The 55806-nt window shown below is 70.4% G+C and carries 54 protein-coding genes and 2 pseudogenes (2 of these 56 running past the window's edge); 19 read left to right on the top strand and 37 right to left on the bottom strand.

Going from position 1 to position 55806, the window contains the following annotated elements:
• Together AB0G04_RS33450 and AB0G04_RS33445 are read right to left on the bottom strand one after the other, a co-directional pair.
• Nucleotides 1-922, bottom strand: the 5' portion of a protein-coding gene (locus AB0G04_RS33450) for an FAD-dependent oxidoreductase (protein ID WP_360991074.1). Its footprint begins 452 nt before the window's first position; only the first 922 of its 1374 coding nucleotides appear in the window; its start codon is at nt 920-922; its stop codon lies off the left edge, out of view.
• Between the two features lie 75 nt (nt 923-997).
• A complete protein-coding gene (locus AB0G04_RS33445; RefSeq protein ID WP_360991071.1) occupies nt 998-2230 on the bottom strand; it encodes a PQQ-dependent sugar dehydrogenase in 1233 nt (410 codons plus the stop codon).
• Nucleotides 2231-2354: 124 nt separating this feature from the next.
• On the opposite strand from AB0G04_RS33445, the gene AB0G04_RS33440 reads away from it, so the two are divergent.
• Nucleotides 2355-3128 (top strand): hypothetical protein, encoded by a 774-nt coding sequence (locus tag AB0G04_RS33440; protein WP_360991068.1) that lies wholly within the window; start codon nt 2355-2357, stop codon nt 3126-3128.
• A 418-nt stretch (nt 3129-3546) separates the two neighbouring features.
• Here AB0G04_RS33440 and AB0G04_RS33435 read toward each other — a convergent pair whose 3' ends face one another.
• The gene (locus AB0G04_RS33435) at nt 3547-3780 is read right to left on the bottom strand and encodes a GlsB/YeaQ/YmgE family stress response membrane protein (protein WP_360991066.1); all 234 of its coding nucleotides are present in this window, start codon (nt 3778-3780) and stop codon (nt 3547-3549) included.
• Nucleotides 3781-3960: 180 nt separating this feature from the next.
• Here AB0G04_RS33435 and AB0G04_RS33430 point away from each other — a divergent pair.
• Nucleotides 3961-4833, top strand: a pseudogene (locus AB0G04_RS33430) (MCP four helix bundle domain-containing protein); the annotation flags it as partial.
• Nucleotides 4834-4888: 55 nt separating this feature from the next.
• Here the strand turns inward: AB0G04_RS33430 and AB0G04_RS33425 are convergent.
• Entirely contained in the window at nt 4889-5215 is a 327-nt protein-coding gene (locus AB0G04_RS33425) for a metalloregulator ArsR/SmtB family transcription factor (protein ID WP_360991063.1), read from the bottom strand.
• 63 nt (nt 5216-5278) lie between these two features.
• Here AB0G04_RS33425 and AB0G04_RS33420 point away from each other — a divergent pair, with 63 nt between their 5' ends.
• Together AB0G04_RS33420 and AB0G04_RS33415 are read left to right on the top strand one after the other, a co-directional pair.
• Nucleotides 5279-6346 (top strand): NAD(P)/FAD-dependent oxidoreductase, encoded by a 1068-nt coding sequence (locus tag AB0G04_RS33420; RefSeq protein WP_360991060.1) that lies wholly within the window; start codon nt 5279-5281, stop codon nt 6344-6346.
• Nucleotides 6343-7173: a hypothetical protein gene (locus AB0G04_RS33415; protein ID WP_360991057.1), complete on the top strand. Its 831-nt coding sequence runs from the start codon at nt 6343-6345 to the stop codon at nt 7171-7173. The genes AB0G04_RS33420 and AB0G04_RS33415 overlap by 4 nt, the downstream gene beginning before the upstream one ends.
• Here the strand turns inward: AB0G04_RS33415 and AB0G04_RS33410 are convergent.
• The 5 genes from AB0G04_RS33410 to AB0G04_RS33390 form a co-directional block, all read right to left on the bottom strand.
• Nucleotides 7106-8416, bottom strand: a complete 1311-nt coding sequence (locus AB0G04_RS33410; protein ID WP_360991055.1) for an MFS transporter — start codon at nt 8414-8416, stop codon at nt 7106-7108. The genes AB0G04_RS33415 and AB0G04_RS33410 overlap by 68 nt on opposite strands.
• 5 nt (nt 8417-8421) lie before the next feature.
• Nucleotides 8422-9837 (bottom strand): FAD-dependent oxidoreductase, encoded by a 1416-nt coding sequence (locus AB0G04_RS33405; protein WP_360991052.1) that lies wholly within the window; start codon nt 9835-9837, stop codon nt 8422-8424.
• 72 nt (nt 9838-9909) lie between these two features.
• A complete protein-coding gene (locus tag AB0G04_RS33400) occupies nt 9910-10416 on the bottom strand; it encodes an N-acetyltransferase family protein (protein ID WP_360991049.1) in 507 nt (168 codons plus the stop codon).
• Nucleotides 10413-10742 carry a metalloregulator ArsR/SmtB family transcription factor gene (locus tag AB0G04_RS33395; protein ID WP_360991047.1) on the bottom strand — a complete coding sequence of 110 codons (330 nt, stop codon included), beginning with the start codon at nt 10740-10742 and terminating at the stop codon, nt 10413-10415. The genes AB0G04_RS33400 and AB0G04_RS33395 overlap by 4 nt, the downstream gene beginning before the upstream one ends.
• Nucleotides 10743-10874: 132 nt before the next feature.
• Nucleotides 10875-11078 (bottom strand): hypothetical protein, encoded by a 204-nt coding sequence (locus AB0G04_RS33390; protein ID WP_360991044.1) that lies wholly within the window; start codon nt 11076-11078, stop codon nt 10875-10877.
• A gap of 144 nt (nt 11079-11222) precedes the next feature.
• On the opposite strand from AB0G04_RS33390, the gene AB0G04_RS33385 reads away from it, so the two are divergent.
• Entirely contained in the window at nt 11223-11600 is a 378-nt protein-coding gene (locus AB0G04_RS33385; protein ID WP_360991041.1) for a metalloregulator ArsR/SmtB family transcription factor, read from the top strand.
• Between the two features lie 15 nt (nt 11601-11615).
• On the opposite strand, the gene AB0G04_RS33380 is transcribed toward AB0G04_RS33385, so the two are convergent.
• The gene (locus tag AB0G04_RS33380) at nt 11616-12107 is read right to left on the bottom strand and encodes an SRPBCC family protein (RefSeq protein WP_360991038.1); all 492 of its coding nucleotides are present in this window, start codon (nt 12105-12107) and stop codon (nt 11616-11618) included.
• Nucleotides 12108-12262: 155 nt separating this feature from the next.
• On the opposite strand from AB0G04_RS33380, the gene AB0G04_RS33375 reads away from it, so the two are divergent.
• The 3 genes from AB0G04_RS33375 (at nt 12263) to AB0G04_RS33365 (ending at nt 14361) form a co-directional block, all read left to right on the top strand.
• Nucleotides 12263-12952 (top strand): helix-turn-helix domain-containing protein, encoded by a 690-nt coding sequence (locus AB0G04_RS33375; RefSeq protein WP_360991035.1) that lies wholly within the window; start codon nt 12263-12265, stop codon nt 12950-12952.
• A 142-nt stretch (nt 12953-13094) separates the two neighbouring features.
• The gene (locus tag AB0G04_RS33370) at nt 13095-13838 is read left to right on the top strand and encodes an MIP/aquaporin family protein (protein ID WP_360991033.1); all 744 of its coding nucleotides are present in this window, start codon (nt 13095-13097) and stop codon (nt 13836-13838) included.
• A gap of 112 nt (nt 13839-13950) precedes the next feature.
• Nucleotides 13951-14361: an arsenate reductase ArsC gene (locus tag AB0G04_RS33365; protein ID WP_360991031.1), complete on the top strand. Its 411-nt coding sequence runs from the start codon at nt 13951-13953 to the stop codon at nt 14359-14361.
• 63 nt (nt 14362-14424) lie between these two features.
• Here AB0G04_RS33365 and AB0G04_RS33360 read toward each other — a convergent pair whose 3' ends face one another.
• The 4 genes from AB0G04_RS33360 to nhaA form a co-directional block, all read right to left on the bottom strand.
• Complete coding sequence (locus tag AB0G04_RS33360; RefSeq protein ID WP_360991028.1) at nt 14425-15363, bottom strand: flagellar M-ring protein FliF C-terminal domain-containing protein; 939 nt, start codon at nt 15361-15363, stop codon at nt 14425-14427.
• 130 nt (nt 15364-15493) lie between these two features.
• Nucleotides 15494-17125 (bottom strand): hypothetical protein, encoded by a 1632-nt coding sequence (locus AB0G04_RS33355; RefSeq protein WP_360991026.1) that lies wholly within the window; start codon nt 17123-17125, stop codon nt 15494-15496.
• On the bottom strand, nt 17122-18015 hold the full coding sequence (locus tag AB0G04_RS33350; RefSeq protein WP_360991024.1) for an ABC transporter ATP-binding protein: 894 nt from the start codon (nt 18013-18015) through the stop codon (nt 17122-17124). Before AB0G04_RS33350 ends, AB0G04_RS33355 begins: the two co-directional genes overlap by 4 nt.
• Nucleotides 18016-18124: 109 nt before the next feature.
• Entirely contained in the window at nt 18125-19435 is a 1311-nt protein-coding gene (gene nhaA / locus AB0G04_RS33345) for a Na+/H+ antiporter NhaA (RefSeq protein WP_360991022.1), read from the bottom strand.
• A 715-nt stretch (nt 19436-20150) separates the two neighbouring features.
• Here nhaA and AB0G04_RS33340 point away from each other — a divergent pair.
• On the top strand, nt 20151-20840 hold the full coding sequence (locus AB0G04_RS33340) for a hypothetical protein (protein WP_360991019.1): 690 nt from the start codon (nt 20151-20153) through the stop codon (nt 20838-20840).
• A gap of 171 nt (nt 20841-21011) precedes the next feature.
• On the opposite strand, the gene AB0G04_RS33335 is transcribed toward AB0G04_RS33340, so the two are convergent.
• Genes AB0G04_RS33335 through AB0G04_RS33315 form a run of 5 tightly spaced genes read right to left on the bottom strand, consistent with a single transcriptional unit; the run spans nt 21012 to nt 28202 of the window.
• The gene (locus tag AB0G04_RS33335) at nt 21012-21767 is read right to left on the bottom strand and encodes an enoyl-CoA hydratase family protein (protein WP_360991016.1); all 756 of its coding nucleotides are present in this window, start codon (nt 21765-21767) and stop codon (nt 21012-21014) included.
• 16 nt (nt 21768-21783) lie between these two features.
• Nucleotides 21784-22944 carry an acyl-CoA dehydrogenase family protein gene (locus tag AB0G04_RS33330; RefSeq protein ID WP_360991013.1) on the bottom strand — a complete coding sequence of 387 codons (1161 nt, stop codon included), beginning with the start codon at nt 22942-22944 and terminating at the stop codon, nt 21784-21786.
• Nucleotides 22941-24860, bottom strand: a complete 1920-nt coding sequence (locus AB0G04_RS33325) for a biotin carboxylase N-terminal domain-containing protein (protein ID WP_360991011.1) — start codon at nt 24858-24860, stop codon at nt 22941-22943. Before AB0G04_RS33325 ends, AB0G04_RS33330 begins: the two co-directional genes overlap by 4 nt.
• A gap of 46 nt (nt 24861-24906) precedes the next feature.
• A complete protein-coding gene (locus tag AB0G04_RS33320; RefSeq protein ID WP_360991009.1) occupies nt 24907-26541 on the bottom strand; it encodes a carboxyl transferase domain-containing protein in 1635 nt (544 codons plus the stop codon).
• Entirely contained in the window at nt 26493-28202 is a 1710-nt protein-coding gene (locus tag AB0G04_RS33315) for an acyclic terpene utilization AtuA family protein (RefSeq protein WP_360991007.1), read from the bottom strand. Before AB0G04_RS33315 ends, AB0G04_RS33320 begins: the two co-directional genes overlap by 49 nt.
• A gap of 118 nt (nt 28203-28320) precedes the next feature.
• Here AB0G04_RS33315 and AB0G04_RS33310 point away from each other — a divergent pair, with 118 nt between their 5' ends.
• A complete protein-coding gene (locus tag AB0G04_RS33310) occupies nt 28321-28977 on the top strand; it encodes a TetR/AcrR family transcriptional regulator (RefSeq protein ID WP_360991004.1) in 657 nt (218 codons plus the stop codon).
• A gap of 140 nt (nt 28978-29117) precedes the next feature.
• On the opposite strand, the gene AB0G04_RS33305 is transcribed toward AB0G04_RS33310, so the two are convergent.
• The 10 genes from AB0G04_RS33305 to rpmB all read right to left on the bottom strand — a co-directional run bounded on the left by AB0G04_RS33305 (nt 29118) and on the right by rpmB (nt 37865).
• Nucleotides 29118-29519, bottom strand: a complete 402-nt coding sequence (locus tag AB0G04_RS33305; RefSeq protein WP_360991002.1) for a hypothetical protein — start codon at nt 29517-29519, stop codon at nt 29118-29120.
• A gap of 363 nt (nt 29520-29882) precedes the next feature.
• Nucleotides 29883-31367, bottom strand: coding sequence for a family 43 glycosylhydrolase (locus tag AB0G04_RS33300; protein ID WP_360990999.1), 1485 nt, complete (start codon nt 31365-31367; stop codon nt 29883-29885).
• A 20-nt stretch (nt 31368-31387) separates the two neighbouring features.
• Entirely contained in the window at nt 31388-32884 is a 1497-nt protein-coding gene (locus AB0G04_RS33295; protein WP_360990997.1) for a family 43 glycosylhydrolase, read from the bottom strand.
• 202 nt (nt 32885-33086) lie between these two features.
• On the bottom strand, nt 33087-33719 hold the full coding sequence (locus AB0G04_RS33290; RefSeq protein ID WP_360990995.1) for a class F sortase: 633 nt from the start codon (nt 33717-33719) through the stop codon (nt 33087-33089).
• Nucleotides 33720-33770: 51 nt separating this feature from the next.
• Nucleotides 33771-34148, bottom strand: coding sequence for a hypothetical protein (locus AB0G04_RS33285; protein WP_360990992.1), 378 nt, complete (start codon nt 34146-34148; stop codon nt 33771-33773).
• A gap of 137 nt (nt 34149-34285) precedes the next feature.
• A complete protein-coding gene (locus tag AB0G04_RS33280; protein ID WP_360990990.1) occupies nt 34286-34996 on the bottom strand; it encodes a PspA/IM30 family protein in 711 nt (236 codons plus the stop codon).
• Nucleotides 34997-35035: 39 nt separating this feature from the next.
• Entirely contained in the window at nt 35036-37009 is a 1974-nt protein-coding gene (locus tag AB0G04_RS33275; RefSeq protein WP_360990987.1) for a TPM domain-containing protein, read from the bottom strand.
• A gap of 162 nt (nt 37010-37171) precedes the next feature.
• The gene (gene rpsN / locus AB0G04_RS33270) at nt 37172-37465 is read right to left on the bottom strand and encodes a 30S ribosomal protein S14 (RefSeq protein WP_360990985.1); all 294 of its coding nucleotides are present in this window, start codon (nt 37463-37465) and stop codon (nt 37172-37174) included.
• Nucleotides 37465-37632: a 50S ribosomal protein L33 gene (gene rpmG, locus AB0G04_RS33265; protein ID WP_360990982.1), complete on the bottom strand. Its 168-nt coding sequence runs from the start codon at nt 37630-37632 to the stop codon at nt 37465-37467. The genes rpsN and rpmG overlap by 1 nt, the downstream gene beginning before the upstream one ends.
• Nucleotides 37632-37865 carry a 50S ribosomal protein L28 gene (gene rpmB, locus AB0G04_RS33260; RefSeq protein ID WP_360990979.1) on the bottom strand — a complete coding sequence of 78 codons (234 nt, stop codon included), beginning with the start codon at nt 37863-37865 and terminating at the stop codon, nt 37632-37634. Before rpmB ends, rpmG begins: the two co-directional genes overlap by 1 nt.
• A gap of 44 nt (nt 37866-37909) precedes the next feature.
• On the opposite strand from rpmB, the gene AB0G04_RS33255 reads away from it, so the two are divergent.
• Together AB0G04_RS33255 and AB0G04_RS33250 are read left to right on the top strand one after the other, a co-directional pair.
• Nucleotides 37910-39184, top strand: a complete 1275-nt coding sequence (locus AB0G04_RS33255) for a GTP-binding protein (RefSeq protein ID WP_360990976.1) — start codon at nt 37910-37912, stop codon at nt 39182-39184.
• The gene (locus tag AB0G04_RS33250) at nt 39181-39432 is read left to right on the top strand and encodes a type B 50S ribosomal protein L31 (protein WP_360990973.1); all 252 of its coding nucleotides are present in this window, start codon (nt 39181-39183) and stop codon (nt 39430-39432) included. The genes AB0G04_RS33255 and AB0G04_RS33250 overlap by 4 nt, the downstream gene beginning before the upstream one ends.
• Before the next feature lie 61 nt (nt 39433-39493).
• Here the strand turns inward: AB0G04_RS33250 and AB0G04_RS33245 are convergent, their stop codons facing one another.
• Together AB0G04_RS33245 and AB0G04_RS33240 are read right to left on the bottom strand one after the other, a co-directional pair.
• Complete coding sequence (locus AB0G04_RS33245) at nt 39494-40231, bottom strand: spermidine synthase (protein WP_360990970.1); 738 nt, start codon at nt 40229-40231, stop codon at nt 39494-39496.
• Between the two features lie 61 nt (nt 40232-40292).
• Entirely contained in the window at nt 40293-40586 is a 294-nt protein-coding gene (locus tag AB0G04_RS33240) for a helix-turn-helix domain-containing protein (RefSeq protein WP_360990968.1), read from the bottom strand.
• A gap of 99 nt (nt 40587-40685) precedes the next feature.
• Here AB0G04_RS33240 and AB0G04_RS33235 point away from each other — a divergent pair, with 99 nt between their 5' ends.
• Nucleotides 40686-41531 carry an NAD(P)H-binding protein gene (locus tag AB0G04_RS33235; protein ID WP_360990965.1) on the top strand — a complete coding sequence of 282 codons (846 nt, stop codon included), beginning with the start codon at nt 40686-40688 and terminating at the stop codon, nt 41529-41531.
• A gap of 32 nt (nt 41532-41563) precedes the next feature.
• On the opposite strand, the pseudogene AB0G04_RS33230 reads toward AB0G04_RS33235, so the two are convergent.
• Together AB0G04_RS33230 and AB0G04_RS33225 are read right to left on the bottom strand one after the other, a co-directional pair.
• Nucleotides 41564-42208: pseudogene (locus tag AB0G04_RS33230) on the bottom strand (aldo/keto reductase); the annotation flags it as partial.
• Nucleotides 42209-42371: 163 nt separating this feature from the next.
• Nucleotides 42372-43217 (bottom strand): transporter substrate-binding domain-containing protein, encoded by an 846-nt coding sequence (locus tag AB0G04_RS33225; protein ID WP_360990963.1) that lies wholly within the window; start codon nt 43215-43217, stop codon nt 42372-42374.
• A 119-nt stretch (nt 43218-43336) separates the two neighbouring features.
• Between AB0G04_RS33225 and AB0G04_RS33220 the strand changes: the two genes are divergently transcribed.
• Nucleotides 43337-44911, top strand: coding sequence for a methyl-accepting chemotaxis protein (locus AB0G04_RS33220; RefSeq protein WP_360990960.1), 1575 nt, complete (start codon nt 43337-43339; stop codon nt 44909-44911).
• A 33-nt stretch (nt 44912-44944) separates the two neighbouring features.
• Here the strand turns inward: AB0G04_RS33220 and AB0G04_RS33215 are convergent, their stop codons facing one another.
• Nucleotides 44945-45664 (bottom strand): VOC family protein, encoded by a 720-nt coding sequence (locus AB0G04_RS33215; protein ID WP_360990957.1) that lies wholly within the window; start codon nt 45662-45664, stop codon nt 44945-44947.
• Between the two features lie 326 nt (nt 45665-45990).
• On the opposite strand from AB0G04_RS33215, the gene AB0G04_RS33210 reads away from it, so the two are divergent.
• The gene (locus AB0G04_RS33210) at nt 45991-47049 is read left to right on the top strand and encodes an ATP-binding protein (RefSeq protein ID WP_360990954.1); all 1059 of its coding nucleotides are present in this window, start codon (nt 45991-45993) and stop codon (nt 47047-47049) included.
• A gap of 56 nt (nt 47050-47105) precedes the next feature.
• Nucleotides 47106-47666 (top strand): GNAT family N-acetyltransferase, encoded by a 561-nt coding sequence (locus tag AB0G04_RS33205; protein WP_360990951.1) that lies wholly within the window; start codon nt 47106-47108, stop codon nt 47664-47666.
• A gap of 45 nt (nt 47667-47711) precedes the next feature.
• On the opposite strand, the gene AB0G04_RS33200 is transcribed toward AB0G04_RS33205, so the two are convergent.
• Nucleotides 47712-49256: an ATP-binding protein gene (locus AB0G04_RS33200; protein WP_360990949.1), complete on the bottom strand. Its 1545-nt coding sequence runs from the start codon at nt 49254-49256 to the stop codon at nt 47712-47714.
• Between the two features lie 269 nt (nt 49257-49525).
• On the opposite strand from AB0G04_RS33200, the gene AB0G04_RS33195 reads away from it, so the two are divergent.
• The 3 genes from AB0G04_RS33195 (at nt 49526) to AB0G04_RS33185 (ending at nt 52009) form a co-directional block, all read left to right on the top strand.
• Nucleotides 49526-50077: a hypothetical protein gene (locus AB0G04_RS33195; RefSeq protein WP_360990946.1), complete on the top strand. Its 552-nt coding sequence runs from the start codon at nt 49526-49528 to the stop codon at nt 50075-50077.
• A gap of 140 nt (nt 50078-50217) precedes the next feature.
• Entirely contained in the window at nt 50218-50964 is a 747-nt protein-coding gene (locus AB0G04_RS33190) for a hypothetical protein (RefSeq protein ID WP_360990944.1), read from the top strand.
• Between the two features lie 52 nt (nt 50965-51016).
• On the top strand, nt 51017-52009 hold the full coding sequence (locus AB0G04_RS33185) for a helix-turn-helix domain-containing protein (protein WP_360990941.1): 993 nt from the start codon (nt 51017-51019) through the stop codon (nt 52007-52009).
• A gap of 62 nt (nt 52010-52071) precedes the next feature.
• On the opposite strand, the gene AB0G04_RS33180 is transcribed toward AB0G04_RS33185, so the two are convergent.
• Together AB0G04_RS33180 and AB0G04_RS33175 are read right to left on the bottom strand one after the other, a co-directional pair.
• Nucleotides 52072-55293 (bottom strand): GAF domain-containing protein, encoded by a 3222-nt coding sequence (locus AB0G04_RS33180; RefSeq protein WP_360990935.1) that lies wholly within the window; start codon nt 55291-55293, stop codon nt 52072-52074.
• A 163-nt stretch (nt 55294-55456) separates the two neighbouring features.
• Nucleotides 55457-55806, bottom strand: the 3' portion of a protein-coding gene (locus AB0G04_RS33175; protein ID WP_360990933.1) for a DUF4011 domain-containing protein. It continues 4519 nt past the right edge of the window; only the last 350 of its 4869 coding nucleotides appear in the window; its start codon lies beyond the right edge, outside the window; it ends in the stop codon at nt 55457-55459.

Genomic DNA, 55806 nt, shown 5'->3' with positions numbered 1-55806 from the left:
TCCGTTCAAAGTGGCGCCGGCGGCTGGTCGGAAAGGAGTAGCCGACCGGGTCGCTCAACGGTTCGGTACCGCGCAGGAGCTCGGCGATCGACGACTCCGGCAGTTCGTCGGCGAATCGCTGGAAGCCCTCGGGGTCGGTCGGGGCCCGGTCACCGTGGTAGCCGCCGAGGGTCACGAACCATCCGTCCCCTTCGACCGGGAAGGCGGCGCCGTACCGCCGCTGGCCGGGCGGGCTCTCCGCTGCCACGAGCACGCCGGGGCCACCCAGGCGGTCGAACCGGCCGCGGACCAGGCGGGTGGTGTAGTGCATGCGGATGGTGATCACCGACTCCGGCGCGGCCGGGAACCCCAGGTCGCGCAGCCAGCTGTCGGAGCGGCTGCCGCGACCGCTGGCGTCGACGACCAGGTCGGCCGGCAGCTTTCCGCCGTCGGCCAGTTCCACCCCGGTCACCCGTTCGCCGGCTTGGCCGGCCAGGCCCGCGACGGCCGTGTCCGCGCGGACCTCCACGTTGGGCATGGTCAGTAACCGGCGCCGCACGCAGCTCTCCAGCAGGGGCCGGCTCATGCAGAGCACCTCGATGCCGCTGTCGGCGCGGACCCGATGGCCGTCGAGCTGCCACACGATGGCGTCGCGGACCACGTCGATCCACCGCGCGCCCGACTCGACCAACTCGTCGGTCAGGCCGGGAAACAGCTTCTCCAGCGCGGTACGTCCCACCGCCAGCAGGGCGTGGGGATGCGCCCCCTGCGGTACGCCCCGGCGGCTCTCGGCTCCGGCCGGCAGGGTGTCCCGGTCGAGGACCGTCACCCGGGCGAACCGGTCCGCCAGCACCCGCGCGGCCGCCAGGCCCGCCATTCCCGCGCCGATGACGACGGCATCGCCGGTCACCGGCTTCCGTCCGGCTCCGTTGTCGTCGCGCACCAGGTGAGCGTGCCAGCCCGGATCCGGCGTGTCCAGAGTCCGTGACCGCCACGCCCGAAGCACCCGGCGGGAGGCTCAGCGGTTCCCCGTCACCTCACCGGAGGCCGGCGGGACATGCTCGATCCGCACCCGGCTCAACCATCCCGGCAGGTCGCTGAGCACGTACAGCTCTCCGTGCACGTCGGTGCCGAAGGCGGTCGGCTGGATGGGGAAGTTGCCGATCGTGGCGGACTCGTAGCCGCCTCCGGGCTTGGGGCGCACGGCGAAGGCGACGGTCGAGCAGTAGTCGCTCGCGAAGTACGTACCCCGGGCCGCGGGGGTCCGGGAGCCCCGGTACACCACGCCGCCGGTCACCGAACAGCCCTCGGTCATGTAGTGCTCGTACTCGAAGACCGGGTCGACGTACCGTACGCCCGCCCGGCATTGCTCCGGGTCGAACACCGGGGTGCCCTCCTTGCAGGACCAGCCGAGATTCGCGCCGCCCTGCCAGGGGCGGATGTGGTTGACCTCCTCGACCAGGCCCTGGCCGACGTCGCCGATCCACAGCGAGTTGTCGATGTCGACGGAGAACTTCCAGGGGTTGCGCAGCCCGTAGAGCCAGATCTCGGGCCGGGCGCCGGGCTTGCGGATGAACGGGTTGCCGGCCGGTACGCAGTAGGGCTTGGCCCCGCAGGCGCGATTGACATCGATCCGCACGATCTTGCCGAGCAGCGTGCTGAGGTCCTGGCCTGCTTTGAACGGGTCGTTCGCGTGGCCGCCGTCGCCGGTGGACCAGTAGAGGTAGCCGTCGCGGCCGAACGCGACCTGTCCGCCGTTGTGGTTGCCGTACTCGGCATGTTCCTGGGTGAGCAGCACCTGCAGCCGGTCCGGATTGCCGATGGGCAGTCGCGCCAGGGTGAGCGCGCCGGCCGGCCGGCTCGTGTAGGACACGTACAGCATGCCGGTGCGCGCGAAGTTCGGTGCGGGTGTGATGCCGAGCAGGCCCCGCTCGTTGTCGTTCGTCTCGATCCGGGCGCTCAGGTCGAGCACCGGTTCGGCGGCGAGACCGGTGTCGGGGTGGTAGGCGCGGACCGTGCCGTCCTTCTCCGCGATCAGCATCCGGCCGTCGGGCAGCCCGGTGATGGCGATCGGGCGCTGCAGCCCGTAGGCCACCTGCTCGGACACCACGGTGAGTTCGGTGAGTGGTACCGACCGGGTGCGGGATGCGTCGGCCGCCGAGGCGGATGGCGAGGCCGATACCAGCGCCGGCGAGACCAGAGCGAGCAGACCGGCCATCAGGGCGGCCGTACGACGGCGACGTCGCGACATTTCGGCTCCTCAAGCAGAGTGGGGGATGCGATCCGGGAGCGCTCCCACAATACATCGATTGGCAGCTATGCGGAGGGGTGTGATTCTCGTATCGATCGCAGGTCCGGTGGGTAAGGCCGAAGTTATGGACGCACTTCTATTCGGCCTCATCGCCTCGAGTGCACTGGTCATCGGCGCGTGGGTAGGTGCTAGGCATCGGCTGCCCAAGGCCGTACTCGCCGGAATGCTGGCCTTCGCGGCCGGCGCACTGATCACCGCGCTCTCCTTCGAGTTGTTCGAAGACGCCTACGAGCACGGCGGAATTTGGCGCGCCGCAGTCGGCCTGATCGTCGGTGCTGTCGTGTTCACCGTGCTCAGTTCCCGGCTCGACCGGTTGGCTCGGGGAAAACGGAAAGAAAGCGACGGCAGCGAGAAACTCGACGTCGACGCTGCCGCGCAGGACCGGGCACCGTCGGCCGCGTCTACATCCGGCGCCGCCGGGCTGGCACTGCTGGCCGCCGTGACCCTCGACGGTGTTCCGGAGAACGTCGCGCTAGGGGTGTCGCTCGGCGAAGGCACCGGCGGGCTGGCCCTGCTCGCGGCCATCTTCGTCTCCAACTTTCCGGAGGCGCTGGTCGGCAGTGCCTCCATGCGCGAACAGGGCCGTTCCCAGACGTTCATCCTCGGCACCTGGCTGGCATGTGCGGGGCTGCTGACCCTGGCCGTGGTCGTCGGGGCCGGGCCACTGTCGTCCGCGGCGCCGGAGACGCTGTCACTGCCGCTCGCCTTCGCCGCCGGTGCCGTGCTCGCCTCGCTGGCGGACACTCTGATGCCGGAGGCGTACGAGAAGGGCGGCCCTCTGGTAGCGTTGAGCACCACCGCCGGGTTCGTCCTGTCCTTCGTCCTCGCGACACTGTGACCGCATCGTCGAGGGCATACCGACAGGCGTGGCAGGCCGCCCGGATGCCGTGTCATCGAGGACTGCTGGAGTGACGGTGCGGTTCTCTCGCCCCGTCACCCGGATCAGCGCGTGCTGCCGCCGGCCGGCAGTGGCGATGGCGCGGTCATCAACTGCCGTGCGATGGCGGCGTGACCGTAGCTGGTTGCTTTGGTGGCGTCCGGGCCTTCACGACGCCGATGATCGCGTCGCCGGTGCCGCTGCCGATGACCGCGAGCCCGGAATTCATGACTGATCGCCCACGACGTGAGCGCCATTTCCCCGACGACCATGTGCCCGGCCCTCTCCTGACGGCGATTCATGCGCGCCGGCGGACAAGCCTGAGGGGCAGGCGGGTCGTCCGCTCTGCCCCTCAGCCGTGCAGGTGTGCTGTGGGCACCTACCGGCGTACGCGCTTGGCCCACAGGGGGGCGACGACGGCGATCAAACCGGCAGCTGCGGCGATCTGGACGATGTGGCGGATCCAGTCAATGCCCTTGGTGTCCTCGACTCCCAGCACCGTGGCGATGACGTTGCCGATGACGGCGCCGAGCACACCCAGGATGATGGTCAACCAGATCGGGATGTTCTGCCTGCCCGGCAGAATGGCACGTGCGATCAGACCGATGATCAAACCGGCGATGATGGCCCAGAGAAACGACATGACGAGCCCTTCGTGAAGTGTCTGATGTGCTACGGACACCCGTGACGTACCGGGTTGCCAGGGCCGCCAGTAAGCAAACCCGCACGATGGTCATGCTGGTGGAGGGGTTACGACCAGCACGCTCAACGGTGATGGTTATTTCCTCAGTGCATGACTGGCAAACACAGGTGCCGGACCCGCTGTCACATGGCCAGGCCCGCAATCTCGGACGGCACTGCGCCGCAAGCCATGCCACAGCGAGGCGAGGCCGGCGGTGCTACCGAGTGGCGGCGGGCCGGGACCGGCTGCGGTGACCTGCTCGGTCCGGCCTCCTTGACCTTGCCACCGACTTCTTCCGCCTTGTTGTCGACCTCGTCGTCGGATGCCATGAGGCACCTCGACGCCAGTGATGTACGACGGGGGTGCCCGGCCCTGCCTGCCGCAACCTCGTTCACGGCCGCGACACGCACGGCAGCTGCACCAGTGGCGGAGGCGCGGGCACATCGGTTCGGCGACCTCAGCGTCAACGTCAGAATCCTCGGTACGGTCGTTCTCGCCGCACTGGTGGCCCTGATCGTGGGCATCGTGGGCCTGCAGGGCATGCACGCCGGCAGCGAGGCGGCCCAGACGATCTACACCCGTAACGTCGCCAGCATCGACGCGCTCGGCGAGCTCCGCGCGGCAGTTCTGCAGACCCGGTTGACCGTGGTCAACCATGCGGTGTCGCGGGATCCCGCGACCAAGGCCAAGTACGAGCAGGCTCTCGCCGGCGATATGCAAGCCATCGAGGGAGCGTTCACCGACTACCGCAACAGCGGGCCTGCCACCGGCCCGGAGGCCATCGAGGAGCTCTTCGACGACTACGTTGCCTACTCACAACTGGCCGAGGAGAAGCTTCTGCCGGCCAGCCGGCGTAACGCCACCACCGAGTGGCAGCGTATCCGCGACACCGAGCTCACGCCGCTGATGACCGAGGCCATGCAGGACATCAACGACATGAACGCCACGGAGGATCACGACGCGGAGAGGAACGCCGCCGCCGCGACGTCGTCGTACCGCTCGCCGCGGTTGCCCGCGCGATGCCGGCCACGGCCGGGACTCAAGCCGTGGGGTTCTCCGCCGGTGACGGCGAGCAGCAGCAGGCCAGATACCCCTGGAGGTCGGCGATGCGGGCACCGACGGCGGTGGGGTCGGCCCGGTAGCGCACGAGTTTGCCGTCGCGGGCGGAGGTGAGCAGGCCGCCGCGGCGCAGGATGGCGAGGTGTTCGCTGGCGGTGGACTGGCCGAGACCGCAGGCGGTGGCGACCTCGCCGACGGTGAGCTGTCGGCCGCCGACGAACAGCATGAGGATCTGCTGGCGGGTTTCGCTGGCGAGGGCCTTGAGGAAGTCCTGGGCGGGACTGTCGAGCGGTGTGGGCATGGTCATCGGCTACCAGTCTCTCCCAGCTATCATTTCGTCATTTCCCGATCTGACGATACATTGCTCGACATGACCTTCGTAGACCTCGCCGTCATCGGTGGTGGCCAGTCCGGTCTCGCCACCGCCCACGTCGCGGCCCGGCGCGGGCTTCGCCCGCTGGTGCTCGACGCCGGCTCCGGGCCGGGCGGGTCGTGGCCGGCCTACTACGACAGCCTGACCCTGTTCTCCCCCGCCCGGTTCTCCGGCCTGCCCGGCATGCCGTTCCCCGGCGACCCGGAGCGGTATCCGGTGCGTGACGAGGTCATCGACTACCTGACCGCCCGCACCGCAGCCCTCGACGCGGACGTCCGTTTCGGCGCCCGCGTCCAGCAGGTCACCGCCACCGACGGCGGGTTCCTGATCACGACGGCGGACGGTGCGGTCGTACGGGCGGCGTCGGTGGTCGCCGCGAGCGGCGGTTTCGGCTCCCCGTACCGGCCGGCACTGCCGGGCCTGGAGTCGTTCACCGGCCGGGTCCTGCACGCCGCCGAGTACCGCCGTCCCGATGAGCTGGCGGGAACCCGGGTGGTCGTGGTCGGCGGCGGGAACTCCGCGGTGCAGATCGCGGCCGAACTCGCCCGGCGGGCGACGGTGAGCATCACGACGCGCGGGCCGCTGCGGTTCCAGCGGCAGCGGATCCTCGGCCGCGACTTCCACTGGTGGCTGACCCGCACCGGACTCGACACCTCCCGGTGGGGGCCGCGGCTGCTGTCCGGGACGGTGCCGGTGATCGACGACGGCCGTTACCGGGCCGCCATCGTCGCCGGCAACCCGGACCACAGGCCGTTCCCACGGCGGTTCGACGGCGACCGGATCGTATGGGCCGACGGTACCGGTGAACGGGTGGACGTGGTCGTGCTGGCCACCGGCTACCGCCCGGATCTGCCGTACCTGACCGGCACCGGGGCCGTCGGCGAGACAGGTGTCCCGCTGCATGACGGCGGGGTGTCGACGGTGCTCCCCGGGATGGGGTTCGTGGGGTTGGAGCGCCAGCGCAGTCTCGCCTCGGCGACGCTGCGTGGTGCCGGCCGGGACGCCGGGTTCGTGCTGGACCGGCTGCTGCGCCGCGCGGGCCGTCATGTCGCGGCGGCACGGTGAGCACGGCTGCGGTCGCGGTTCTGCTCGTCGCGTCGATGCTGGCGGTCGGCACGGCGGCGACCATCGACGACTTCCGTGCCCTGGCGCGGCGGCGCGGGCTGGTGGCGGTCGCGGCGGCGGCGAACGTGATCGTCCTTCCCGGACTGGCGGTCGCTCTGGTGGTGGCGGCGCGGCTGACTCCGGACGTGGCGCTCGGGGTGGTGCTTGCGGCAGCGGCCCCGGGAGGCGGTACCGGCGCGCTGCTGACGCTGCACGCTCGCGGGGACCTGGCGGTCAGCACCGGACTGCAGGTGCTGCTCGCCCCGCTGGGGCTGGTGGCGGTGCCGGTGTGGGCTGCCGCCACGGGTCAGGGCCTGGTCGCGGCGGGCGGGGTGGGCCTGCTGGTGGTGGCTGGTGGGCTGCTCGGTCAGGTGGTGCCGCTGGCGGTGGGGATGTGGCTGCGCCGGTCGCGGCCACGGGTCGCGGAGCGGGTCCATCCGGTGGCACGGCGCGTGGCCGACGTACTGCTGGCCGGTCTTGTCGTGTATTTCCTGATCACCGGTGCCGGGCGCCTGCCGCAGGTGGGCTGGGCGGGTATCGCTGTGGTCGCGGTGCTGGTGGCCGTGAGCCTGACTCCGGTGGGACTGTCGCGGATCGGGCCGGTGCCGCAGCGGCGGGCGGTGGCGATGACGACGGGGGTACGCAACTTGACGCTCGGCCTGTTCTTCGCGGCCGCGGTGTCGCCGACGGTGGTGCTGGCCGTCCTGACGTACGGCCTGGTCATGTACGGGATGTGTGTTCCGGTGGCGGTGGCCTTGGCTCGTACGAAGCCGGTGCCCGCCCTTTGACTCCGAACCGGCCGGCCGGGCTGGGCGTGGCCGCACGGATCAGGATGCCACCCGCGGCGACCAGGCAGGCACCGCCGATGGCCGTCAGCGCGACGAGGTAGCCGCCGGAGCTGCTCAGCAGGCCCGCGGCGGCAAGGGGTGCGCCGGCTTTGGCAAAGGTGACGAACGCGGCAAGGGTGCCGGCGATGCTGGCGTAGGCGGTCGTGCCGTAGCGGTCGGCGAGCAGCTGTGGGGTGGCGAGGCTGGAGATGCCGAAGCCGAGCCCGAACGCGACGACCGCGAGGATCGCACCGGGGCGGGTTCCGGCAAGCAGGGGCAGGCTGAGTGCCGCGGCGGCTTGCAGCGCGAAGATGGCGGCGACCAGGCGATGCAGGCGGACCCGGCGGCCGGTGGCGGTGAGCAGGAGCCGGCCGGTGACCGACAGGACACCGAGCAGGCCGGCGATCGTAGCGGCAAAGGTCGCCGGGTGGCCCCGGCTCGTCAGGTAGCCGACGAGGTGAACGGTCATCGTGGTCATCGCGGCGGCGTGGGCGACGAACGCGGCGGCCAGCCACCAGAAACGGCTGTCCCGGATCGCGGCGCGGATCAGGGTCCGGCGGTACGCGGAAGCGCTGTGCCGTGACTCGCGGGCGGCAACCGGGGGACGACGGACGACGAGCAGGTGCAGCGGGACGGCGACGGTCCCGTAGAGGACCGCGAGGATCAGCAGTGTGGTGCGCCAGCCGTGGCGGTCGTTGAGCCAGCCGGTGAGCGGCATGAAGATGGTGCTGGCGAACCCGGCGACGACGATCATGCCGAGGATCGCCTTCGGCCGGCGGGTGGCGTCGAACCAGGACACCAGGACCGGGGTGGCGGCCTCGTAGAGCGCCATCGCCATCGCGACGCCGAGCCCGGCGAAGATCAGATACAGCTGACCGGCCGTACGGACCTGCGACCAGGCGATCAGCATGCCGGCGCCGAGGACGGCTCCGGTGGTCATCAGGGCGCGGCCGCCGTGCCGGTCGAGCCATCTGCCGACGGGCACGGCCGCCACGGCCTGGGCGAGGATCGCGGTGGTGAACGCGCCGGTCACCACCGCCGGCGAGGTCCGCAGATCGGTGGCGACGGGGTGGAGCAGGACAGCGAAGGCGTAGTAGAGGCTGCCGTAGCCGATCGTCTGGGTGATGGCGAAGGTGGTGACGATCCACCACCCGTGGAACACCCGCCGGCCGCGGTCGGCGGCCGGCGGGTTCGTGGTGGTCACGCCGGTCAGCAGCAGGAGCCGGTCTGTCCTGCGGCGGGCTTGTCGCCGAGGGTGATCAGGTTGAGCGGTGCGGTGAGCAGCCCGCCGGCGATGCCGGTGGCCAGTCCCCGCCCGGCCGGCTCCGCGGCGGCGGCCGGGGCGCCGCAGCAGCCGCCGCCGGCCGCGATGGTGTCGTCGTTCGCGACCGGGTTGCTGTTGCAGACGCCGGTCTCCGGCAGGTCGAGCTGTACGTCACGCGCGGCTTCCCAGTCCCCGGCCAGCGCAGCGACCACCGAGCGGGCCTGTTCGTAGCCGGTGGCGAGCAGGAACGTCGGCGCCCGGCCGTAGCTCTTGACGCCGATGGCGAAGTAGCCGGGTTCGGGGTGGGTGAGCTCGTCGATGCCGTGCGGCGGGACGGTGCCGCAGGAGTGCTCGTTCGGGTCGATCAGCGGCGCCAGGGCGCGGGTCGAGCCGAGGATCGGGTCGAGGTCGAGGCGCAGTTCGCCGGCGATGGTGTGGTCGGGCCGGAAGCCGGTCGCGGACACGATCCGGTCGACCGTGATCGCGCGTTCGCCGTCGGACACCGTCACCTGGTCACCGCCGGCGGTGACCCGGTCCACGGAGAAGCCGGTGAGCAGCGTGATCGCGCCGTTCTGGACGTGCTCGCGCAGCCGGGAGCCGAGGGCGCCGCGGGCGGGCAGCGCGTCGGCGGACTCGCCGCCGTAGGTGCGGGCCGGGCTGGTCGCGCGGATTGCCCAGGTCACGCGGGTGCCCGCCGCCTGCTCGGCCAGTTCGGCGAGGGCAAGCAGGGTGTTGGCGGCGGAGTGCCCCGCGCCGACTACCAGGGTGTGCCTGCCCGCGAACCGGTCACGGTCACGCCCGAGCACGTCCGGCAGAGCGGACTCGACGAACCCGGCCGCGCCCGTCTCGCCGTGCGCGGGGATGCCGGAGGCGCCCAGCACGTTCGGGGTGCCCCAGGTGCCCGAGGCGTCGATGACGGCCTGGGCCAGGACGTCCTCACCGCCGGCGAGACGGATCAGGTACGGGGTGGTTTCGCGGCCGAGGCTACGGACCCGGTCGAGACCGAGCCGGGTGACCGCGGTGACCCGCGCCCCGTACCGGAGGTTCGGCTTGATCGCGGGCAGGTCGGCCAGGGGCTGCAGGTAGTCGGCCGCGAGCTGGGCGCCCGTGGGCAGCTTGTCGTCATCGGGCCGGACCCATCCGGCGTGGTCGAGCAGCCGGGCGGCGGCGGGGTCGATGTTGAACCGCCACGGCGAGAACAGCCGTACGTGCCCCCAGTCACGGACCGCGGCGGCGGGACCGTCGCCTGATTCCAGGACGAGGAACGGCAGACCCCGTTCGCTCAGGTGGGCGGCGGCGGCGAGCCCGACCGGGCCGGCGCCGATGACCACGACGGGCAGTTCCGGGAAAGTGCTGGTCACGAGAGAACCCCTGTCTTGATGAATGTCTAAGCAATGGAGTGGGATCCGCCCACGGCCGGGCGGGAGGAAGGCTCAGTCGATGTGCGGGCTGCGGCGTTCGAGGAGGACGACGTCACGCCACCGGCCGGGTCGGCCCGGATGGCGGCCGACGCGTTCACGGACGCCGACGACGCGGAAGCCGCATGCGGTGTGCAGGGCGAGGCTGGCGGTGTTCTCCGGGAACACCCCGGACTGGATGGTCCAGATCCCGGCGGACTCGGTCGACGCGATCAATGCCTGGAGCAGCGCCCGCCCGGCGCCACGCCCTCGCGTGGCCGGGTCGACGTAGACCGAGTGCTCGACGACCCCGGCGTAGACGGGGCGGGCGGAGACCGGCGAGACGGCGACCCAGCCGAGCACCGCGCCGGCGCCGTCCACCGCCACCAGCCGGTGGGCGCGCAGTCTCGTCCTGTCGAACGTCTCCCAGGCAGGCGCGGTGACCTCGAAGCTCGCGTCGCCGCTGTCGAGCCCGGCCTGATAGATCGCCAGTACGGCCGGGGCGTCGGTGGCACGCATCGGGCGGATGCTGATGCCGTTCATGCGCAGCCCCCGGTCGCCTGCGGTGCGGGCCTGCCCATCACGACGTCGGCGGCGGAGGGGAAGCAGTCGACGCAGCGGGTGTTGATCCGGTAGTGGCGGGCGTTGCCGACCGGCTCCACCAGCACAAACCGGACCTCGGTGAGGATCCTCAGATGCTGGGAGACCGTCGACTGGGCCAGCCCCACCGCGGCGACGATCTCGCCGACCGACATCGGGCGGTCCTGGCGAGCCAGGTACTCCACGATCTGCACCCGCGAGGGATCGGCCAGCGCCCGGAACCACGACGCGTACTCCTCCGCGACAGCCCGATTCAACAGCTCGGCCATTTACCATCACATCCATCATCGTTCATCGCCGATCAACGATAGCCGGTGCGGTGGCAGGGACCCATGCGGTTGCCGTGATCAGGCGGCACAGCGCAGTCACGGTGGCGACCTCGGGGCGGTCCGATGGACTGATCATCCGCAGCACCCCTGTCCGGCGGCGACGGCCTCCCGCTTGGCGGCGGCACCGCAGCAGGAACCGGCCTGCTCGGCTTCGGTGGTCGTCCCGCAACACGGGCCGCTCGCCTCGGCGGCCGGGTCCGGCAGAGTGAGGGCGGCCTGCGCGGGGCTGCCGCAGCAGCCGCCGGCAACCGGGGTCGTGCTGGTGTTGTCGCTCATCGTCGTGCTCCTTCGTCGCATGCGTGCGGCCGGGCCGGTGGGCGGTTCAGCGAACCCCGCACCGCTCGTCTCGACGGCTGTCGAATTCGATGTTTCTCGAAACACAGAGTTGCACGCGGTTTAGATAACTGTCAACCTAGACGCATGCCGAAATCAGCCGCACCGCTCACGCTCATCGACCTGACCGCGGACGAACCGTGCTGCCCGCCGCTGGCAGAGAGCCGCATCCCGGCGGAGACCGCCGCGGTGCTCGCACCGGCATTCAAGGCACTAGGTGATCCGGTACGGCTGCAGCTGATGTCGATGATCGCGTCCGCGCCCGGCGGCGAGGCGTGCGTATGCGACCTGACGCCGGCGTTCGAGCTGTCCGGGCCGACCATCTCGCACCACCTGAAGACGCTGCGCGAAGCCGGTCTGGTCGACGCCGAGCGCCGCGGCAGCTGGGTGTACTACCGGGCCCGGTCCGGCATCATGCGCCAGCTCGCCGGCCTGCTCACCATCGGCTCCGCCACTACTCCCTGAAAAGCGGCGGGCAGGTCAGCCCCTCGCTTCGCGGACGTCCGTTCCGTACTCGGCAAATGCCTTGAAGTCCTGCATGTGCTGTCGCGTCTGCTTGCGGAAGGAGCCGGGCATCAGAAGGCCCACCAACCGCATCAGCAGGCCGCTGAACCGGTATTCGTTCTCGCTCACCCACAGTGTCGTCTCCGGCCCGGCTTCGGTCAGCCGCTCGCGCGCGGCGCTCCACATGCCCTTGGCAACGATCTCGCGCTCGAAGTAGACGATGCTCCCACTCGGAATCCCGTGCAGGTCCGCCGGCTCCCGGCGGGTGATGGTCTCGGTGCACTCCATCTCCTGCCGCCCCGTCCGGAACACCACACGCGACTTGGTACCGACCTGTCCGTGCATTCCGTTCAGCGGCTCGTGCAGCACGAGGCCTCGCAGCCACATCGGCAGGTGCGCCGGGTCGGCGAGCAGCTGAGCCACCCTTTCCCGCGGCAGAGCGATCTCTGTCGAGACGGTGAACTTCATGGCGGGCGCTCCAGGATCCTGGGTGAAGGGCAGGCACAGACCAGCAGCCTCGCCATAAGTTAGTCCAGTCCCATTTGCCGTCCTCCCGCCGAGGACAGCAGCGTTCACCTCCCGTTCGCTTGCCAAGCCGATGTGCCTCAGCGATCATTGAGTCAATGAATGCTGAAGCTTTTTCGCTGCAGGCGCGGGCCCGAGTGCACGCCGCCCTCGGCGACCCGGCCCGCCTCGCGATCGTCGACGCGCTCACCCTCGGCGACGCCTCCCCCGGCGAGATCTCCGCGGACCTCGGCATGCCGACCAACCTCGTCGCTCACCACGTGAAGGTGCTGCAGGAAGCCGGCCTGCTCGTGCGGACCCGCTCGGAGGGCGACCGCCGCCGCACCTACCTGCGTCTCGTCCCCGGCGTGCTGTCCTCACTCACCGCACCCCGGCTGGACAGCGCGGAACGGGTGGTGTTCGTCTGCACCCACAACTCGGCCCGCTCGCAGCTTGCCGCCGCCCTGTGGCGCCACCGCATCGGCGGCGAAGTCGCTTCCGCCGGCACCGTGCCCGCCCAGCGGGTGCACCCCCGGGCCGTCCGTGTCGCTCACGAGCACGGTCTCGCGCTCGACCCGACCGGCACCAGCCACGTCGACGACGTCATCCACGACGGCGATCTGATCATCGCTGTCTGCGACAACGCCCATGAAGACCTCACCGGCCCGATCCGGCCCCGGCTCCACTGGTCCGTGCCCGACCCCGCCCGCGTCGACACCGACGAGGCGTTCGAGGCCGCCTACACCGACCTCGCCGGCCGCATCGACCGGATCGCGCCCGCCCTCAGCCCGGGAGCCGACCATGGCTGACCCCGGCGACAGTTCGTCCCACCCGCGGATCCACCCGATCCGCGGCGGCCTCCGACGCCACCCGCACCGCCCGCCCGACCAGCTCGCGATCCCCGCCGGCTCAGCCCGCCTCCATCGACAACACCCGGAGTCACACCACCTCATGCACCAGATCACCTTGTGGCGGCGGCTGCTCGCCGAGTTCCTCGGCACCGCGCTGCTGGTCACCGCCGTCGTCGGCTCCGGCATCATGGCGGTCGAACTGTCACCGGACGACGTCGGCCTGCAACTGCTGGAGAACTCGGTCGCCACCGCGTTCGCCCTCGGCGCGCTGATCCTGACCTTCGGCCCGATTTCGGGCGCCCACTTCAACCCGGTGGTGTCGGCCGCCGACTGGTTCCTCGGCCGCCGCTCCGGCACCGGCCTGACGATCAAGGACCTCGGTGGGTACGCCGTCGCGCAGACCCTCGGAGCCGTCGCCGGCTCGATCCTGGCGAACCTCATGTTCGACCTGACCGCCGTGACCTTCTCGACGAAGGAACGCGCCGCCGGAAACCTGTGGCTCGGCGAGATCGTCGCCGTCGTGGGCCTGCTCCTGCTGATCTTCGCCTTGAGCCGGTCGGGCCGGGCTTCAGTTGCACCGGCCGCGGTCGGCGCGTACATCGGCGCCGCCTACTGGTTCACCTCGTCCACGAGTTTCGCCAACCCGTCGGTCACCATCGGCCGCGCCTTCACCGACACCTTCGCCGGCATCGCCCCGGCCTCGGTGCCCGGATTCGTCGTCGCGCAACTTGTCGGCCTGCTGATCGGGGTCGGCCTCGTCGTGGCGTTGTACCCGCACGCCGGCGACAACGCCGACGCCGTCGTGGTCCCGCACGAGGACACGGACCCGGCCCGCCGCGCATGAGCACCGGCCTCCCGGCGCTGCTCGCGGCCGCCACCGGCAGAGGCGTCCGCGCCGCCCGGGCCACGACCCCGCACCCCCAGCTCACCACCCACCCTCAAGGAAGCCACGAATCATGAGCGACACCAAGCCCACCGTCCTGTTCGTCTGCGTCCACAACGCCGGCCGCTCCCAGATGGCCGCCGGCTGGCTGCGCCACCTCGCCGGCGACAAGGTCGAAGTCCGCTCCGCCGGATCCGCGCCCGCCGAGACCATCAACCCGGCCGCGGTCGAGGCGATGAAGGAGGTCGGCATCGACATCACCGACCAGACCCCCACCAAGCTGACCTGGGACGCCGCCAAGGAGTCCGACGCCATCATCACCATGGGCTGCGGCGACGCCTGCCCCGTCTTCCCCGGCAAGCGCTACGAGGACTGGAAACTCGAGGACCCCGCCGGCAAGGGCGTCGACTCGGTCCGCCCGATCCGCGACGAGATCAAGGCCCGCATCGAGGTGCTGCTCGCCGACCTGCTCCCCGCCTCCTGATCACCTCTTCCCGGCCGACGGGTGCCGCGGCGCTTCCTCGCGTCCTGCCTGGTCTGCGTCGCGTCACCGGCCGGAGTCGGTCCAGCCTCGGAGCACGGCCGCGGCCTGTCCGGGGTCGTGACCGGCGAGCTGCCCGATCTGGCGCTGCCGCTCGACGCCGTCGGGGCGGCCTTCGCCGGGCCCCGGAACGGCGACAGCGGCGGTGGCCACGACCGGGCGGTGCTCTTCCATCGCGGCGAGAACCCGGGGCAGGTGAGCGCGCTGCACCGCCGTCCGCGTCTCGCGCCTCCGGTAGCGCCGGGCAGCCGCCACCATGATCAGAACGAGAAGGGCCACCGCGCCGGCGAACAGGGCCGGCACGGCGCCGGATGCCAAGGCCGTACCGGATTCCGCGGGGGTGTTCGTCGCGGTGTCCGCCGCGACCGGCTGCATCGGCATCGCGGCGACCGCGACCGTGTCACCGCGACCGGTTTCGACACCGGCCGCCACGCTGACGAATTCCTCCAACTGGGCCAGGTCGATGTCCCGGCCCGCGGTGGCGTCGACGAGCACGGCGACGTTCAGCCTCTTGACCTTGCCGGGGGCGTTACGGCGGGTCTCGCGAACAGAATCGAGTGCGTTGGTACGTACCGTGCTGCTGCTCCGATAGCGGGTGCTGCCGTCGCCGCCGGTGTAGGACCTGCTGCTGAGCCGCTCCGACAGCGCGCCCGCCGCCGGGTCCCGAGCGTAGGTGGTGCTGACGGTCTCGACCTGGTCCAGATCGAGCTCCGCGACGGTGGTGACCACGGCACGGCCGGGGCCGACCACCGCGTCGAGCATCTTCTGCAACGCGCCGTTGAGCCGGTTCTGGTACGCCTCCGCGGCCGTGCCGGTTCCAAGCACGTTCCCCGCGAGGATTCCGGCCTGTGCTTCGACGGTCAGTTGCGGCTCCGGCGCTGCGGCCACCGCCGCGTGCGAGGGCACGGCGGAGAGACAGATGCCACCCGCCAGGACAGCCGCCACGAGGGCCGCAGCCCGCGAACGGTTCGGAGTACAACGGTCTCGCACAGCCCTCAATGATCGTTCGGCCGCTGCGCCTGCTGATCAGTCCGGCGGGTGCAACTGGGTTGCATAGGCAACAAATGTCCGCCCGTCACACGCAAAGGTCACGCCTGCGGTAGCCCGCCGCCGCGGCGGCGGCCATGACGACGGCGAGTCCCGTCATGACGGCCGTCGCGGGCCAGTCGGCGTTCTGCAGGGGAACCGGCGCGAGATGCGCGAAAGGTGAGACGTCACGCACCCGGTCCGGCGCGTCGACACTCTCGGCGATCACCAGCAGCAGGAACCCGCCGGTCGCGGGCAGTGAGCCCACGACGGCGACGGCTCGGGGCGCCCAGCCGACGGCAAGAGCCGCCGCGGCGAGGCTGAGAAAGATGATGGGCAGTGGATTCCAGGCGCCCTGTACGGCGGCGAGAAGGCTGAGGTCGCCGCCGGCCACGACGACTCCGCACCAGGTGACCACGCCGGCGACCGTGACGAGGACGACGGCACCGGCGGCTGTCACCAGCATCTCAGCGCCCAGCGGGCGTAGCCTGCCGACCGGCTGGGCCGCCAGCATCGTCAACCGGCGGTCGGTTTCGGCGGCGACGAAGGCCGCCATCCGGACCGCCGTGAACCCGCCGACGGGAAGCGCAAGGATCGCGAAGAGGGTCGCGGTGAACCCTTTGACCGCGCCGATGTCGCCGAAGCCGGCTTCGGCGGCCCCGTCGGCCAGGGCGGGATCGCCGGCGAGGAAGTCGGTGACCGACACAGCGGTCATGCCGATCAGCAAGTAGTAGGCGCCGATCCCGAGGGCCCATCCCGACAGAGGGCGTAGCAGGCGGCGGAGGGCGAACATCTCGACGCTTCCGAGCAGCCGGAGCCGGGGCGGCCGGCTCGGGCTCGCCGCCACCAGCCCGCCGCGCACGTCACGCCGGCCGGCTGCCGCCAGCATGGCGGTGGCCACCAGCAGTGTGGCGGCGAGCAGGACCAGCAGAGGCAGGATCCGGTCCTGGTGGTACGGGCTGCTGAGCGCGAGCAACCCGAACGGGGACAGCCACCGCAGCCAGCTGAGGTCGGTGACGCCGTCGCCGATCATCCGCGTCAGCAGTCCGACGCCGAGTACCGCGACCGCGGCCCCGGTCGCCGTCGGCCGGGCGGGAAACACCTGGGCGGCGAGGCCTGCCACGGCGGCGAAGTACATTCCGAGCACACCGATCCCCGCCCCGTGGATCAGTGCTCCGGCCGGTGCGGTGCCGGCGGCCAGCAGCACCGCGCTGACTCCGCTTCCGGCGGCGGACGCGACGGCCATGACGATCATGACGTGCCGCGCCACGGCCGTGCGTAGGGTGATCCGGCCGGCGAGCAGCACATCCCAGCGGCCGGCGTCCTCCTCACCACGGGTGATGCCGTTGGTGGCCAGGATCGCCCACGCACCGAGCAGGACGGCCACGACCGTGCCGACCCGCCAGACGGTGAACCCGCCCGCCTGGTCCAGCGCGACCGGCTCGCCGAACAGGGTACGAATCGCCGGGTTCCCGGCCAGGGACTGCAGGCTGCCGGCGGCGGCCGGGTCGGCCATGACACCGGCGTAGGTGGCCGCGACCAGAGCCGGCATGCCCGCGGCCAGAGCGATGACGATCAGAGCGCCCCGGCGGACCTGCCGTAGCGCCAGCCGGGTCATCATCCATGGCGGACCGGCGGAGAGCGCCGTGCCGGTGACAGTGGTCGCTGTCGTGGCGGTCATCGGGTGCTGCCGGTGCCGTAGTAGTCGAGGAAGATCTCCTCCAGGCTCGGTTCCCGTACCGCCAGGCCGGTGATGTCGGCTGCCGCCAGCGCTTGAAGCGCCGCCGAAGGTGGCCCGGTCAACGTGAACCGCAGACGCCCCTCCCCCGCCGTCTGCACCTGGCTGACACCGGCGACCGTAGCCAGGACCGGTGGTGTTCCGGTGTAGGTGAGGGTGACCTCGGAGCGATGCAGGCCTCGCAACTCATGGATCGGCGCCACCTGGATCAGCCGGCCCGACCGCATGATCGCGACCCGGTCGCACACCGCCTCCACCTCGGCCAGCTGATGCGAGCTGAGGAAGACGGTCTGTCCCCGGTCGCGGGCCACGGCGACGGCGGTGCGGAACTCGCGTTCCATGAGCGGGTCCAGGCCGCTGGTCGGCTCGTCCAGCACCAGCAGTGGAGCCCGGGTGGCGAACGCGGCGATCAGCGCGACCTTCTGCCTGTTCCCCGTCGAGTAGGTGCGGGCCGGCTTCGACGCGTCGAGGGCGAACCGTTCGACGAGTTCCGCGCGGTAGGCCGCGTCGACGCCGGGGCCGGTGGACGCCTGCAGGTGCAGGATCTCCGCACCGGTCAGCTGGGGCCACAACGCGACATCCGCCGGTACGTACGCCAGCAGCCGGTGCGCGCGTGCCACGTCCGCGGCACCGACGCCGAACACCCATGCCCGGCCCGCGGTGGGGCGGGCCAGGCCGAGCAGGAGGCGGATGGTGGTGGACTTACCGGCGCCGTTCGGAACCAGGAACCCGAACACCTCACCCGCGGTCACCTCGAGGGACAGGTCGTCGAGGGCGGTGAACCGCCCATACCGTTTGGTCAGGCCGGCAGCGCGCAGCGCGATCTCGCTCATCACGGGAGTCCTTCACGGTCGTACGGATATGACCGCCGACCAGACTTCCCGGCACACCTGTCCCCACCGTACGCCTGTCAGCTCCGTAAGCGACAGTGCCCGGCGGAGATCAGCGTTCCTCCATGTCCCGCTCGTAGACGTCGGGAACGCCGTCGGCGTCGGCGTCGACCTCCTCGGCCGCGCAGATCAGCCGGTAGTGGCGGTTGCGGGCCCGCAGCACGAGGGTGGCCAGCACCGCGGCGATCAGCGACCCGGCCAGGATGCCGAGGCGAGCGTGTTCGTCCTTCTCGCTGCCTACGCCGAAGGCGAGCTCACCGATCAGCAGCGACACGGTGAACCCGATGCCCGCCAGCAACGACAGACCGAGCACATCCCACCAGGACACGCCGTCGCCGAGGGAAGCTCGGGAGAACCGCTGGACCAGCCACGTCGCCCCGAGCACGCCGACGGTCTTGCCGACGACCAGGCCGGCGACGATGCCGATCGTGACCGGATCCCGCAACGCCGCCCCGATACCACCGGCGCCGGCCACGGAGACACCGGCGGCGAAGAACGCGAAGACCGGCACCGCGAACCCGGCCGACAACGGCCGCCACCGGTGCTCGAACCGCTCTGCCAGTCCCGGCCCGGATCGGTGGTCACGGCGCAGCACCGGAACCATGAACCCCAGCAGCACACCGGCGACCGTGGCGTGGATCCCGGAGGCGTGCACCAGGCCCCAGGTCAACGCCGCAAGCGGCAGCAGCAGCCACGGCGAGCGCACCCGGCGTTGCACCAGCACCGCGAACAGCCCGAGCGGGACCAGCGCTGCCAGCAGCGGCAACACCTGCAGGGAACTGGTGTAGAAGACGGCGATGATCAGAATGGCGAGAAGGTCGTCGACCACGGCCAGGGTCAGCAGGAACGTTCGCAACGCGGACGGCAGATGCGTGGAGATCACCGCAAGCACGGCCAGCGCGAACGCGATGTCGGTGGCGGTCGGCACCGCCCAGCCGGACAACGCGCCGCCTGCCGTACCCGCGTTGATCGCGACGTAGATCAGCGCCGGGGCGACCATGCCCCCCAGCGCGGCCGCGACCGGCATCACCGCCCGCCGCGGATCGCGGAGGTCACCGGCGACGAACTCGCGTTTCAGCTCCAGACCGGCCACGAAGAAGAAGATCGCCAGCAGTCCGTCCGCCGCCCACTGCGCCAGGGTCAGATCCAGATGCAGGGCGTGCGGGCCGACCTTGAAGGCGACAAGATCCTGGTACGCCGCAGACCACGGCGAGTTGGCCCACACCAGCGCCAGCACCGCGGCACCGAGCAGTAGGGCGCCCCCGACGGTCTCAGTGCGCAGAATGTCGCCGATGCGGCTGACTTCCGGCCAGGAGCCCCGGCTGAACAGTGGACGGGCCGGGCGAGGCGGTGTTCCGGTCACAGGTCTCCTTCAGCAGCGCACGACGATGACATCGCCGACCAGGCTTCCCGGCACACCTGCCGGGCAATCTACCGTGACCGGCAGGACACCGGCAGCGATTCATCTCACTGCGAATGCTCCGGTACGGATGATTCGCTTCCCGCGCCGACCGTCGTGGCAGCACCGTTCGCCCCCAGAGTCCCGGCGCGGCCTCGCCCGGTGCAGTAGTCCATACGGAGCACGTCGGCGGGCGTCTTGATCGGTATCGAACGGTCGCCCGCGAATGCCATCGCCTCGCATTGTCGATCGCCGCAGCGGCTCCTTATTACGTCACGGCCGATGGCCCAGGTGGGACAACTACAGGAAATAAACCTGTCCGTAAATGAGATCGCCGTCGAGATTGCGTCGCTGCCGCACCCAGCACGGCAGATCTGCCGCAATCGTTGATCCGAAGCTCAGTCCGCCGCGTACTGCCTGCTGAAGGTCCTGAAGGTGGCCGGGACGGCGCCCCCGTCGACTCACTCGGCGACGTCACACAACAGGGACATGACGACCTTTATGAATACGATCCGGGAGCCACAACAGTGAGGCCGAGAGCCGACCACGACGAGCGATCCAAAACCGCCGTATCGGTATGTCCGCACGTGTTGCCGACGCTGGGAACGGCATGGTGAAGGCATCCGCGCCCGGGCCCACGAAAAAGAAATCTTCGTTTACTTCGGCACATATTCGGGACGTGGTGTTCACGGCCGCGGCCTCGCACCGGCGAAGCTACGACGGGGACGAGGTCGACGCCTTTCTGACCGAGGCGGAGCGGGAGTTCACCCGCCTGCAATCGGAGAACCGGGAGCTGCGCGCGCAGGCTCGGCACTGCGGTCCTTCGGTCGACGACCTCATGGCGCGCCTGGGCCGGCTCACGAGGGAGCTGGCGGGAATCGACCAGCACACTCGTGACCTCCGGACCGAGTTGGCGCATGCCCGGGAGGCGAGGCAGGGCAGGACATCGCCGGCTTCCGGGCCCGGCGAGTTCGTCGCCCTGGCGCAGCGGTTCGCCGACTCCCACGTCCGCAACGCTGAGCGTGAGGCTGACGCGCTGCTCAGTACGGCTCGCGCGACAGCCGACAAGATCACCAGCGAGGCTCACTTGCAGGCCTCGACCATCGACAGCGACGCCCGGGCACGACATCTCGACGCGATCGGCAGGCTCGCCGGTGATCGCGACGCCACTCTCGCGGAGATCGAGCGGCTCAACGGGGTGGCGGACGCCCTTCGTGACTCGTTGCGCGAGCGGATGATGCGGGAGGTTCCCCGGGTGCTGCCCCTCTCGGACGCCCCGGACGAGGGCCCCTGCCCGCCGGCGTCGTCCACGTTCAGAGCGCGCAGCCGGTTCGAGCCCGGCGCCGGGACCTTCGGCATCGCGGTGTGACGGGGCGTCGCGGTGCGACGGGGCGTCGCGGTGCGACGGGGCGTCGCGGTGCGACGGGGCATCGCGGTGCGACCGGGCATCGCGGTGCGACCGGGCATCGCGGTGCGACATGCGAACAGGCTGTATGCGGAACGGACCGGCGGGGAAGCCGGCGAGGTGCAGGCGCCGCGCCTATGCCGGCTTCTTGCGAGTCAGGAAGGCCTGCATCGCTTGCTGGGCTTCCGGGCTGGCGAAGAGCTCGGCCGACCGTTGCGCGGCTTCCTCCCCGTCCCGGTCGATGCGGCTGACGAGGTCGCCGGTGAGCAGCCGCTTGGTTTCGGCGAGCCCCTGCGGGCTGCCCTTGACCAGTTCGGTGAGGGTCCCGGCGACGGCGGCGGCCAGTTCGTCGTCCGGCACGCAGCGGGTTACCAGGCCGATGGCGGCAGCCTCGGAGGCGTCGAACGTCCGGCCGGAAAGGAAGACGTCGGCCGCCGCGCGGGGTGCCAGCCGGGACAGCAGGCTCAGCGAGATGACGGAGGGGGCGAGCCCGAGGCGGACCTCGGTGAGCGCGAACGTGACCGAACCGGCCGCGATCACGATGTCGGCCGCACCGACCAGGCCCAGGCCTCCGGCGCGGACCGGGCCGGCCAGCTCGACGACGACCGGCTTGGGCAGGATGGCGATCTGCCGCTGAATGCGGACGATCTCGCGCGGCCCGTCACTGCTCAGGCCCTGTCGCGCCTCGCTGAGATCGGCACCCGCGCAGAACACCGGGCCGCCGGACCGCACCAGTACGACACGGACGTCAGGATCCCGCCCGGCAGTCGCCAGGCAGGCGCCGAGCTCGGTCATCAGCTGCCTGCTCAGCGCATTGCGGTTGTGCGGACTGTCCAGCGTGATCGTGGCGATGCCGCCGGCGGCGGTCAGGTGGACGAGTTCCGTGGTCATGCGCGGGACACCCCTGTCAGTACGAACGCGGAAGCTTGAGGGAGAACTGCGCGACGAAGTTGAGCGCCATCTCGCGGCTGACCGGCGCGATCCGGGAGAGCCGTACATTGGCGAGGGCCTGCACGAGTCCGTACTCGACCGCCAGCCCGTTGCCACCGTGGGTCTGGATCGCCTGGTCGACCGCCTTGCAGGCCACCTCCCCCGCGGCGTACTTGGCCATGTTCGCCGCCTCCCCGGCCGCCTGCAGGTCACCGGCCGCGTCGAGGGCCGCGGCCTTCTGCGTCAGCAGGCGCGCCGCCTCGATCTCGACGTGGATCTGGGCCAGCGGATGGGCGATCGCCTGGTGCGTGCCGATGGGGGCGCCCCAGACCTCGCGCTGGCTCGCGTAGCCGACGGCCTTGCGCAGTGCCCATCGTGCGGTGCCGGTGGCCTGCGACGCCGCCATGATCCGTTCCGGGTTGAGGCCGGCGAACAGTTGGTCGAGACCGGCGTCCTCCCGGCCCACGAGGGCGTCGGCGGGCAGCCGGACGTCGTCGAGGAAGAGGCTGAACTGCTTCTCGGGTGAGACGAGGCCGGTCTCGATCGGCTGACGGGCGAATCCTGGCGCGTCGGTGGGCACCATGAACAGCGCGGGTTTGAGTTTGCCGGTACGCGCGTCCTCGGTACGGCCGACGACGAGTACGTGACCGGCCTCGTCGACCCCGCTGATGTAGGTCTTGCGGCCGTTCAGCACCCAGTCGCTGCCATCCCGGCGGGCCCGGGTGGTGATCTGGTGGGAGTTCGAGCCGGCATCCGGTTCGGTGATGCCGAAGGCGTAGCGCGACTCGCCGGTGGCCAGACCGGGCAGCCAGCGTTGCTTCTGTTCCTCGGTGCCGGAGCGGGCGATTATCGTGCCGACGATGGCCGGCGAGACGACGAGCAGGAGCAGTGGACAGCCGGCGGTCGCCAGTTCTTCCACGACCGCGGCGAGGTCACCGATGTCGCCGCCGCCCCCGCCGTACTCCTGGGGAATCGAGACTCCCAGGTAACCGGCCTTGGCGGCCTCGTCCCAGAGTTCGGTGGTCTTGGCGCCACGGGCCGCGGCCGCGTAGAAGTACGACTCGCCGTACTTACGTCCGAGCTGGTGGACCGCGGTGCGCAGGTCGCGGCGCTCCGGGGATTCGACGAAGCTGCTCAACGGTTCTCCTCGATGACGGCGAGCACGGTGCCCGCGACGACCTGCCGGCCCACGCTCGCGGTGAGCGCGGTGACGGTTCCGTCGGTGGGCGCGGTGACGGTGTGCTGCATCTTCATGGCTTCCAGGACGACGATGGGGTCGCCCTTGCCGACCACGGCGCCCACGTCGACGGCGACCGCGGTGATCGCCGCCGGCATCGGCGCCAGCAGGGAACCCTCGGCGATCGTCTCGGCCGGATCGACGAAGGCCGGGACCAGCTCGAAACTGACGGAGCCGTACGGGCCGTCGACGTCGACCGATGTTCCGGCGCCGGTGACCCGGTAGGTCTCCCGGACCGGGCCGTCGCTCAGCACGACCTGGTCGCCCCGTACGCCGATGACGCTGACACCGGCCACGAAGTCCGACACCAGCCGATGGCCGGTCGAGGTGTAGGTCACGGCGTACTGCTCCGGCCCGCGCCGGTAGGTGCGCTGCCGGGGCTTGCCGGCGGCGTTGCGCCACGCGGCGGGGATCCGGCTGAGCACCGGCGCCGCCGCGGCGGCCCGGGTGGCCTGTCCGAGGGCGGCGGCGAGGGCGGCCTTGGCGAGCCGGCGTGGATCGCCGCCGCCGTTCCAGAGGTCGAGGCGTTCGTCGAGCAGGGTGGTGTGCATCCGCCCGGCCACGAATTCCTCGTCGGCGATCACGGCTCGGAGCAGGTCGAGGTTGGTGGTGATGCCGTGCAGCCGTCCCCGGCGCAGGGTGTCGCCGAGCATCCGGATCGCGGTGTCGCGGTCGTCGGCGTACGCGATGATCTTGGCGAGCATGGCGTCGTAGTGGACACCGACCTCGCTGCCCGCCTCGACGGCGGAGTCGACCCGTACGCCCGGATGTTCGGGAATGTCGAAGGTGCGGATGCGGCCGGTCTGCGGGGCGAATCCGGCGGCCGGGTCCTCGGCGTAGAGCCGCACCTCGATCGCGTGGCCCGAGATCGCGGGCGCCCGGCCGGGCAGCGGCCTGCCTTCGGCGACGGCGATCTGGAGCGCGACCAGGTCGAGGCCGGTGACACATTCGGTGACCGGGTGTTCGACCTGCAGGCGGGTGTTCATCTCGAGGAAGAAGATCCGGTCCCGGTCGACGAGGAATTCGACCGTTCCCGCTCCGCGGTATCCCACCGCCTCGGCGGCGGCCCGGGCGAAGGCGTGCAACGCGGTACGGGTCTCGTCGGGCAGGTGCGGTGCGGGCGCCTCCTCGACCACCTTCTGATGGCGGCGCTGGATGGAGCAGTCCCGGTCGCCCAGCACCCAGACGGTGCCGTGGGTGTCGGCGAGTACCTGCACCTCGACGTGCCGTGCGGTCGGCAGGTACGGCTCGACGAAGACGGTGCCGTCGCCGAACGCGGAGGCCGCCTCCGCCTCGGCGTGCGCGATCTGCCCGGCGAGCCGGTCGAGTGAGTCCACGATCCGCATGCCGCGGCCTCCCCCGCCCGCCGATGCCTTGACCAGCAGCGGCAGGGCCGACGCGGTGACGGTGGCGAGGTCGACGTCGAGGACCGGCACCCCGGCCGCGGCCATGATGCGTTTGGCGCCGATCTTGCTGCCCATCGTCTCGATCGATGCGGGCGCCGGGCCGATCCAGGTGAGTCCGGCCGCCTCGACGGAGCGGGCGAAGGCGGCGTTCTCGGAGAGGAAGCCGTACCCGGGATGAATGGCGTCGGCGCCCGCCACGCGTGCCGCCTCGATGATCAGGTCGCCGCGCAGGTAGGTCTCGGCCGGCGCGTTGCCCGGCAGCCGGATCGCCGTGTCGGCGTCGGTGACGAACGGGGCTGCGGCATCGGCGTCGGAATGGACGGCCACGGTCGCGATGCCGAGCGTCCGGCAGGTACGGAACACCCGGCGCGCGATCTCTCCGCGGTTGGCGACCAGAATCTTGCGAATCAACGGATCTCCCGGTGAAGACGGATGCGACAGGCCGGACAGGGCGGGTTCACAGGCGGAAGACGCCGTAGCCACGGGTGCCGGCCACCGGCGCGCTGTGGATCGCCGACAGGCAGATACCGAGGATCGTGCGGGTGTCACGTGGGTCGATCACCCCGTCGTCGTAGCCCAGGCCGGAGGTGAAGTAGGCCAGGGACTGTTCCTCTACCTGCTTCTCGACCAGGGCGCGCATCGTGGCGTCGGCCTGTTCGTCGAAGGGCAGCCCGCGGGCCGCGGCCGCCTGCTGCGAGACGATGGAGATGACCCCGGCGAGCTGCGCCGGTCCCATCACCGCCGACTTGGCGCCGGCCCAGCTGAACATGAACCTCGGGTCGTACGCGCGGCCGCTCATCCCGTAGTTGCCGGCCCCGTACGAGGCACCCATCACCACCGACAGGTGCGGGACTCCCGAGTTCGACACGGCGTTGATCATCTGGGCGCCGTGTTTGATGATGCCGCCCTGCTCGTACTCGGCACCCACCATGTAGCCGGTGGTGTTGTGCAGGAACAGCAGCGGAGTGTCGCTCTGGTTGGCCAGCTGGATGAACTGGGCCGCCTTCTGCGCCTCCTGGCTGAACAGCACCCCCTGGGAGTTGGCGAGGATGCCGATCGGATAGCCGTGCAGCTGCGCCCAGCCGGTCACCAGCGACGGGCCGTACAGCGGTTTGAACTCGTCGAAATCGCTGCCGTCGACGATGCGGCCGATGACCTCACGAGGGTCGAACGGGACCTTGAGGTCGGCCGGCACGATACCGAGCAGTTCGCCGGTGTCGAGCAACGGCTCGGCGTAGTCCGTCCGCGGTGCGGGTCCGGCTTTGCGCCAGTTGAGCCGGCGCACGATGGAACGTCCGATCCGGAGTGCGTCCCGTTCATCGACGGCCAGGTAGTCGGCCAGACCGGACGTACGGGCGTGCATCTCCGCCCCGCCGAGCGACTCGTCGTCGGATTCCTCGCCGGTGGCCATCTTGACCAGCGGTGGCCCGCCGAGGAAGACCTTGGCTCCACCCTTGACCATGACGGTGTAGTCGCTCATGCCCGGTACGTAGGCACCACCGGCCGTGGAGTTGCCGAACACCAGGGCGATGGTGGGCCGGCGGTCGGCGCTGGCGGCAGTGAGGTTGCGGAACACCGCGCCGCCGGGGATGAAGATGTCCTTCTGGGTCTGCAGGTCCGCTCCCCCGGACTCCACGAGGGTGATGGTGGGCAGCCGGTTCTCGGCGGCGATCTGACCGGCGCGGAAGATCTTCCGTACCGTCACCGGGTTGGACGAGCCGCCCTTCACGGTGGGGTCATGGGCGATGATCATGCACTCGACGCCCTCGACGACACCCAGACCGGTGACCACGGAACCGCCGACCGTGAAGTCGGTTCCCCAGCCGGCCAGGACGCCGAGTTCGAGGAACGGCGAGTCGGCGTCGATGAGCAATTCGATCCGCTCGCGGGCGGTGAGCTTGCCGCGCCGGTGATGCCGCTCGACGGCCTGGGGACCGCCGCCGGCCAGGGCCACGGCCTGCTGTGCCGCGAGGTCGGCGAGGCGTTCCAGCATCACCTCCCGGTTGGCGGCGTAGCCGGGCGAGGTCGGATCCACGCTGGTCTTCACGTCAGGAACTCCTTGGGCAGACTCACCACACGGGCACGCAGCCATTCGCCGACCGCTTTGGCCTGAGGATCGAAACGGGTGGAGGAGGCGACACCGTCCCCGAGGAGGCCGTCGATCACGATGTTGACGGCGCCGAGGTTCGGCAGCGCGAAGACGTCGATGCCGAGTCCCGCCGACTCCGGAAGAAGCCGGGAGACCGCGGCCGGCGTCAGCCAGTCACGCAGCCACGCGTACGCCTCGGCGCGCCGGGGATGGCCGGCCGGGATCCAGACGCCCACGCTCGCGGTTCCGCCCTTGTCCCCGGACCGGGCGAAGACCAGGCGGCCCAACGGCACGGCCACTTCCGGACCTTCGTGGGTACGGCCGGAGCCGGCGACCGTCTCCTCCGGCGGGTCCGCGGTGACCGGCGGCGGCGCGATGTCCACCGCGGTGCCGTCGGGCCGGATCACGACGTGCGGCACCAGTTCCTGCGGCAGGTACCCGGCACGGTAGATGCCGAACGGGGTGCCCTGGCCGGGCGGCGCGGTCACGTGGAAGCCTGGATAGGAGGCGAGGGCCAGTTCGACGGCGGCACTGCTGAACGCGCGTCCGACGACGGCCGGATCGGGGTCCTTGACGTGGCAGCGCAGCACGGCCGAGGCCGCGGACTCGGTGGCGGGGTCGGCATGGTCGGTACGTGCCAGGTCCCACACGATCTCCGCCGGTGGCCGCACGCTGAGCGCCCGGGTCATCTGCTGACGTACCCAGCGCTCCTTGTCCTCGATGTCCAGGCCGGTCAGGACGAACTCGACGGTGTTGCGCCACCCGCCGGCGCTGTTGAGGGCAATCTTCGTCGTCGGGGGCGGGGCGACTCCCCGTACCGACGTGACCCGCACCCGGTCGGGTCCGGCCTGCTCCAGCTCGACGGTGTCCAGGCGAGCCGTCACGTCGGGGTTGGCATAGTGGGGGCCCGCCACCTCGTACACCAGTTGTGCGGTGATCGTGTCGACCGTGACCGCCCCGCCGGTGCCGGGATGTTTGGTCACCACGGCCGTCCCGTCGGCGCTGAGTTCGGCCAGTGGGAAGCCCAGCGGGCGGCTGGTGTCGACGGCGGCGAAGCCGGCGAAGTTGCCCCCCGTGGCCTGGGTGCCGCATTCGAGAATGTGACCGGCGACGACGCCGGCCGCCAGCCGGTCGAAGTCCGTGCGCCCCCAGCCGAACTCGGCGATCGCCGGGCCCAGCGTCAGCGACGCGTCGGTGACGCGGCCGGTGACGACGATGTCGGCGCCGGCGTCGAGGGCTTCGGCGATCCCGAAGGCCCCGAGGTAGGCGTTCGCGGTCAGTGTTCCCGGCCAGCCGTGCGCAGCGGCCTCACCGGTCAGGTCGTCACCCTGCACGTGGGCGACGGCGACATCGATGCCCTGGTCCGTCGCCAGGGATCGGACGGCATCCGCGAGCCCGGCCGGGTTGAGTCCGCCCGCGTTGGTCACGATCCGTACCCCGCGTTGCCGGGCCAGCGCCAGACTGCCGGCGAGTTGCCGCAGGAACGTCTTCGCGTAGCCGAGCGACGGGTCTTTCCGGCGGTCCTTGCCGAGGATGAGCATGGTCAGTTCGGCCAGGTAGTCCCCGGTGAGGTAGTCCAGCGGCCCGCCCTCGAGCATCTCGGCCATCGCCGAGAAACGGTCACCGTAGAAGCCCGAGCAGTTCCCGATGCGGATCGTACGCATTGTTCGCCTCAACACCTCGATGGTCCGGGCGATCGGGCGGCTGCCGAGCGCGACGAGCAGTGGGTGACCGCCACACTAGACTTTCTGACAAAGTAGTCAAGTAAGGTGAGGATGTCTGATGGGACGCGCTCGAACGAACCCCGCGCCTACGGCACCGACGACCGCCCGTGGCCGGCGAACCCGCGACGCGCTGGTCGCCGCCGGCCGGGAGATCATCGAGGAGCAGGGCTGGGCGGGGTTCACCCCCGAGGCCGTCACCCAGGCAGCCGGCGTGTCCTACGGGACCTTCTACACCTACTTCGAATCCAAGGACGACCTGCTGCGCAAGATCGTCCAAGCGGCGGCCGACGAGATGATCGCCGCGAGCCGAGTGCCGGACACGCTCGACGACCCGTACGCGCGCATCGTGGAGGCGAACCGCCGATACCTGGCCGCGACCGGCAAGGCCGCGAAAGTGCTGCGGATGGTCGAGCACGGCGCCTACCTCGACAACACCCTCCGCGGCCTGCTCCTGGAGATCCGGGAGTTCTACGTCGGCCGCAGCGCCGAGGGCATCCGGCGACTGCAGGCAGCCGGACTCGCCGACGCCGACCTCGATCCCCGGCTGACAGCGATCGCACTCGGCGGCATGGTCGAACAGGTCGCCGTGATCATCAACGAGCTGCTCGAGCCCCTCGACACGGAGAAGATGATCGACCACCTTTCCCGGCTCTGGGCGTCGGCCATCGGTCTCCGCATTCCCGGCACCCACAGGCGGAACGCAACCCACCTGTGATGGCCGGGACGCTCGCCTCGCAGATCTTCCGCCCCGTCATGGTGGCCGGATTGGTGCCGGCCGGCTCGAGCCGTATCGGTCAGCGACCGCCGCCGAGCAGGCGAGTCAAGAGGCGCTCGAGCCCGGACCTCCGGTGAAGCTCAGTGATGCCCGTCCGGCGACGGCACGTCGTAGCTGTGCGGACCCAGATGACCTTGCGGTAGGTGGCATTGATCCGTGTATTCGTCGTCCAGCAGCTCGGCGTCACACGGATCGATCTGGACAACCTCGGCGACCTCGGTGGGTTGTGCGTCCCATCGCAGCCACCACCATTGGTCCCCGCCGCATGTCGTGCCGACGAGCGCGACATGATCGCTGTCGTGTCCGGCTCCGAGCTCGCATCTGAGGGAACCGCTGCGCGAGGGAGCCTCCTCGGCGATCGGGAGCGGTGTCAGCAGCTCGCCAGTCCTGACTGCGGTCGATGCCCGGCATCGACCGATGCCGGGGGCGCCGCGCGGGAGCTGCCAGCTCATGTGCGGACGCCTGCCGGCCGCGGATTTCATGAGTTTGAGGTACCGGCGAGTCGGTCCTGTGTGCCACGGGGTACGGGCGCCTGATCGCTCGCTTGGGTGCCACCCAGCACAGGAGAAGAACCGGACCAGACGCACGTAGACACCCCTGACGGCAGCATGGAAAAGGAACCCATTGCCGCCAGGGTCTGGAGCGGCTCAAAATCATCTTTGGTCGTTTCGCTGCGATCGTACGCTGCGGATGCCCCCCGAAAAAGCGTGATCGGGCGGCCTGAATCCGAAGGCGGCCGTACACCCGACCGCATTGCTTCCCGGCGGGCAGCGTTGCCGGATGTGGTCCTGCACCGCCTGCCCGGGCGGCGGGGCCGGGCAGGCGGTGCAGGACCAGTGGTCAGCTCATTCTCCGGAGGGAGCCGTCAGCACGGTGCCGAGGCGGACCGGGGTGCCGAAGTTCGGGGTGCCGTCGGCGTTCCAGGTGAACTTCTGCGCCCGGGTGGACCGGTTCATGTCACAGCCGCCGCCGGCGGAGTCGTTGGCGTGGTAGACGATCCAGTCCTCCGTACCGTCGGGGCTCTTGAAGAAGCCGTTGTGGCCGGGGGCGAACACGCCGTTGGCGTCGCTGCGCTGGAACACCGGGTTGGGGCTCTTGGTCCAGTGCGCCATGTTCATGGGGTCGGTCCCGGTGAGGGTGAGCAGGCCGAGTTTGTAGTCGGGTCCCCAGCATGCCGAGGCGGAGTAGACGACCATGACCTTGCCGTTGCGGTACAGCGGTTCCGGGCCTTCGTTGACCGCTCCGGTCTGCCGTTCCCAGGACAGGGTCGGTGAACTCAGCCGTGCGCGCGAACCGGTGAGCGTCCACGGGTTCGACAGTCGCTGGATGAAGTTGGACTGCCCGTAGGAGCCGCCGGCGTTGTAGGTGGCCATCAGGTAGAGGTTGCTGCCGACCTTGAGCACGCTGGCGTCGAGCGACCAGTCACTGCCGAGATCCGCTTTGAAGGTGTACGGGCCCATCGGGTCGGTGCCCGCCGATTCGAGGACGTGCAGCCGCTGGGTGGGGTTGTAGTCGGACACGTTCTGCCCGGCGGTGTAGTAGAAGTACCAGCGTTTGCCATTGGGGCCGTCGAGCAGGTGGAACTCCGGCGCCCACATGTTGCAGCAGCCGTTCGGGCGGCCCGCCAGGTTGAAGATCACCTGGTCGGCGGCGGTGGCCAGGCCGGCCAGCGTAGTGGCGCGGCGCATGGTGATGGTCGAGTTCCACGTGGTGGTGGCCAGGTAGTAGTAGCCGTTGTGGTGCTGCAGCCAGGGGTCGGGGCCGTTGCGCTTGATCGGGTTGGTGAACGTACGCGCCGCGCCGCCCAACGCGACGAGCTGCCATTGCTGGTTGGCGCCGTCGAGGTCCTGGTACTGCGACACCCGGGCGCCGTCCGCCGTGGACCACTCCCACGTCTCGAGGGCCTTGCCACTGTTGCGGTTGATCAACCGCACATGACCACCGGCCGAGTCGGCGAGACGGAACTGCTGCCGCGCGTCGTTACGGTCGGTGTTCTGCACCAGCTGAACACCGTCGGCAGTGGTCGGCAGGTCGAGAACCTTGCCGCTGTGCACCGACTGCACCCGATACCAGCCACCACCGGAGTCCAGGAACTTCCACTGCTGCCACGCACCGTCGTTACGGGTGTACTGGTTGATCGCGGCACCGTCGGTGGTCGCCAGGTTGTAGACGTCGAGGGCCTTTCCGCTGTTGCGGTTGACCAGGACGTACGGCGTTCCCGCCTGCACTGTCGCCGCGTCCGCGGCGGTCACGGCCGAGACGGTGCCGATGCCCGCCAGCACGGCCACCGCACCGGCAGCCAGTGCGGCACGGAGAGAGGATCTGCGCATCACAAAGCTCCAGTTCGAGGTCAGTAGACGAACGGCCAGCCGGCGGCGTCGTACCCGAGGCGGTTGATCCCGAGCCTCGAGGTGCCGTTGTCGGCGTAGTAGTGGTAGACCAGCAGGTCGCCGTCGGTGTCCTGGAGGACGGCCTGGTGGCCGGGGCCGTGGATGCTGCCGTGCCCGGCCAGCACCTGGGTGCCGCCACCGGAGTTCATGGCTGCACCGTTGCGGTCCACGAACGGCCCGTTCGGACTCGTCGAACGGCCCACCATGATCCGGTACGTGCTCGCCGCGCCCTGGCAGCAGCGGTCGAACGACACCCACAGGTAGTAGAAGGAGCCGCGTTTGACCATGTGCGGCGCTTCGATGGCCCCGCCGTTACGGCCGGCGATCAGACGGATCGACGAGTCGGCGCGCAGACCGGTCGAGGGGTTCAGAGCGATCTGCTGCATGCCGGACCAGAAGGAGCCGAAGTTCAGCCACCACCTGCCGGCGTCGTCCACGATCAGGTTCGGGTCGATCGCGTTGTAGTTGTTCGACGTGCTGGATTCGATGACCAGGCCACGGTTGGTCCACGAGCCGGAGGCGCCGCTCGGGCTCGTCGCCAGGAAGATCGCCGAACGGTTGGAGCCGAAGGTGGAGGCGGAGTAGTACAGGTAGTACTGACCATTGCGGTACGAGATGTCCGGCGCCCACAGGTCGGCGCTGCCTCCGGTGTAGGCGGTCGTCCACGGGGCCCCGTTCGGGAACGCCGCGCCCGCCTCCCGGAACGTCGTACGGTCGGTGGACGTGGTCAGCCGGATGTTCCGGCCGGTCTGCGCCACGATGTACGAGCCCTGGGGCGTCTTGACGATCGTCGGGTCGTGCGTGCCCGTCGCTCCGGAGACGGCTCCCGGCCCGGGGTACGACGAGGGCGGTGTGGTCGGCGTGCCGGTGGGCCCGGGTGTTGGCGTGGTCGGCGAAGGGGCGGCGCCCAGCCGGACGAGCTGCCATTGCTGGTTGGCGCCGTCGAGGTCCTGGTACTGCGACACCCGGGCGCCGTCCGCCGTGGACCACTCCCACGTCTCGAGGGCCTTGCCACTGTTGCGGTTGATCAACCGCACATGCCCGCCGGCCGAGTCGGCGAGACGGAACTGCTGCCGCGCGTCGTTACGGTCGGTGTTCTGCACCAGCTGAACACCGTCGGCAGTGGTCGGCAGGTCCAGAACCTTGCCGCTGTGCACCGACTGCACCCGATACCAGCCACCACCGGAGTCCAGGAACTTCCACTGCTGCCACGCACCGTCGTTACGGGTGAACTGATTGATCGCGGCACCGTCGGTGGTCGCCAGGTTGTAGACGTCCAGCGCCTTGCCACTGTTGCGGTTGACCAGGACGTAGGAGGCAGCGGGGTCGACGACGGCGGCCGAGGCGGATCGGGTGGCCACCGCGACGCCGGCAGCGGCGACGCCGATGGTGAGGCCGGCCAAGGCGACGCGTCGAAGTGAGCGTGTTCGTTCCACTGGAGGGGCGGAGGAAGACATGGCTGTCCTTCGATAGGGGGAACCGTGACGGCTGGGGATGACCGTCACGGGAGGCCTGGTCGCGGAAGGTGCGCTACCGGTGCACAGAGGCGGGGACCCGGTCGATTAACCTTCACGAAACAGGAATGCATCAATGTTTGCGCTAACACTTCGGCCCGTCAAGGTTTCCCGCCAACCAATTGCAGCGCTGCAATCCCCACCGCTACCTTGGTACGGCGATCCGGGCGAAGACCACCACGTTGTTCCGATAGCTTCCCCGCGAGCGATCGAAGACGCCGCCGCAGGTGATCAATCGAAGTTCCGGGTCCTCTACCGGGCCGTACACGTCGTCGCTCGGGAACTGGTTCTTGGGATGCATGGCCACCCGGGTCACCACGAAATCGGTCAGGGTGCCGTCTGCCCGGCGTACCGAAATCGTGTTGCCAGGCCCCAGCTCCCGCAGGCGGTAGAAGACCGCGGGCCCCTCCCGGGCGGTGTCCACGTGGCCGACCAGCACTGCGGCACCCACCTCGCCGGGCGAGGGCGAGTGCCGGTACCAGCCGGCCGGCGCGTCGGCGAGCAGCGGTGGCACGTCGATGGTCCCGTCGCGTCGCAGACCCATCGCGGTCACCGGGGTCCGTAGCTTGATCGCCGGGATGTCCAGCGCCACCGGGACGGAGAGCCGCATCCCGTTCGCCGCCCTCGCCGGCGCGGGTGGAGGAGCCGGCAGGTCATTGCCGTCCTCGACAGCGAGAGCGGTCCGCCGTGGAGGCGGAGGCAGACCGTCCTGGGCACGCACGCCCATCGCCAGGGTCGCTGAGCCGAGGACCGCCAGCAGGAGCGCGAACGCCGCCACCCGGCGGTCGCGAACCCATGACCCGGCTCGGGCTGTCGTCGCGCCCACCGGTCAGCCGCGGCTCGGGCGGCGGATCGCGTAGGCCGTCAGGCCGGCTGCCGCCACGAGCAGGAATGTGCCGGTCATCAGCAGTGGGAGCCGCCGGCCGGTGACACTACTGCCGCCACCTGCATCGACACCGCCGTGCGGCGTGCGGGTCGCGGCCGGACGGGTCGTCGGTGGGCTGGTTCGGTCCGGCTCCGCCGCAAGAGCGCCGAACGCGGTAGCAGCCGGGGAAGGCTCGGGTGAATCGGAGGCCGGGACCGCAGATCCCGACCGGCCGGTCATGGAGCCTTCCTCATCCGGGCCGCACGAGGCCAGCACCGCGAACAGCAGGACCACCCCCAGGAGGACTCCGACGCCGATGTTGGCCTGCCGGTTGCGATTCATGGGGTGCCTCCGCAGTGCCGTCGTCGATCGTCGACCGCGGCGGCCTAATGTGGCATACCGGGCAATTCGGCCCACATTTGAATACCCATAGTCAGTGCATCAACACACTCAATCTCTCGGTGTCACCGCAGAGCAGGTCAGCGCTGCTTGAGCTTGGCCAGCCGGGCCTCCACCTCGGCTGCCTCGGTCTCGTCCTCGAGCGCTTCGAACTGGGCATCGAGGGTGGAGGCGGCCAGTTCCTGATGTCCGAGGACACGGGCCTCCTCGCGACGGATCTTGTCCTCGAAACGGGAGAGTTCACTGGTGGGATCCAGCAGGTCGACGCTGCGCATGGCGTCGTGCACCTGGGTCTGAGCCTGCGCCATCTTGGCCCGCGCGACGAGTTCGTTGCGCTTGGCGCTGAGCTCGGCCAGCTTGCCCCGCATGCTTTCCAGCCCGTCCTTGAGCCGGTCGGCGACCTCACCCTGGGCCTTGATCTGCGGTTCGAACGATCGCACCTGCTTCTCGGCGTCGAGCTGCCGTTGCAAGGCCACCTTGGCGAGAGAGTCGAATCGGTCCGCCCCGGTGATGTCGCCGGCGGCACGCAGCTCGTCCGCCTTACGGCTGGCGGCGACGGCCTTGCGCTCCCACTCACCGACAGTCTCCAGCGCCTCCCGGTGATCCTCCTCGATGAGGCGCAGGTTGCCGATCACCTGGGCGACCGCATCCTCGGCCTGCGAGATGTTGTCCGTGTAGTCACGCACCATCTGGTCGAGCATCAGTTGCGGATCCTCGGCGGCGTCGAGCATCGCGTGGATGTTGGCCCGCGCGAGCTGGCTGATCCTGCCGAGAATGGACTGCTGCACCATCGTTTCTCCTTCTACCGTTGCCGAGGTGGTTCACGCGCGTCAGAAGCGTCCGCCGCCGCCGTGCCGGGATCGGGTGCCGGAACCGCCGAAGCTGCCGGGAGACCAGCCCTCTCCCATACCGCCGCCGCCCGATCCGCCGCCCACGAGGATGCCTCCCAGCACGAGACTGCCGAGATCGATGCCGGAGGAGTAGCCGCCGTAACCGGGCTGGCCGATCGGTGAGGACCACTGGTCGACATCGGCCTGAGCCAGGCTCAGGGCCTGCCTCGCCAGGGAGTCGGCGTGCCGGGCGTGCTGCAGCGCGGCCTCCGGCTCGCCGGTCGAGGTGACCACGGCCTCCTCCAGATGCCGCCTCGCCTCGGCCAGGCTCGTACGGGCCTCGACGCCGACAGCGCCGCGTCGGGTAGCGATGAAGTCACCGGCCGCCGAGACGGCAGCGGTTGCCGCGTCGAGGGCTCCCGGCAACAGGGCGGCCGAACGCTGCCGCTGCTGATGTGCTTCCCGGGCTACGGTCAGACCCCGCTCGAGTGCCTCGGCGGCATCGTTCAACTGCCGGAGCACCGCCAGCGGGTCGGGCAGCGCGCCGGCGGCCGCCACCATCGCCTCGCTCCGGGCCAATGCCGCCTCAGCAGCATCGGCATCCGCCAGCAGGTGAGGATGACCGCCCGTACGCGCCAGCGCCCGGGCTTCGCTCAGGTCCTGGGTGATCTCCCCCCGCAACGCGCCAAGTCGGGCGTCGGCCTGCTCCAGCTGCTCCTGAAGCTGCGCGACCGACGACACCAGGGTCTCCGCCTGCCCGACCGCCTCCTCGGCAGCGCGGATGCTGGTCACCGCTTCGCCGCGCCGGTCGCCCTGCAACGCCGTCCGGGCCTCGCCGAGCTCCACCCGCGCGACGTTCAACCGGTCCTCCGCCTGCCGCGGGTTGTCGGCCACCGGAGTCAGCGCGGAAGCCGCGAACCGGCGCCCCAACTCATCAAGGCGCTGCCGTGCACCGGGAAGCCCGGCAGCGCAGGCGTCGGCACGTGCGGTCAAGGACGCCAGCGCCTCCGGGGCGGTCCGTTCCAGCGCACGCAACCGGTCGAAAGCCTCAGCCTGGGCATCCAGCTTGCTGTCCGCAGACTCACACAGGCGGAGAATCTCGGTGAGCATCGCCCGGCGGTCCGCCTCCGTCTCGGGTTGCGTGTCGTCAAGCTGCTGCCGGAAGGTGAAGGCCTGTCGAAGTTCAGCCCGCACCTGGTCCAGGGCCGCCCGGAAGCCGGTGACGGCTTCATCACCGAACTGCGCCTGGGCGAAGGCCAGCTCCTGCTCGGAGGTCTCCACCGCGTCGTCGACCGCGATGAGTGCGGAGGATGCCCGCTTGGCCAGCTCCTCCGTCGGGATCGCCGCAGTGCCGGGCTGCTGATCCTGGCCCGGGCCACCGACGACTTCGGCGGGCGCTCCGGTGCGGCGGGCGCGCCGTCGTGCCGCCCACCACAGGCCGGCACCGCCGACAGCGACAGCGCCGCCGAGCAGCAGCGCGGACGAGACGCCGCCACCGGGGTTCCCGGCCGTCGCGGAGGCGCCCAGGCCCTCCGCCAGAGTCACCACCGCCCCACTCCAGTCGCCGGCGGCCAGCCGGGGCTCCACCCGACGGACCAGCAGGTCTTCCACATCCCGCTCCGACCCGGCGCTTCCGGCTCCGACGGAGTAGCCGTACGCCCGGTCGGTGACGGCGACGGCGAGAAGTACATCGTCGTTGCCGAGCTGGGAGAGTCTGGCCGTCTCGTCCGCCCACTGCTGGCCGGTGCGACCGTCGAACGAGGCGACGTACACCACGAACAGTTGTGTCCCGTTCCGGGCGCGCAGCGCTTCCAGGGCCTGTCGCACCCGCGCGTCGTCCGGGTGCAGGGCTCCCACCGAGTCGACGACCTGAGCGGCCATCCGCGAGGGGGGTTCTGCCGCCGCGGGCGCGGTTCCGGGCAGGGACAACACGACCACGGCACCGAACGCAGCGGCGGCACGTCGCACGATCATCTGGTGCCTCCGGGTAGCTGACGACACGTCCCCCGATACCCAGCAGGTCGCGAACTACGCGCGAGTGGCCCGCGGACGGCACCACCACCCGGTCGCCGGGCCGGCCGGGCGCGGCTCGCGGCAACGAGCCCGCACCCGGCCGTGGTCAGGCTGCGGCCGGGGTCACCAGGAGGCCTTGCGGATTCCGGGCAGTTCTCCGCGCAGCGCCATCTCCCGGAACCGCACCCGGGACAGGCCGAAGCGACTGAACACCCCGCGCGGCCGTCCGTCGATCATGTCGCGGCTGCGACGGCGCGCCGGGCTCGAGTCGCGGGGCAACCGGGCGAGGGCGCTCATCGCGCCGGCTCGCGTCTCCGGATCGAGGACCTGCTTCTTCAGTTCGGCACGGCGGTCGAAGTGCCGGGCGGACAGATCGGTGCGGCGCTTCTCGCGCTCGGTGAGGCTGCGGCGGGCCATCAGCGGTCCTCCCGGAAGTCGACGTGCTTGCGGGCGACCGGGTCGTACTTGCGCAGGACCAGGCGGTCGGGATCGTTGCGGCGGTTCTTGCGGGTGACATAGGTGTAGCCGGTGCCGGCGGTGCTGCGCAGTTTGATCACGGGCCGGACGTCGGTGCTCTTGGCCATCAGATCTTCACCCCCTTGGCGCGGAGCCGGGCGACCACCGCGTCGATGCCGTCCCGGTCGATGATCTTGATTCCCTTGGCGCTGACGGTGAGCCGTACCGCGTTGCCGTCGACGAGGCGGTAACGGCGGCGCTGGACGTTGGGGTTCCAGCGGCGGCGGGTGCGGCGGTGGGAGAACGACACGGCGTTGCCGAAGCTCGGCTTCGCGCCGGTCACGTCACAGATGAACGACATGGTGGCGACTTTACAATGAAAACCATTTCCAACAAGATGGGGGTGTGAGTGCGAACCCGATCACCGACACCCTGCCTGCCCGGGTCGACCAGCGGCCCGCCGTCACCGTGCTGTCCGGCTTCTCCCCCGGTGCTGTCCATGCCACCGCCCAGGCCCTGCTGCTCGCCGAGGACCGGCTGCTCGCGATCAGGCACGATCTCACCGGCCTCCGCGACGGGCTCCTGCGGCGTACGGTGCGCTCGGCCACCGAACTGATCGAGGACGCCACCACCGCCCTCGTGCACGGCTGCGTCTCGTGCACCCTGCGCGAGGACGTGCTGCCCACCCTCGTCCGTCTCGCCCGCACTCACCCGGGCAGCGACATGCTGCTGGTCCTGCCGCCCTCGGTGGAACCCGAGGCGGTCGCCGCCGCCTCCGAGCACTGCGTCGTCGACGGCACACCGGTCACCGAGGCGGTCCGTTTCGACTCCTACGTCACCGTCGTCGACGCCGAACGTTTCCTCGACGACCTGGCCAGCACCGACGACCTGAGCCACCGCGACCTGCAGGCCGCCGACGACGACCATCGCGCCGTCGCCGAGGTCGTCGCGCATCAGGTCGAGTTCAGCGACACCGTCGTGCTGTGGAGCCGCCCCGGCACCGATGTTCTGGAACTCAACCGGATCGGCACCCTGGTCCACCGGCTCGCGCCCTGGTCGATCCAGGTGACCGTCGGCACGACCGCACAGCTGGACTGCACCGGGCTGAGCACACTCGTTCGCCGCACCGGCCGGCACAACCCGCGCCGGCCCGGCATGCTCGGCCTGGCACTGGAGGGCCGGCCCATCGCCGTGGCCGACACCGACTCCTCCGACGTCACCTCGATCCTGTTCGAGACGCGGCGCCCGTTCCACCCGCAACGCCTGCACGACGCCCTGGAAGATCTCACCGAACACGCGCTGCGCGGCCGTGGCCAGCTCTGGATCGCCAGCCAGCCGGACACCGTGCTCGCGTTCGAGTTCGCCGGCGGCGGCGTCAGCCTGGGCACCCTCGGCTACTGGCTCGCGGCCCTGCCCGCCGAGCGCTGGAACGAGACCAGCGACGAGCGCCGGATCGCCGCCGATCTCTCCTGGGATCCCTACTACGGGGACCGTCGCACCGTGCTCGCCCTGATCGGCCTGCACCTGGACCACGCCGCCCTCACCGAACTGCTGAACAGTTGCCTGCTCACCGACGCCGAACTCGCCGACGGCTCCGACACCTGGCGCCATCTGCCCGACCCGTTCGCCGGCTGCTTCCCACTCACCGACGACAACACCTCCGAGGAGAACCGACCATGAAACCCGGCATCCACCCCGACTACCACCCCGTCGTCTACCGCGACCGCAGCGCTGGCTTCGCCTTCCTGACCCGATCCACCGCCGTCAGCGACCGGACGGTCGCATGGGAGGACGGCAACACCTACCCGGTGATCGACGTAGAGATCTCCGCGGCCAGCCACCCCTTCTGGACGGGCCGGAAGCGGCTGCTCGACACCGCCGGCCGGGTGGAGAAGTTCCGCGCCAAGTACGCCCGCAAAGCCAGGTGACCGGTGGTGGGCGGCACTCCGGTGCCGCCCACCACCGGTCACGCCGGCGACGGGTTGCGGTTCAGGCGACCTGCGCCAAGTAGATGGTGTTTGTCGAGGTACGGCGCTGCAGCGGGTTGTCGAACTCGACCACCTCGGCGCGCGCGATGGCGAAGACCGTGGCCAGCCGCTGGGTGAACTCGTCGTCGGGAGGATCGTTGGACCACAACCCGAACACCCCGCCCGCCCGCAGGTGACGCGCCAGCTCACGCAGGCCGTCGACGGTGTAGAACCGGGCGTGCCGTGGATGCAACAGGTCCCGGGGGCTGTGGTCGATGTCGACCAGGATGGCGTGCACCGCACGCCCGGGCTGCTGCCGGTCGTAGCCGGCGGCGTCGGCGGTGAGGGCGAAGAAGTCACCCTGCTCCAGCCGGCACCGCTGATCGCCGGCGACCTCCTCGGCGCACGGCAGCAGCCGCTGCTGGTGCCAGCCGATGACATCGTCGAGGAAGTCGAGCACGAGCAGGGAACGGACGCGGGGATCCCGCAGGACCGTGGCGGCGGTGTACCCCAGGCCGAGGCCACCGACCACCACGTCGAGCCCGTCGCCGGGCAGCAGGGCCAGGCCGCGGCTGGCGAGTTCGATCTCGGCCGCGGTGAACAGGCTCGACATGAGGAACGCGTCGTCGAGTTTGACCTCGTAGACCTCGACGCCGACGGTGGGATCGTGTCGTCGCCGCAGGCTGATCTCGCCCAGTGGGCTGTCGATCCAGGCGAGTTCCTCGAAGCGTCTCGAGGGGCCGTTGCTCGGGTCGCGCATGGTGTCAGCTCCTGTGGCGGTGCGGTGATGGCCGGTGCGTTGGGCGTGGACAGTGTCCCGCCTAACCGGCCGGCGCCGGATTCGCCTCGCCCCACGCCAGCATCGCCATCAGGATGCTGTTCAGGCTGCGCCCTTGATCGGTCAACTCGTACACCACCCGGGGCGGCACCTCGGCATACACCGTACGGGTAAGGATGCCCTGATGCTCGAGGGACCGCAGCCGGTCGGTGAGCGTCTTGGCACTCGGCCCGCCGACCGCGGCCCGCAGTTCGGTGAACCGTTTCGGGCCCGGCATCAGCTCCCGCACCACGAGGGTGGCCCACTTGCCGTCCAGCACCTGGAGGGTGCGCTCCACGCCGCAACCAGCTTTTCGCAGGTCAGAGCCAATGGTTTCCATTCGGAAACAATATAACTTTCTGGGTACGGCTAACCACCGGAAACTAGCGTCACCGGCATGAAGCACACCACCGTAGTCCTGCACGGCGCCACCGGAACCCAGGGACGCGCCATCCTGCAGCGTCTGCTCGCCGCCGGCCACGATGTCCGCGCCGTCACCCGCCGCCCGCGGCCGGACACCGATCCCGCGGTCCAGGCCGTCGTCGCCGACCTGCTCGACCTCGACGCGCTCGTCGCCGCCTACACCGGCGCCGACGCGGTCGTCGTGCAGTTGCCGCTCGACTTCTCCGCCGATGCGGTACGCCGCGCCGACACGATGCTGGCCGCCCTCGGCAAGGCCGGTGTCCGGCGTGCCGTCTTCAACACCGGGACCGGGTTACCGCCGGCCGTCCCGATCGGTGTGCCGTTCATCGACGCGCGGGTCCGTCTGGCCGCCGGTCTGCCGGGCGCGGTCCGGCACGCCACGGTACTCGGCCCGGCCGGTCCCTACCTGGAGAACCTCGTCGCGCCGTGGTCACGTTCGCTGATCCGCGACAACGGTGATCTGCGGTACCCGTTGCCCGCCGAAGCCCCGGTCCCGTGGGCCGCAGCCGCCGACATCGGCACCGAGATCGCCGCCCAGGCACTCGCTGCGGCGCCCGCGCCCGCTCGTATCGTCGCCGGTCCCGCCCCGGTGACCGGTCCCGAGCTTGCCGCTCAGCTCACCTCGGCACTCGGCCGCCCGGTCAGCTGGCAGACCATCGAGCCCGCCGAGTACGCCCGGATGCTCGCCCCGCACCTCGGCGAGACCGTCGCGGAGGGCATCGCCGCCGCCTACGCCCACCCGGCCCCGCCGCCGGACCCCGGCCTGCTCACCCACGGCACGACGACCCCGGCGGCGTGGGCCGCACGACAGACCTTCTGAGACTCCCGCTGCCCGCCGGGGTGCGGTGCGGTCTACCTGTCGATCGAGGCCATGTTGGCATCGTCGTGGCGTGCGCCGGCCGCCGGTGGCAGCTCGTCGAGGCGTTCGAGTTGCGCCGCGGTGAGCTCGATGCCGTCGGCCGCGGTGTTCTCCTCGACCCGGGCCACCCGGCGGGTGCCGGGGATGGGGGCGATGTCGCCGATGCCGGACTCGCGCAGCAGCGGCAGGATCTCGGCATCCACGTCGCGGGTCCACAGCGAGTATTCGGTCTGCAGGGCGGTTACCGGCTGGACGGCGTGAGCGCGGCGGATGGTTTCCGGCGATGCCTCGGAGAGACCGAAGTGCAGGACCTTGCCTTGCGCGATGAGGTCGGCGACAGCGGCGGCGGTCTCCTCGATCGCGGTGCCGCGGTCGACGCGGTGCTGGTAGTAGAGGTCGATGTGATCGGTGCCGAGTCGCCGGAGTGATCCTTCGACGGCCGCCTTCACGTTCGCGGCGCTGCTGTCGGCGACGCCGGGACCACCACCCGCGTGGGAGACCAGACCGAACTTCGTGGCGATCTTCACCTGATCGCGGCGTCCCTTGATCGCCGCACCGACGATCTCCTCACTCAGGAACGGGCCGTAGATCTCGGCCGTGTCGATGTGGGTGACCCCGAGATCCAGGGCGCGGTGGACGGTGCGGGTTGCCGGCGACGCCCAACTGCATCGCCGTCCAGGAAACGCCTGTCCGCGAGAACGGAGAAGTCACTGCTGGAGGGTGTACCGGCAACCCACCCCTCACCGGTGCGGTTCCGCTCGACCGGCCGGCGGCGAAGCGGGCCCGCCGTTGCCCGGCCTGTCATGCGCCGCCGTTGATCGCGCCGGTTCGCAGGGCGCCCTCCTTGACCTTCCACTTGGCGAGCAGGGCGTCGTAGCCGCCGTCGTCGATCAGGGAGTACAGCGCGGTCTGCACCGCGGCGGTGAGCTCCTTGCGGTCCTTGGCAATGCCGATGCCGTACGGGATCGCTTCGATCTGCGGGCCGGAAAGTTCCAGGTTCGGCATCTTCTCGACGTCGAGCGCGGCGATCGGGAAGTCGTTGAGGGCCGCGTCCGCCTTGCCGCCGCTCACGTCGGCGGACGGTTTGTCCGACGGCACCACCGTCAGGCCTTTGCGGCCGCAGGCACGCTTCTGCGCGGTGGCCATCTCGACGAAGACGGTTTCCGGCTGGGCGGCGACGCGCCGGCCGCAGAGTCCGGGCATGCCGCCGACGTCGCCCACTCCTTTCGGCACGACGATGGACGTACCGGCGTTGAGGTAGTTGACGAAGTCCGCCTTTTTCTGGCGTTCCGCCCGGTCGAACATCGAGGAGATCGACATGTCGATGTCGTGGTTCTCGACCTGGCCGAGCAGGTCGCCGAACGACACGGTCCGCCACTCGATCGTCAGGCCGAGTTTCGCCGCGATCGCCTCGGCGATGTCGACGTCGAGCCCGTCGTAGTCGGCGCCGTTCTTGAACGTCATCGGCTCGAAGGTCGGGTCCGTTCCGGCGACCAGCGCGCCCGCGTCCCGGATCTCCTCCGGAAGCGCGGCGCGGGCCTCGGCCAGCCGGTCGATCGGCCGGCCGGACGTGTCGCCGGTGTCGCCGCACGCGGCGGCCGAGCCCATGGTCACCACTGCGGCCATCAGCAGGGAAAGAACTCGCATCACGCCTCCCGTGCGAAAGCTCGCCAACGTCCCATCGGCTGCCTTCCCCGGGTTCTTAGCGCCGATTCGGCTCCGTCGGGCCCGTGCAGACGGTTAGCGTGCCAAACAGGGAGGCCACCGTGCGGTTCACCATCCGGCGCCAGATCGCGGCCTTGGCGGTTGCCGGCTTCGTCCTGGTCATCGTGGCCGGCGCGATCGGCTATCAGGGCATCTCCGCCATCGCCGATCAGCAGGTCGCCGCCCGTAACGCCGCGGCGGCGCGGCAGGCGGCGCAGTCGGCCGACGTGGCACGGGCACTGTTCCGGGGCAATGTGCTGGCGACGCTCGTGACGAACAATGCGACGGAGCGTCAGACGGCGCTCGACCAGCTCGGCGCCAACGTCTCCCAGGCACGGACCGGTATCGACGACGTCATTCGATACATGCCGGCGATGCGCCCCCGAGCCGATGCTGTTCTCTCGGTGCTCAACGAGCTGATCGCCTCCGGACAGCGCATGGTGACACTCGCCAGCCGGGTCGCCTCGGATCCGACGCGCAAGGCGGCGCTGGCGGCACGGCCGGCGTACGACGCGGTCGACGCGAAGGCCGCCGCCTCCTTGGGCGACCTGAACGCGGCGATCACCGCGGAGGTTCAGGAGTCGTACGATCGGGCGTCGTCGGTGGCAACGCAGGCGAAGCGTCTCACGCTGATCGTCGGCATCCTGGCGGCGCTGGTGCTGGGTGGGGCGGCACTCGTACTCGCCCGCCGGATCGCGGCGCGGATCGATCGGAGTCTGGCCACGGCCAGCTCGATCGCGGCCTACGACCTCACCGTGGACGCGTCGCTGCCCGGCAGCGACGAGCTCTCCGAGCTGGGCAGGAGCTTGAACGCGATCGTCGCGTCGTTGCGTACCGCGATGAACGACATCACCGGCAACGCCAACGCGGTCGCCGCCGCCTCGGAGGAACTGACCGCGACGAGCCGCCAGCTGTCCGAGGGAGCCGGTACGGCTTCGTCGGAGGCGTCCCGCGCCAGCGAGGACATCGGTCTGGTGACGAGCAGCGTCGGTGACACCACGTCGGCGGCGCGAGGGCTGGAGTCGTCCATCGACGAGATCACCACCGCGGTGGCCGAGGCCGACACGGTCACCAAGGAGGCGGTGCTTCTCGCCGAGACGACCAACGACACGATCGAGCGGCTGCGGACCTCCAGCGAGGAGGTGTCAGCGGTGGTCAGCATCATCACCGGGATCGCCCAGCAGACGAACCTTCTCGCACTGAACGCGACGATCGAGGCCGCTCGGGCCGGTCAGCAGGGCAAAGGTTTCGCTGTGGTGGCCGGCGAGGTGAAGGACCTCTCCCAGGAGACGGCGTCGGCGACCGGTGACATCACCGAGAAGGTGGCGGCGATGCAGCGTGACACCGCCAGCGCGTTCGAGGCGATCAGCCGGATCAGTGAGGTGATCGGGCGTATCGACGAGCTGCAGCGTTCGATCTCCGCGGCGCTGGAGCGTCAGATGGAGTCCACCGGCCAGATCGTCGCCAACGTGGCGACGGCTGTCCGGTCGGCGGAGGGGGTCGCCGACTCGATCAACCGGGTGGCCGGGACCACCACACTGACGCATGAGGCGGCCACGCAGACCGAGGCTGCGGCGATCGAACTGGCCCAGCTCTCCCACCGCTTGCGTCTCGTCTCGGAGCAGTTCCGGCACTGACTGACGGGACCGGACCGGTCCCCCGCCCCGGACTCATCGCAGCGCCGCCGCGAGGTCGGCAGCGATCTCGAAGGCCGGTGCCGCCCTTCGGGTCTCGTCCGCGTTCAGCGCGATGTGCTCCGCGCGGGCCACCATCTGCGCTGCGGTCTCCCGGTCCTGGAGCACCATCGCCAGTTCCGCGCGGTACACCAGGACCTCTACGTGTGTAACCGGGTCGTCGCCGGCCTGCGGGCGAGCCAGCGCGCTGTCGAGGATGCGGGCCGCCTGACCGGCGTCACCCTTGGAGTCGGCGAGCACGACGGCGTTCGCCAGCGCTTTGGCGAGCCGTTCAGCGGGTACGGGCGTGGGCGCGGGCATCGTGGCGGCGTTCTCGAAGACGCGGATCCAGTTGCCGCCCGGGTCGATGACGCTGAACCCGCCCAGCCCGTCCGCGTTCTTCCGAACCCTGGGTCGGGTCATCCGTGGTATTCCGGACACCAGGACCTTGCCGTACGCGGCCCGCATGCCGGTCGTGAAAGCCCGGTGCAGTTCCGCGATGTCCGAGGTGATCACGAGGCAGGAGCCGTAGGACTGCGCCGGGTCGAATCCGGCGATCTCGAAGAACTGCAGGTTCAGGTCTCCACGTTGCAGCCCCACACAGGCGTTGGGTTTGCGCTGCTTGTACGTGGTACTGAAGCCGAGAACCGCATAGAAGCTCTCGATGTCGTCAATCGACGGGCAGGGCAGCAGTGGAACGGTCACCTCGGTGGTCATGGCTCCTTCCTAGACGTCGCGTACGGTCCGCCGCCCATGGAAATAGCCGATCATCGCCTGCTCCCGTCCGATCAGCCGATGCGACCGCAGGCGGCGTACAGGTGCGCGAGGGCGCGAAGCTGATAGGTACTGGGGCGGCGTCACTCGTCCGTGGCGGGCGGGCGGATTTTGCCTTTTGTTTACGTTCGTGGATATTCGTCAACTGTATGTTGGAGTCGCTCCGCTGGTAGCGCGGAGGATTCCCTGTCTCGGTGGGATGCCGGCGTTGGCGATGCCGGGTCCGAACTCGTCACGGCGGTAACGAGTTGGACGCGAGGCACCCCGTCATGACCGATGGACGCCATTCCGCTCGGCGAGCGGCAACAGGCGCGGACCCCCGGCGCGGCAACGGGCACCGGGATCGGGTGTGGGACCTGGTCAGCGCCTACGGCCCGGACCTCGCCACACTGTGCCGTGCGGGGACGGCGCTGATGTCGGGCCTCGGCGGGCTGGGCCTGTCGGCCGGGCCGGCCGGGACCGTTCCCGCGGTGCGGTACTTCAGCGACACGACCAGTTCACAGCTGGAGTCCGCGCAGTTGACCCTGAACGAGGGCCCGTGCCGGGACGTGACCGCGACCCGGGACCCGGTGTGGGCAGCCGACCTGGCAACCGGGTCGTGGCGGCAGCGGTGGCCGTGGTTCACTCCGGCCGCACTGGACGCCGGGGCGCGGGCGGTGTTCGCGTTGCCCCTGCATGCCGGTGGGGTGTGCCACGACGGGGCCGTGGATCTGTATCGGCCCCTTCCCGGACCGTTGAACAGCGCCGAACGACTGGCCGCGGCGACGTTCACGGCGGCGGCCGTTGAGCTGCTCACCCTGGAGAGTCACGGCTTGAACCTGACGCGGGTCTTCACCCAGGGCTGGCGTGATCCGCGGCCGGCCGGCGCGGCTGAGGAGACCGAGGGCTGTGTCGTCGCACCGGCGGTCATTCCGCCGGATACCGATGGGGTGCTGCTGGCCTGCTGGTTCGGTCCGGCGATGCTGGGTCCGGCCCGGGATCAGATCCGCGCCCTCGCCCTCGCCCAGGGGCTGCGCGCCGATCAGGCGCACCGGTTCGTTCTGGCGGTGCACGAGGCCGTGGTCAACGCGGTACGTCACGGCGGCGGGCACGGTCAACTGCTGCTGTGGCGCCGGGACGGGACCCTGTGGTGCGAGATCAGCGACCACGGCCCCGGCATGCCGGTGCCGGAACCCTCCGGTGCCGACGCCGGCCCGGAACCCGCGTGGCCGGGTCCGTCCGGACTGCGGATCATCAGCCGGGCCTGCACCAGCATGGACATCACCAGCAGCCCCACCGGCACCCGCATGCTGCTCGGCCATCGGCTGGACGACCCGTCGCCGGCATGACGGCCGGAACACGAGCGCCTCCGATCCAAGTGGTTCTCGACTTCTACGATCCGGCGATGAACGCTCCCGTGACACTCACCGCCACCGCGACGCGGACCTCCCCCGCTCTCACCCTTCGCCCCTGGCGAGTGGAGGACGTCACTGCGTTGATCGAGGCGCACCGGGACCCGGATCTGAGACGTGCGACGGTCTCACCTCTGGACAGCGAGGACGCCGGGCTGCGGTGGGTACGGGCTCAGGAGCGCGGCTGGGCAGCGGGCGACCGGTTCGCCTTCGCCGTCCTCGAGACGGCCCCCGACCCGGTGCCACCGCGGCTGCTGGGCAACGTGGTCCTCAAGGAAGTCGCCTCCGGCAAGCCCTCCGCCCAGGTCGGCTACTGGACGGCAGCACAGGCTCGTGGACGAGGCGTGGCCTCACGTGCCCTGGCCGCTCTCACCGTCTGGGCCTTCGACGCCTTCCGAGCCGACGGCCTGGAATGCCTCGAACTGCTCCACCAGGTCGACAACCTGGCATCGTGCCGCGTCGCCGGGAAGAGCGGCTACCCGCTCGACAGCGTCCTGCCGCCGGCTCCTCCCGCCTACCCGCTCAACGGCCATCTGCACGTACGCCGTGTGTGAGCCCGTCAGCGCGGACCAGGCGTCCGCAGCCGGCGAGGCAGCCGGTTACGGGGACGCGGCCAGAGCCTGGCCGACCTGGTCCGACGTGCCCGCGACCGGGCTGCCACCGTGGCCGGCCATCGTGAAGACGAACATGGTGCCGTCGGATCGGGTGGTGTCGACGCTGATGGCGCCGCCGTGGTGCTCGACCACCCGCTTGCAGATGGCCAGCCCGATCCCGGTTCCGGAGTACTTGTCCCGGGGATGCAGCCGCTGGAAGATGACGAAGATCTTCTCGGCGAACTCGGAGTCGATACCGATGCCGTTGTCACTCACGGTGAAGCGCCACTCGCCTTCCACGGAGGCGGCGCTGATCGTCACGTGTGGTGGCCGGTCCGGGTGACGGAACTTGAGGGCATTGCCGATCAGGTTCTGCCACAACATCGTCAGCAGGGTGGCGTCACCCTGCACGGTCGGGAGCCGTGGCCGGTCGATGCGGGCGCCGGTCTCCTCGATGGTCCCCGCCAAGGTCTGCTCGACCTCGTCCAGGATTCTGTCGAGGTCGACCGGCTGACTGCTGTCGTAGACACGACCGATCCGGGAGAACGTCAGCAGATCATGGATCAGCCGCTGCATCCGGGTCGCGCCGTCGACGGCGAAGGAGATGTACTGCTGGGCCCGGTCGTCGAGGGAGTCGGCGTAACGGCGCTGGAGCATCTGACAGAACGACGCCACCTTACGCAGCGGCTCCTGCAGGTCATGGGAGGCGACGTAGGCGAACTGCTCCAGGTCGGCGTTGGAGCGGGCCAACGCGTCGCGGGTCTCACCGGCCGCGACCAGAGCCTGCACGAGCCGGCAGCGCATGGCTTCCACGTCGTGGCCGAGGGCGGCGATGTCGGTCGGCCCGTGCGGGGAAAGGCGGTGGTCGAAGTCGCCGGCGGCGACGGTGCGTACCGCGGCACCGAGCCGGGCCAGCGGACGCAGGACGACCAGGCGCAACACCACGGCGATGGCGGCGACCGCGGCGAGCAGGAGTACGGCCAGGCCGAGGAAGACGGCGTTGCGGATCCGCCGGGAGTCGTCCAGCGCCGCACGGCCACGGGTACGTTCGTCCAGCAGCGCCGCGTCGAGGTCGGCGACCTGTGCCCGTACCGCCGCGAAGGCGTCCCCCGGTGGCGTAGCGGTACCGGAGGGTCGCCGTTCGGCGATCAGCGGCTCAGCGGTGTCGCGGCGCCACTGCGTCGCCAGCCGGTCCAGTTCGTCGAGTTCCGTCAGCAGCCGGGCCTCCCCGGCCAGCAGCTCGCGCAGCCGGGCGGTAGCCGTCTGCCCGTCGGCGACGCCGCTGCGGTACGGCTCGAGCAGCTCCGGCTGCCCGCTGACCTCGAAGGCCCGTAGCCCGAAGGCCTGATCACCGAGCGCGTCGTCAAGCTTCACGACCGTGGTGCGCGCCGGCGAGATGTGATCGTTGAGCCGGTTCGACACCGCGGTGGTGTCGGCCAGCACCTGCGTGCCCAGTCCCGCGCCGGCCAGGATCAGGACGACCATGCAGGTCAGGATGCACGCGAACCAGGCTTGGCTCGTCCATCGCCGGGTGGGGTTGCTCGATCTCACAGGGGCACCGTACGCGAGACTGCAGCTTCACCGAACGGACCGGCCCAGCGGCCAGGCCAGTCTTCGGTGCTGAGGACGATGACGCAGGCGGGTTCGCCGGCGCTGATGCCCGGAACCATCGGCATGCGAGCGTGGACGGACCGTCCGCATGCCGACGGCGACTGACCCGACATTAGACGCTGGTCGAATCTTCCTTCTCCCGCGGCTGTCCGCGGCCGACCCTGAGAGCCGGGTCAGATCGGCCCGACGGATCGCATGGGGAGAACGGGATGAGATCACTCAAGAGGACGGCGCTGGCCGCGCTGATGATCATCAGTACGGCCACGGCGCTGCTGGTGGCCGGCTCGCCGGCCCAGGCCGGGCCGACTGACTGCGCCGCGGGCTCGACCAAGCTCGCATGCCAGGAGGAGAGGACCTACAAGGCCGACGGGTCGCGGGCCGCCGCCGCCTGCGGTGACCAGCCCGGATACCACTGCCTCTACTACGCGTCGCTGGACAGCGCCTCGCACTGGTACTTCAACGGCGACCAGAACTTCACCGACGACCGGTTCGACATCTACAACAACGGTTCCGGCTGGAACGAGACCGTGAACGACAACAGCTGGTCGGCGTGGAACAACAGTTCGAGCAACCGCGAGAGCCACTATTACTACGACATCAATCCGTCGACGTCGAGCCGGCTGGCATTCTGCGTGAACCCCGGACGTGCGGGCACGTTGCCGGGCGAGCCCAACGACGGCGTCCCCAACGGTCAAGGCCGACGGAACGAGGCCAGTGCGCTGATCATCCGCAACCGCACCCCGATCTCATGCATCGTCTGATCGAGGCCGGACAGCACCACCGGCGCGCCCCTCGGGGGCGCGCCGCCCTGCCCGCTCTGCTGACGGCCGTCCTGCTCGGTGGCTGCACTGCTGCATCGATGCCCGAGCCTCGGCCGTCGCCAGTCGATCCGCTCGAGCGGATGCGCGAACAACCTCCCATCTACGAGGCGACTTATCACCGCGGCGACGTCAAATATCTCGTCGATCAGGCCAAGACCAAGCTCATCTCCCCCTGCATGGCCCGGTTCGGGCTGAGCTACCGGGAGCCGGAACGGGCGGACAGCCCCGAGGACAACGCGATGCTCCGGCCGTTCGGGGTGGAGAGCACCGCTGAGCGGGCGCCCGCGGTGCCGGCCGAGCCCGAGGTCCCGGTGGCCGGCGGCAAGGCCTACGGGCTGGCCCTCTACGGGCCGCCGAACCGGCTTGTGCAGGCCCGCGGCGAGAAGATCACGGTCACCGCGCCCGCGGTGGGGTGCGAGGCCGACGCGGAACGGCGGCTGCTGGGCGACAAGCGGGTACGGCAGATGGAGTTGCGCATCCTGCTGTTCGAAGCTGAGGAGCGCTCACTCGAGGCGTTCGACGCCGACAGGTCCTTCGCGCCGGTCCGCTCGGCGTGGCGGGATTGCATGCGGGACGCCGGGTTCGGGAAGGCCGCCGACCCGGCCACCCTGCACAGTGAACTGCCGGCCAGCACGAACCTCGCCACCGACCCCTCGGTGGCGGCCGATCTGGCCTGCAAGGCGCGGCTGGACTATCTGCCGCGGGCCTACGCGACGATGGCCGCGATCCAGCAGCGGGAGCTGGCCCGCACGCCCGGGGCGCTGGACGAGTACAACGCGATCCAGCAGGCGCAGGTGACCGAGGCCCGCGATGTTCTCGGATCGTGAGAGTCGTATCGCGGACAGAACGGATCTCGCCGTCCAGTGACAATCATCAATCATGGGGACGCTGCGGATCCAGTTCACAGCGGAGGACGTCAGCCGGACGCGACTGGCCCGGGCCGATCCGGCTTGGGAGATCGTCTGCAGCCTGCACCGGCTGCAGACCGGGCGACGGCATCCCAGCTACCTCGGCTATGCGGGCTGGCACGCACGGGTGCGGCGCGACTTGCAGCACGCCGGGCTGACCGGCGTCGTGAACGGCCAGCTGCTGCCGCTCACCCGCCTCGGCGGCTACTTCCCCGATTTCCTCACGCCGGAGCCGGCCGGCGAGCTGGGCGAGTCGCTCGACGCGATCCTGCGGACACCGCGGCGGCGGCTCCGGGCCGAGATGCGACGGCTACGCGCGGCCCCCGGCGCCGCCGCCTGGCTGGACGACCTGGCCACCGGGCGGGCGCCGGCGCTCGCCGCGCTCGGCGACAGCCTCCGCCGCTATCACGAGGTGGCCGTGACGCCCTATCGGAAGGAGATCGACGCCACCACGGCCCATGACCGGGCCAACCGGGGCGTCAAGGCGCTCGGCGCCCTCGGCGACTCGCTGCAGGATCTCGGCCCTCGGGTCACCTGGGCGCCGCCGGTGCTCTCCGTGGAAGGCTACGTCGTCGACCGCGACGTGCTGCTGCGCGGGCGCGGCATCACGCTCGTGCCCTCCTTCTTCTGCTGGCACACGCCGATTGCCCTGGCCGACCCCGAGCTGCCGCCTATGCTCGTCTACCCCGCACGGCGGCAACGACCCGCGCACGCCGTGCCGCCCGGCGAGCGGCTCGGCCCGCTGATCGGCCGCACCCGGCTGGCCGTGCTGCGGGCCGCCGCGAGCGGCGCCACCACCGGCGAGCTGGCCCGGCGGACCGGCATCGCGGCGGCCACCGCCAGCCATCATGCGACCGTGCTGCGCGAGGCCGGCCTGATCGCCAGCATCCGGGACGGCAACCTGATGGTGCACCACCTGACGTCGCTGGGCGACTCGCTGTTGGGCCAGGGTGGCGCTGTCTGACCGGCTGCACCGACACCTCCCGGTGTGGCCGGACGTTCTGCCCGATGTCGGTGGTGCCGTGCTCAGTGGGCCTCCATGGCTGTGGTGGGCAGGCGGACGGTGACGGTGGTTCCCGGTTCGGTGTGGGTGGCGGTGATGACCCCGTGGTGGGCTTCGACGATGGCGCGGGTGATGACGAGGCCGAGTCCGCTACCGGGGATGGCGGTGTGGCGGGCATTGGTGGCGCGGAAGAACGTCCGGAAGAGGCGAGTGCGGTCCTCCGGGGGAATGCCGATACCGGTGTCGCTGACGGCGAGAACGGTGGCGTCGCCGTCGCTGTGAACCGCGATGGTGGTGATACCGCCGTGCGGGCTGTACTTGACGGCGTTGGACAACAGGTTGTCGACGCCCTGCCGCAGCCGTTGAGGGTCGGCATCGATGATCAGGCGGTCGGGTAGGTCGACGGTGAGGGCGACATGGTTGGCCCGCGCAGCGGGCGCGACCGCGTCGATGCTGTCGCGTACCAGGGCCGCGATGTCGGTGCGGCGCAAGTGCATGGTGGTGTGACCGCTCTCGATCGAGGCGAGGTCGAGCAGAGCGTCGACGATGCCGGTCAGCGAGGCGGTGTTGCGGTCCACGACTTGAAGCATCTGCCGTACGTCCGGGTCGAGTTCCTCGTCGGTGAGCAGGAGTTGGATGCAGGAGCCGATCGAGGTCAGCGGAGTGCGCACCTCATGGCCGGCCAGGACGATGAAGTCGTCCCGGGTACGGTCCAGCTGAGTGGTGAGGGTGTCGGCGTGCTGGCGGGAGACGAACCGGCCGATGTGCCCGGCCACCGCACTCAGACCGCTGATGATGTCGTCCTGGTCGTGTTCGTGGCTGTCGGCGATGCAGGTGAGCACGCCGATCAGCGTGCCGTTGTGCAGGGGCACGGCCACGGCGGTGTGCAGTCCCGCCTGAGCGCAGGCGGCAGCGAGTGCTGGTGGCACGATGTCAGAGTTCGCGGTGTCGCTGAGGTCGGGGACCCACAAGGGCTGTGCGGTGGCCCAGACGGTGCCGGTGAGCCCGCGCCCCTTGACCACCGGGGCGTCGTTCAGTGGGTGCTCGACCCGAACGCTGGCCGCGAGCCACCGTCCGGCCGCGCGCAGGGTATCGGTCACGGGGTCGTGCAGCCACAGTTCGGCGTACGGCCATTGCAGACTCTGTGCCACCACCTCAGCGATCCAGGGCCCGACCTTTGCGACGTCGCCGGCATCGGCCAGCGCGGTGGTGACCTGCAGCTCACCAAGCCGGAACCGGTCGGCCCGCCGTTGTGCGGTGATGTCGTGCAACGCGACCACCGCGCCGGCGAGCGTGCCGTCGGAGTCGTGCATCGGCTGAGCGTTAGCGGTCAAGGTCAGCGCCGGCCGGTCTCCCGTCTCCACGACCACCTCGGTGTCGCGTACCGAAATGCCCTGCAAAGCGCGGGCGAGCGGTGTTTGCGAGAGTGGCAGTGAGGTGCCGCCGGGCTGGAGCAAGCGGGATCTCAATGCGGGCGCGTCGATCGGGGCGCCGGCAGGGAGGCCGTATGCGTGCCGCAGGGCCCGGTTGGCCAGCACGATGTGCCCGGCGGCGTCGCAGGCCGCCACCGCGGTGTGCAAACTGTCGAGTACGGCATGCAGAAACCCTGAGCGGCGGGTGGAGAGCCGGTCGGCTGCGGCACGTTCGCGGCCGTCGAGTACGACCATCGCCCAGCGCCGTCCGCTCGGGGTGGGCAGCGCGGTGACCAGAACTTCGACGGGGAACGTCCGACCGGCGCGGTGGCGGGCGGTGATCAGCTGTCTCCACGGCAGTCCGACCGGGCCCGTGGTGGCACCGCCACCGGCGCCGGCGCGGATGCGGGCCCACTCGCCGGTCGGCAGCATCAGATGCTCCACCGGCCGGCCGATCGCCTCGGCGGCGGGCCAGCCGAACATCTGCGCCGCGGCAGTGTTCCACTCCGACACCCAGCCGTCGTCAGTCAGGCTGACCAGCGGCTCACCCAGCGCGTCGAACACTGTCGCAGCGACGACGTGGTGATCGGTCAGCAGGTTCCCCTCAGACAGCGGGCCGAGCATCTCGGCCACGTGCAACAACGCCGTCAGGTCCTCGCCGGTCCACTGCCGCGGGTCGGTGTCGACCGCCGCGACCGCCCCGAGCGGCCGGCCGCGCCGGTCACGCAGTGGCACACCCAGATAGGCTCGCACCCGATAACGCACGACCGCCTCGAAGCCGGCGTACGGCGAACCCGCCGTATCGTCAACAATCAATGGATGCCCGGTACCGACCACCAGCGGGCACAACGAACCGGTCAATGGCAGTTCCCGCGACAGCACCAGATCTGGCGGGGCGCCGGACAGGCCGGCGCAGTGAATGCTGTGGTCACGAACCAGCGTCACCACACCCATGCCCGCGCCTACCACCCGCGCCGCCAGATGCGCTGCCACATCCACCGGGACCGCCGCCCCGGGTAACGCCGACTCCGCTCGCTCGACCGCCGCCAGCCGGGATGAATCCGACAGCACCGTGGCGTCCACCACCACAGGTACGGTCGGCGCTGCGGGCAGGCGGTGACGAGTCCCGGGTCCGGCAGCGGTGACGACGCGGCGGGCGACGTCGGTCAGGCGGCGACCCTGCCGCCGGGCGCAATCACGCATGAGGGTGTACGCCTCGTCGGCGCTGACACCATGGGCCTGCGCGATCATGCCCTTGGCCTGCTCGATGCTGATCCGGCCGTCCAACGCTTCCTGCAGTTCGCCGGCCATCTCTGCACTACGGCGGCCGGCGTCTCGCCGTAACAGCCCGCCGGTAGCCATCTCCGCCAGTGCCTGCACGACCGCCACATCAGCGTCGCAGAAGTGCTCGCCCTCCGTGGTACCGAATACCGCCAGGCCCCCGAGGACCTGATCGCGTTGGCGTAGGGGAAAGGCGTGCATCGACCGGAAGCCGGCTGCGGCGGCCAACGCCGTGAAGCGGGGCCACCGGGTGGCCGCCTCCCCCAGGTTGACGTTGACGACCGGCCGGCCGGTGCGCAAGGCATCCAGACAGGGGCCTTCGCGCGGCTGTAGCCGCAGTATTTCAGCCACCGTGACGTCGTCAGAACACGTGACGAAGCCGAGCCCGTCCGCGGGACCGGCCACCAGCACGCCCGAAGCCGCCGCGGCGGTCAGGCCGGTGACCCGGTCGGCGAACATGCGCAGGTAATCCGTCAATTCGAACGGGTCGGCCAGCGTGTCGGCGATCTCGACGAAGGCCGTGGCCAACCGGCCCGGGGAAACAGTGATCATTGCTGCCTTCTACCTGGGCTAATGATCAGGAATATGCCGGGCAAACCAGTGCATACACTACTGCCTCGAGTCGCTGGTGGCACCGGCGCCACCGGCCCGGTCCGGAACCGGGCCGCGGGCCTGATTCACCCACGACCGCGCCGGCACGCCGCGGCTGGAGGTGTTACTTGCGGACCGCCTCGGTGTGCAGGACTCGGGGCCTCGTGCTCGGGGCGCGGTCGAACGCCGCTGCTTCCACCGCGCCGGTGCGGGCCCTTCTCGCCGTCGCCGCGCGCTCCAGCGCCGTCCTCAGACGGGCCTCCTCGCCCGCCCGGTCGCGGTACCACGCCAGGGCCCACGCGCGGTGCAGCCGCCAGCCGAGGTCGATCAGCACCTGGTCGTTCAGGCGGTCCCTGTCCCGGGCCGCCGGACAGCTGCGGTAGCCGGGGCCGTCGCAGCGCACGCCGAGCACATAGTCGCCGGCGGGGTCGTCCGGGTGCCGGATCGCGATGTCGACGCGTCCACCACCTGTTC

The organism is Actinoplanes sp. NPDC023801 (assembly GCF_040639655.1).
GTDB lineage: Bacteria > Actinomycetota > Actinomycetes > Mycobacteriales > Micromonosporaceae > Actinoplanes.
The sequence above is the reverse complement of the archived record's forward strand: the minus strand, read 5'-3'. Positions and strand labels throughout refer to the sequence as shown.

Excerpts from the sequence above, each read along its gene's own strand:
- AB0G04_RS33445 (WP_360991071.1), bottom strand. The coding sequence starts at position 2,230 with ATGTCGCGACGTCGCCGTCGTACGGCCGCCCTGATGGCCGGTCTGCTC.
- AB0G04_RS33440 (WP_360991068.1), top strand. The coding sequence starts at position 2,355 with ATGGACGCACTTCTATTCGGCCTCATCGCCTCGAGTGCACTGGTCATC.
- AB0G04_RS33425 (WP_360991063.1), bottom strand. The coding sequence starts at position 5,215 with ATGACCATGCCCACACCGCTCGACAGTCCCGCCCAGGACTTCCTCAAG.
- AB0G04_RS33420 (WP_360991060.1), top strand. The coding sequence starts at position 5,279 with ATGACCTTCGTAGACCTCGCCGTCATCGGTGGTGGCCAGTCCGGTCTC.
- AB0G04_RS33400 (WP_360991049.1), bottom strand. The coding sequence starts at position 10,416 with ATGAACGGCATCAGCATCCGCCCGATGCGTGCCACCGACGCCCCGGCC.
- AB0G04_RS33395 (WP_360991047.1), bottom strand. The coding sequence starts at position 10,742 with ATGGCCGAGCTGTTGAATCGGGCTGTCGCGGAGGAGTACGCGTCGTGG.
- AB0G04_RS33390 (WP_360991044.1), bottom strand. The coding sequence starts at position 11,078 with ATGAGCGACAACACCAGCACGACCCCGGTTGCCGGCGGCTGCTGCGGC.
- AB0G04_RS33385 (WP_360991041.1), top strand. The coding sequence starts at position 11,223 with ATGCCGAAATCAGCCGCACCGCTCACGCTCATCGACCTGACCGCGGAC.
- AB0G04_RS33380 (WP_360991038.1), bottom strand. The coding sequence starts at position 12,107 with ATGAAGTTCACCGTCTCGACAGAGATCGCTCTGCCGCGGGAAAGGGTG.
- AB0G04_RS33375 (WP_360991035.1), top strand. The coding sequence starts at position 12,263 with ATGAATGCTGAAGCTTTTTCGCTGCAGGCGCGGGCCCGAGTGCACGCC.
- AB0G04_RS33370 (WP_360991033.1), top strand. The coding sequence starts at position 13,095 with ATGCACCAGATCACCTTGTGGCGGCGGCTGCTCGCCGAGTTCCTCGGC.
- AB0G04_RS33365 (WP_360991031.1), top strand. The coding sequence starts at position 13,951 with ATGAGCGACACCAAGCCCACCGTCCTGTTCGTCTGCGTCCACAACGCC.
- AB0G04_RS33355 (WP_360991026.1), bottom strand. The coding sequence starts at position 17,125 with ATGACCGCCACGACAGCGACCACTGTCACCGGCACGGCGCTCTCCGCC.
- AB0G04_RS33350 (WP_360991024.1), bottom strand. The coding sequence starts at position 18,015 with ATGAGCGAGATCGCGCTGCGCGCTGCCGGCCTGACCAAACGGTATGGG.
- AB0G04_RS33335 (WP_360991016.1), bottom strand. The coding sequence starts at position 21,767 with ATGACCACGGAACTCGTCCACCTGACCGCCGCCGGCGGCATCGCCACG.
- AB0G04_RS33320 (WP_360991009.1), bottom strand. The coding sequence starts at position 26,541 with ATGGCTGCGTGCCCGTGTGGTGAGTCTGCCCAAGGAGTTCCTGACGTG.
- AB0G04_RS33315 (WP_360991007.1), bottom strand. The coding sequence starts at position 28,202 with ATGCGTACGATCCGCATCGGGAACTGCTCGGGCTTCTACGGTGACCGT.
- AB0G04_RS33310 (WP_360991004.1), top strand. The coding sequence starts at position 28,321 with ATGGGACGCGCTCGAACGAACCCCGCGCCTACGGCACCGACGACCGCC.
- AB0G04_RS33305 (WP_360991002.1), bottom strand. The coding sequence starts at position 29,519 with ATGAAATCCGCGGCCGGCAGGCGTCCGCACATGAGCTGGCAGCTCCCG.
- AB0G04_RS33300 (WP_360990999.1), bottom strand. The coding sequence starts at position 31,367 with ATGCGCAGATCCTCTCTCCGTGCCGCACTGGCTGCCGGTGCGGTGGCC.
- AB0G04_RS33295 (WP_360990997.1), bottom strand. The coding sequence starts at position 32,884 with ATGTCTTCCTCCGCCCCTCCAGTGGAACGAACACGCTCACTTCGACGC.
- AB0G04_RS33285 (WP_360990992.1), bottom strand. The coding sequence starts at position 34,148 with ATGAATCGCAACCGGCAGGCCAACATCGGCGTCGGAGTCCTCCTGGGG.
- AB0G04_RS33280 (WP_360990990.1), bottom strand. The coding sequence starts at position 34,996 with ATGGTGCAGCAGTCCATTCTCGGCAGGATCAGCCAGCTCGCGCGGGCC.
- AB0G04_RS33275 (WP_360990987.1), bottom strand. The coding sequence starts at position 37,009 with ATGATCGTGCGACGTGCCGCCGCTGCGTTCGGTGCCGTGGTCGTGTTG.
- rpsN (WP_360990985.1), bottom strand. The coding sequence starts at position 37,465 with ATGGCCCGCCGCAGCCTCACCGAGCGCGAGAAGCGCCGCACCGATCTG.
- rpmG (WP_360990982.1), bottom strand. The coding sequence starts at position 37,632 with ATGGCCAAGAGCACCGACGTCCGGCCCGTGATCAAACTGCGCAGCACC.
- rpmB (WP_360990979.1), bottom strand. The coding sequence starts at position 37,865 with ATGTCGTTCATCTGTGACGTGACCGGCGCGAAGCCGAGCTTCGGCAAC.
- AB0G04_RS33250 (WP_360990973.1), top strand. The coding sequence starts at position 39,181 with ATGAAACCCGGCATCCACCCCGACTACCACCCCGTCGTCTACCGCGAC.
- AB0G04_RS33245 (WP_360990970.1), bottom strand. The coding sequence starts at position 40,231 with ATGCGCGACCCGAGCAACGGCCCCTCGAGACGCTTCGAGGAACTCGCC.
- AB0G04_RS33235 (WP_360990965.1), top strand. The coding sequence starts at position 40,686 with ATGAAGCACACCACCGTAGTCCTGCACGGCGCCACCGGAACCCAGGGA.
- AB0G04_RS33225 (WP_360990963.1), bottom strand. The coding sequence starts at position 43,217 with ATGCGAGTTCTTTCCCTGCTGATGGCCGCAGTGGTGACCATGGGCTCG.
- AB0G04_RS33215 (WP_360990957.1), bottom strand. The coding sequence starts at position 45,664 with ATGACCACCGAGGTGACCGTTCCACTGCTGCCCTGCCCGTCGATTGAC.
- AB0G04_RS33210 (WP_360990954.1), top strand. The coding sequence starts at position 45,991 with ATGACCGATGGACGCCATTCCGCTCGGCGAGCGGCAACAGGCGCGGAC.
- AB0G04_RS33205 (WP_360990951.1), top strand. The coding sequence starts at position 47,106 with ATGAACGCTCCCGTGACACTCACCGCCACCGCGACGCGGACCTCCCCC.
- AB0G04_RS33195 (WP_360990946.1), top strand. The coding sequence starts at position 49,526 with ATGAGATCACTCAAGAGGACGGCGCTGGCCGCGCTGATGATCATCAGT.
- AB0G04_RS33190 (WP_360990944.1), top strand. The coding sequence starts at position 50,218 with ATGCGCGAACAACCTCCCATCTACGAGGCGACTTATCACCGCGGCGAC.
- AB0G04_RS33185 (WP_360990941.1), top strand. The coding sequence starts at position 51,017 with ATGGGGACGCTGCGGATCCAGTTCACAGCGGAGGACGTCAGCCGGACG.
- AB0G04_RS33180 (WP_360990935.1), bottom strand. The coding sequence starts at position 55,293 with ATGATCACTGTTTCCCCGGGCCGGTTGGCCACGGCCTTCGTCGAGATC.